The sequence below is a fragment of the Paracoccus niistensis genome, from assembly GCF_042432925.1.
Classification (GTDB): Bacteria; Pseudomonadota; Alphaproteobacteria; order Rhodobacterales; family Rhodobacteraceae; genus Paracoccus; species Paracoccus niistensis.
In genome coordinates this window covers 54,767-108,461 of record NZ_JBHLWE010000017.1, presented here as the reverse complement: position 1 = coordinate 108,461, position 53,695 = coordinate 54,767, and the positions used below count along the sequence as shown (strand labels likewise).

At 68.6% G+C, this 53,695-nt stretch carries 56 protein-coding genes, 1 tRNA gene and 1 pseudogene (1 of these 58 only partly in view); 24 read left to right on the top strand and 34 right to left on the bottom strand.

Annotation, left to right across the window (positions count from 1 at the left end):
- The 9 genes from ACFFII_RS04810 to cysE form a co-directional block, all read left to right on the top strand.
- On the top strand, positions 1-307 hold the 3' portion of the coding sequence (locus tag ACFFII_RS04810) for a gene transfer agent family protein (RefSeq protein ID WP_377697753.1). It extends 11 nt beyond the left edge of the window; the window shows 307 of its 318 coding nt (coding positions 12-318); its start codon lies off the left edge, out of view; its stop codon occupies positions 305-307.
- Positions 304-531: a rcc01693 family protein gene (locus tag ACFFII_RS04805; protein ID WP_377697752.1), complete on the top strand. Its 228-nt coding sequence runs from the start codon at positions 304-306 to the stop codon at positions 529-531. Before ACFFII_RS04810 ends, ACFFII_RS04805 begins: the two co-directional genes overlap by 4 nt.
- Positions 532-547: 16 nt before the next feature.
- A complete protein-coding gene (locus ACFFII_RS04800) occupies positions 548-1,204 on the top strand; it encodes an RcGTA-type gene transfer agent tail tape measure protein (RefSeq protein ID WP_377697751.1) in 657 nt (218 codons plus the stop codon).
- A gap of 81 nt (positions 1,205-1,285) precedes the next feature.
- Positions 1,286-1,918 (top strand): phage distal tail protein, Rcc01695 family, encoded by a 633-nt coding sequence (locus tag ACFFII_RS04795; RefSeq protein WP_377697750.1) that lies wholly within the window; start codon positions 1,286-1,288, stop codon positions 1,916-1,918.
- The gene (locus tag ACFFII_RS04790) at positions 1,915-2,751 is read left to right on the top strand and encodes a phage/gene transfer agent baseplate hub protein (RefSeq protein ID WP_377697749.1); all 837 of its coding nucleotides are present in this window, start codon (positions 1,915-1,917) and stop codon (positions 2,749-2,751) included. Before ACFFII_RS04795 ends, ACFFII_RS04790 begins: the two co-directional genes overlap by 4 nt.
- Entirely contained in the window at positions 2,748-3,182 is a 435-nt protein-coding gene (locus ACFFII_RS04785) for a C40 family peptidase (protein ID WP_377697748.1), read from the top strand. The genes ACFFII_RS04790 and ACFFII_RS04785 overlap by 4 nt, the downstream gene beginning before the upstream one ends.
- 44 nt (positions 3,183-3,226) lie before the next feature.
- The gene (locus ACFFII_RS04780) at positions 3,227-7,102 is read left to right on the top strand and encodes a baseplate multidomain protein megatron (protein WP_377697747.1); all 3,876 of its coding nucleotides are present in this window, start codon (positions 3,227-3,229) and stop codon (positions 7,100-7,102) included.
- Entirely contained in the window at positions 7,095-7,814 is a 720-nt protein-coding gene (locus ACFFII_RS04775; protein ID WP_377697746.1) for a DUF2793 domain-containing protein, read from the top strand. Before ACFFII_RS04780 ends, ACFFII_RS04775 begins: the two co-directional genes overlap by 8 nt.
- Before the next feature lie 59 nt (positions 7,815-7,873).
- Complete coding sequence (gene cysE / locus ACFFII_RS04770) at positions 7,874-8,698, top strand: serine O-acetyltransferase (protein WP_377697744.1); 825 nt, start codon at positions 7,874-7,876, stop codon at positions 8,696-8,698.
- Here the strand turns inward: cysE and ACFFII_RS04765 are convergent.
- Genes ACFFII_RS04765 through gatC form a run of 6 tightly spaced genes read right to left on the bottom strand, consistent with a single transcriptional unit; the run spans position 8,695 to position 13,228 of the window.
- A complete protein-coding gene (locus ACFFII_RS04765) occupies positions 8,695-9,759 on the bottom strand; it encodes a quinone-dependent dihydroorotate dehydrogenase (protein WP_377697743.1) in 1,065 nt (354 codons plus the stop codon). The genes cysE and ACFFII_RS04765 overlap by 4 nt on opposite strands.
- Entirely contained in the window at positions 9,756-10,091 is a 336-nt protein-coding gene (locus tag ACFFII_RS04760; protein WP_377697741.1) for a DUF952 domain-containing protein, read from the bottom strand. The genes ACFFII_RS04765 and ACFFII_RS04760 overlap by 4 nt, the downstream gene beginning before the upstream one ends.
- The gene (locus ACFFII_RS04755; RefSeq protein WP_377697740.1) at positions 10,085-10,741 is read right to left on the bottom strand and encodes an N-acetylmuramoyl-L-alanine amidase; all 657 of its coding nucleotides are present in this window, start codon (positions 10,739-10,741) and stop codon (positions 10,085-10,087) included. Before ACFFII_RS04755 ends, ACFFII_RS04760 begins: the two co-directional genes overlap by 7 nt.
- A 40-nt stretch (positions 10,742-10,781) precedes the next feature.
- Positions 10,782-11,429 (bottom strand): excalibur calcium-binding domain-containing protein, encoded by a 648-nt coding sequence (locus ACFFII_RS04750; RefSeq protein ID WP_377697739.1) that lies wholly within the window; start codon positions 11,427-11,429, stop codon positions 10,782-10,784.
- Positions 11,430-11,465: 36 nt separating this feature from the next.
- Complete coding sequence (gene gatA / locus ACFFII_RS04745) at positions 11,466-12,944, bottom strand: Asp-tRNA(Asn)/Glu-tRNA(Gln) amidotransferase subunit GatA (RefSeq protein WP_377697738.1); 1,479 nt, start codon at positions 12,942-12,944, stop codon at positions 11,466-11,468.
- Entirely contained in the window at positions 12,941-13,228 is a 288-nt protein-coding gene (gene gatC, locus ACFFII_RS04740; protein ID WP_377697737.1) for an Asp-tRNA(Asn)/Glu-tRNA(Gln) amidotransferase subunit GatC, read from the bottom strand. Before gatC ends, gatA begins: the two co-directional genes overlap by 4 nt.
- Positions 13,229-13,320: 92 nt before the next feature.
- Between gatC and ACFFII_RS04735 the strand changes: the two genes are divergently transcribed.
- Positions 13,321-14,013 carry a metal-dependent hydrolase gene (locus ACFFII_RS04735; protein ID WP_377697736.1) on the top strand — a complete coding sequence of 231 codons (693 nt, stop codon included), beginning with the start codon at positions 13,321-13,323 and terminating at the stop codon, positions 14,011-14,013.
- Between the two features lie 65 nt (positions 14,014-14,078).
- Here the strand turns inward: ACFFII_RS04735 and ACFFII_RS04730 are convergent, their stop codons facing one another.
- Positions 14,079-15,107, bottom strand: a complete 1,029-nt coding sequence (locus ACFFII_RS04730; RefSeq protein WP_377697735.1) for a LacI family DNA-binding transcriptional regulator — start codon at positions 15,105-15,107, stop codon at positions 14,079-14,081.
- 98 nt (positions 15,108-15,205) lie between these two features.
- Here ACFFII_RS04730 and ACFFII_RS04725 point away from each other — a divergent pair.
- Positions 15,206-15,282, top strand: a tRNA-Arg gene (locus ACFFII_RS04725).
- 205 nt (positions 15,283-15,487) lie between these two features.
- On the opposite strand, the gene ACFFII_RS04720 is transcribed toward ACFFII_RS04725, so the two are convergent.
- From ACFFII_RS04720 to meaB, 7 genes are all read right to left on the bottom strand, one after another.
- The gene (locus tag ACFFII_RS04720; protein WP_377697734.1) at positions 15,488-17,554 is read right to left on the bottom strand and encodes a TRAP transporter permease; all 2,067 of its coding nucleotides are present in this window, start codon (positions 17,552-17,554) and stop codon (positions 15,488-15,490) included.
- Between the two features lie 81 nt (positions 17,555-17,635).
- Positions 17,636-18,637 (bottom strand): TAXI family TRAP transporter solute-binding subunit, encoded by a 1,002-nt coding sequence (locus tag ACFFII_RS04715; RefSeq protein ID WP_377697733.1) that lies wholly within the window; start codon positions 18,635-18,637, stop codon positions 17,636-17,638.
- Between the two features lie 94 nt (positions 18,638-18,731).
- A complete protein-coding gene (locus ACFFII_RS04710; RefSeq protein ID WP_377697732.1) occupies positions 18,732-19,487 on the bottom strand; it encodes a hypothetical protein in 756 nt (251 codons plus the stop codon).
- 88 nt (positions 19,488-19,575) lie between these two features.
- A complete protein-coding gene (gene serS / locus ACFFII_RS04705; protein ID WP_377697731.1) occupies positions 19,576-20,868 on the bottom strand; it encodes a serine--tRNA ligase in 1,293 nt (430 codons plus the stop codon).
- A 93-nt stretch (positions 20,869-20,961) separates the two neighbouring features.
- Complete coding sequence (locus tag ACFFII_RS04700; RefSeq protein ID WP_377697730.1) at positions 20,962-21,315, bottom strand: thioredoxin fold domain-containing protein; 354 nt, start codon at positions 21,313-21,315, stop codon at positions 20,962-20,964.
- Positions 21,316-21,479: 164 nt separating this feature from the next.
- Entirely contained in the window at positions 21,480-22,562 is a 1,083-nt protein-coding gene (locus tag ACFFII_RS04695) for a bifunctional transcriptional activator/DNA repair enzyme AdaA (protein WP_377697729.1), read from the bottom strand.
- Between the two features lie 142 nt (positions 22,563-22,704).
- A complete protein-coding gene (gene meaB, locus ACFFII_RS04690; protein WP_377697728.1) occupies positions 22,705-23,688 on the bottom strand; it encodes a methylmalonyl Co-A mutase-associated GTPase MeaB in 984 nt (327 codons plus the stop codon).
- Between the two features lie 210 nt (positions 23,689-23,898).
- On the opposite strand from meaB, the gene rpmB reads away from it, so the two are divergent.
- The 3 genes from rpmB to ACFFII_RS04675 all read left to right on the top strand — a co-directional run bounded on the left by rpmB (position 23,899) and on the right by ACFFII_RS04675 (position 25,154).
- Entirely contained in the window at positions 23,899-24,174 is a 276-nt protein-coding gene (gene rpmB / locus ACFFII_RS04685; protein WP_090754202.1) for a 50S ribosomal protein L28, read from the top strand.
- A 112-nt stretch (positions 24,175-24,286) separates the two neighbouring features.
- Positions 24,287-24,610 (top strand): hypothetical protein, encoded by a 324-nt coding sequence (locus ACFFII_RS04680; RefSeq protein ID WP_377697727.1) that lies wholly within the window; start codon positions 24,287-24,289, stop codon positions 24,608-24,610.
- A gap of 40 nt (positions 24,611-24,650) precedes the next feature.
- On the top strand, positions 24,651-25,154 hold the full coding sequence (locus ACFFII_RS04675) for a copper chaperone PCu(A)C (protein WP_377697726.1): 504 nt from the start codon (positions 24,651-24,653) through the stop codon (positions 25,152-25,154).
- Positions 25,155-25,157: 3 nt separating this feature from the next.
- Here ACFFII_RS04675 and mnmH read toward each other — a convergent pair whose 3' ends face one another.
- Together mnmH and ACFFII_RS04665 are read right to left on the bottom strand one after the other, a co-directional pair.
- Positions 25,158-26,243: a tRNA 2-selenouridine(34) synthase MnmH gene (gene mnmH / locus ACFFII_RS04670; RefSeq protein WP_377697725.1), complete on the bottom strand. Its 1,086-nt coding sequence runs from the start codon at positions 26,241-26,243 to the stop codon at positions 25,158-25,160.
- A 23-nt stretch (positions 26,244-26,266) separates the two neighbouring features.
- Positions 26,267-26,863 (bottom strand): L,D-transpeptidase, encoded by a 597-nt coding sequence (locus ACFFII_RS04665; protein ID WP_377697724.1) that lies wholly within the window; start codon positions 26,861-26,863, stop codon positions 26,267-26,269.
- 425 nt (positions 26,864-27,288) lie between these two features.
- On the opposite strand from ACFFII_RS04665, the gene ACFFII_RS04660 reads away from it, so the two are divergent.
- Positions 27,289-29,712: a heavy metal translocating P-type ATPase gene (locus ACFFII_RS04660; RefSeq protein ID WP_377697723.1), complete on the top strand. Its 2,424-nt coding sequence runs from the start codon at positions 27,289-27,291 to the stop codon at positions 29,710-29,712.
- A 71-nt stretch (positions 29,713-29,783) separates the two neighbouring features.
- Here the strand turns inward: ACFFII_RS04660 and ACFFII_RS04655 are convergent.
- The 3 genes and pseudogenes from ACFFII_RS04655 to ACFFII_RS04645 form a co-directional block, all read right to left on the bottom strand.
- A pseudogene (locus ACFFII_RS04655) lies at positions 29,784-30,439 on the bottom strand (NAD-dependent deacylase).
- The gene (locus ACFFII_RS04650; protein ID WP_377697722.1) at positions 30,436-30,738 is read right to left on the bottom strand and encodes a hypothetical protein; all 303 of its coding nucleotides are present in this window, start codon (positions 30,736-30,738) and stop codon (positions 30,436-30,438) included. Before ACFFII_RS04650 ends, ACFFII_RS04655 begins: the two are co-directional and overlap by 4 nt.
- 190 nt (positions 30,739-30,928) lie before the next feature.
- Entirely contained in the window at positions 30,929-31,117 is a 189-nt protein-coding gene (locus ACFFII_RS04645) for a heavy-metal-associated domain-containing protein (RefSeq protein WP_090754188.1), read from the bottom strand.
- Between the two features lie 54 nt (positions 31,118-31,171).
- On the opposite strand from ACFFII_RS04645, the gene ACFFII_RS04640 reads away from it, so the two are divergent.
- Both ACFFII_RS04640 and lepA read left to right on the top strand, forming a co-directional pair.
- On the top strand, positions 31,172-32,077 hold the full coding sequence (locus ACFFII_RS04640) for a DMT family transporter (protein WP_377697721.1): 906 nt from the start codon (positions 31,172-31,174) through the stop codon (positions 32,075-32,077).
- Positions 32,078-32,116: 39 nt separating this feature from the next.
- A complete protein-coding gene (gene lepA, locus ACFFII_RS04635) occupies positions 32,117-33,916 on the top strand; it encodes a translation elongation factor 4 (protein WP_377697720.1) in 1,800 nt (599 codons plus the stop codon).
- A gap of 115 nt (positions 33,917-34,031) precedes the next feature.
- On the opposite strand, the gene ACFFII_RS04630 is transcribed toward lepA, so the two are convergent.
- Positions 34,032-34,985, bottom strand: a complete 954-nt coding sequence (locus ACFFII_RS04630; protein ID WP_377697719.1) for a hypothetical protein — start codon at positions 34,983-34,985, stop codon at positions 34,032-34,034.
- Positions 34,986-35,040: 55 nt separating this feature from the next.
- Positions 35,041-35,568: an REP-associated tyrosine transposase gene (locus ACFFII_RS17775; RefSeq protein ID WP_446686936.1), complete on the bottom strand. Its 528-nt coding sequence runs from the start codon at positions 35,566-35,568 to the stop codon at positions 35,041-35,043.
- Between the two features lie 156 nt (positions 35,569-35,724).
- Here ACFFII_RS17775 and ACFFII_RS04620 point away from each other — a divergent pair, with 156 nt between their 5' ends.
- The 4 genes from ACFFII_RS04620 to ACFFII_RS04605 all read left to right on the top strand — a co-directional run bounded on the left by ACFFII_RS04620 (position 35,725) and on the right by ACFFII_RS04605 (position 37,569).
- The gene (locus tag ACFFII_RS04620; protein WP_377697717.1) at positions 35,725-36,210 is read left to right on the top strand and encodes a nucleoside deaminase; all 486 of its coding nucleotides are present in this window, start codon (positions 35,725-35,727) and stop codon (positions 36,208-36,210) included.
- Positions 36,211-36,381: 171 nt separating this feature from the next.
- Entirely contained in the window at positions 36,382-36,696 is a 315-nt protein-coding gene (locus ACFFII_RS04615) for a TraR/DksA family transcriptional regulator (protein WP_090754177.1), read from the top strand.
- A 69-nt stretch (positions 36,697-36,765) separates the two neighbouring features.
- Complete coding sequence (locus ACFFII_RS04610) at positions 36,766-37,302, top strand: cytochrome b (protein ID WP_377697716.1); 537 nt, start codon at positions 36,766-36,768, stop codon at positions 37,300-37,302.
- Between the two features lie 66 nt (positions 37,303-37,368).
- Positions 37,369-37,569: a hypothetical protein gene (locus ACFFII_RS04605; RefSeq protein WP_090754173.1), complete on the top strand. Its 201-nt coding sequence runs from the start codon at positions 37,369-37,371 to the stop codon at positions 37,567-37,569.
- Between the two features lie 3 nt (positions 37,570-37,572).
- On the opposite strand, the gene ACFFII_RS04600 is transcribed toward ACFFII_RS04605, so the two are convergent.
- Positions 37,573-38,340: an alpha/beta fold hydrolase gene (locus ACFFII_RS04600; protein WP_377697715.1), complete on the bottom strand. Its 768-nt coding sequence runs from the start codon at positions 38,338-38,340 to the stop codon at positions 37,573-37,575.
- A gap of 81 nt (positions 38,341-38,421) precedes the next feature.
- On the opposite strand from ACFFII_RS04600, the gene ACFFII_RS04595 reads away from it, so the two are divergent.
- Entirely contained in the window at positions 38,422-38,805 is a 384-nt protein-coding gene (locus ACFFII_RS04595) for a hypothetical protein (RefSeq protein WP_377697714.1), read from the top strand.
- 84 nt (positions 38,806-38,889) lie between these two features.
- On the opposite strand, the gene glyA is transcribed toward ACFFII_RS04595, so the two are convergent.
- On the bottom strand, positions 38,890-40,173 hold the full coding sequence (glyA, locus tag ACFFII_RS04590; RefSeq protein ID WP_377697713.1) for a serine hydroxymethyltransferase: 1,284 nt from the start codon (positions 40,171-40,173) through the stop codon (positions 38,890-38,892).
- Positions 40,174-40,287: 114 nt separating this feature from the next.
- Between glyA and ACFFII_RS04585 the strand changes: the two genes are divergently transcribed.
- Together ACFFII_RS04585 and ACFFII_RS04580 are read left to right on the top strand one after the other, a co-directional pair.
- Complete coding sequence (locus ACFFII_RS04585; RefSeq protein WP_377697712.1) at positions 40,288-41,040, top strand: NAD kinase; 753 nt, start codon at positions 40,288-40,290, stop codon at positions 41,038-41,040.
- An 8-nt stretch (positions 41,041-41,048) separates the two neighbouring features.
- Positions 41,049-41,498, top strand: a complete 450-nt coding sequence (locus ACFFII_RS04580) for a GNAT family N-acetyltransferase (protein ID WP_377697711.1) — start codon at positions 41,049-41,051, stop codon at positions 41,496-41,498.
- On the opposite strand, the gene ACFFII_RS04575 is transcribed toward ACFFII_RS04580, so the two are convergent.
- The 11 genes from ACFFII_RS04575 to mdh all read right to left on the bottom strand — a co-directional run bounded on the left by ACFFII_RS04575 (position 41,495) and on the right by mdh (position 53,588).
- Positions 41,495-42,169, bottom strand: a complete 675-nt coding sequence (locus ACFFII_RS04575; RefSeq protein WP_377697710.1) for a hypothetical protein — start codon at positions 42,167-42,169, stop codon at positions 41,495-41,497. The genes ACFFII_RS04580 and ACFFII_RS04575 overlap by 4 nt on opposite strands.
- 56 nt (positions 42,170-42,225) lie before the next feature.
- The gene (locus tag ACFFII_RS04570) at positions 42,226-42,714 is read right to left on the bottom strand and encodes a transglycosylase SLT domain-containing protein (protein ID WP_377697709.1); all 489 of its coding nucleotides are present in this window, start codon (positions 42,712-42,714) and stop codon (positions 42,226-42,228) included.
- Positions 42,715-42,914: 200 nt separating this feature from the next.
- Positions 42,915-44,303 (bottom strand): dihydrolipoyl dehydrogenase, encoded by a 1,389-nt coding sequence (gene lpdA, locus ACFFII_RS04565; RefSeq protein ID WP_377697708.1) that lies wholly within the window; start codon positions 44,301-44,303, stop codon positions 42,915-42,917.
- A 148-nt stretch (positions 44,304-44,451) separates the two neighbouring features.
- Complete coding sequence (locus tag ACFFII_RS04560; RefSeq protein ID WP_377697707.1) at positions 44,452-44,784, bottom strand: MAPEG family protein; 333 nt, start codon at positions 44,782-44,784, stop codon at positions 44,452-44,454.
- Entirely contained in the window at positions 44,781-45,041 is a 261-nt protein-coding gene (locus ACFFII_RS04555; RefSeq protein ID WP_377697706.1) for a hypothetical protein, read from the bottom strand. The genes ACFFII_RS04560 and ACFFII_RS04555 overlap by 4 nt, the downstream gene beginning before the upstream one ends.
- A gap of 56 nt (positions 45,042-45,097) precedes the next feature.
- The gene (gene odhB / locus ACFFII_RS04550) at positions 45,098-46,711 is read right to left on the bottom strand and encodes a 2-oxoglutarate dehydrogenase complex dihydrolipoyllysine-residue succinyltransferase (protein ID WP_377697705.1); all 1,614 of its coding nucleotides are present in this window, start codon (positions 46,709-46,711) and stop codon (positions 45,098-45,100) included.
- A 1-nt stretch (position 46,712) separates the two neighbouring features.
- Positions 46,713-49,679 carry a 2-oxoglutarate dehydrogenase E1 component gene (locus tag ACFFII_RS04545; protein WP_377697704.1) on the bottom strand — a complete coding sequence of 989 codons (2,967 nt, stop codon included), beginning with the start codon at positions 49,677-49,679 and terminating at the stop codon, positions 46,713-46,715.
- A 108-nt stretch (positions 49,680-49,787) separates the two neighbouring features.
- A complete protein-coding gene (gene sucD, locus ACFFII_RS04540; RefSeq protein ID WP_377697703.1) occupies positions 49,788-50,672 on the bottom strand; it encodes a succinate--CoA ligase subunit alpha in 885 nt (294 codons plus the stop codon).
- A gap of 15 nt (positions 50,673-50,687) precedes the next feature.
- The gene (locus tag ACFFII_RS04535) at positions 50,688-51,185 is read right to left on the bottom strand and encodes a hypothetical protein (protein WP_377697702.1); all 498 of its coding nucleotides are present in this window, start codon (positions 51,183-51,185) and stop codon (positions 50,688-50,690) included.
- Positions 51,185-52,378: an ADP-forming succinate--CoA ligase subunit beta gene (sucC, locus tag ACFFII_RS04530; protein ID WP_377697701.1), complete on the bottom strand. Its 1,194-nt coding sequence runs from the start codon at positions 52,376-52,378 to the stop codon at positions 51,185-51,187. The genes ACFFII_RS04535 and sucC overlap by 1 nt, the downstream gene beginning before the upstream one ends.
- 247 nt (positions 52,379-52,625) lie before the next feature.
- Positions 52,626-53,588, bottom strand: coding sequence for a malate dehydrogenase (mdh, locus tag ACFFII_RS04525; protein WP_377697700.1), 963 nt, complete (start codon positions 53,586-53,588; stop codon positions 52,626-52,628).
- Positions 53,589-53,695 lie beyond the last annotated feature (107 nt).

Sequence of the window (53,695 nt, the reverse complement as noted above, 5' to 3'; positions counted from 1 at the left end):
CCCGCACAGGGGCGAGGTGGCGGTGGTGCTGGACGGCCGCCGCCACGTCGCCCGGCTGACGTTGGGGGCGCTGGCGGCGCTGGAGGCAGACCTGGGCTGCGACAGCCTGCTGGGCGTGATCGAGCGGTTCGAGAGCGGGCGGTTTTCCAGCCGCGACGTGATCGCGGTGCTGGTCGCGGGTCTGCGCGGCGGCGGCTGGCAGGGCGAGCCGCCCGACCTGATGGTGGTGGAGGTGGAGGGCGGGCCGGTCGGGGCGGCGCGGGTCGCGGCCGAGCTGATCGCGCGCGCTTTCCACGGGCAGGCATGAGCGGCGCGGGCGGCGGGGAGGCTGCCCGCGCGCGGGAGGGTGGCCCGGGCCTCGACTGGCCGGGGCTGATGCGCGCGGGGATGCGTGGGCTGGGCCTGAGGCCGCGCGAGTTCTGGGACCTGACGCCCGCCGAACTGGCGCTGATGCTGGGGATCGAGTTCGGCGCGGGCGCGATGACGCGCGGGCGGCTGGACGCCCTGATGGCCGAGTTCCCCGACGGCTGAGCAATGGAGAAAGCGGATGGCGGACAGGGACGGCTTCGGCCGTGACGGGCTTGATCGTCTGGGCGAGCGCCTGGACCAGTCGGGCCGGATGACGGCGGCCTTCGAGGCCGAGCTTTCGCGGCTGGGCCAGGTCATGGGTCAGACGGGGCGCGAGGTGTCCTCGCTGACCTCGGGCTTTGGCGGGGGCCTGCGGCGGGCGTTCGAGGGCGTGGTGTTCGACGGGGTGAAGCTGTCGGACGCGCTGAAGGGCGTGGCACGAAGCATGGCGGACACGGTTTTCGCCGTAGCGATGCGGCCCGTGCAGCAGGCGGTGGCAGGTGCCTTGGCGCAGGGGGTCGGCGGGATGCTGGGCGGCGCGCTGCCCTTTGCCGATGGAGGCGCCTTTTCCCAAGGGCGGGTCATGCCCTTCGCCAAGGGAGGCGTCGTCAGCCAGCCCACCTTCTTCCCGATGCGCGGGGCGACCGGGCTGATGGGCGAGGCGGGCCCCGAGGCGATCATGCCGCTGCGGCGGGGCGCCGACGGGCGGCTGGGCGTGGCCGCGGCAGGTGGAGGGCGGCCGGTGAACGTCACCTTCAACGTGACGACACCGGACGTGGCCGGGTTCCAGCGCAGCCAGAGCCAGATCGCGGCGCGGCTGGGGCGGGTGATCGCCAGAGGCGAGCGGAACGGGTGAGGGCTTCGGCCCCGCCGCCTGCGGCTCTCTCGGGTATTTGGGTCAGGAAAGAAGCACGGGTCGTGCTGGGAAGGTTGCAGAATGGCATTTCATGAGGTGCGGTTTCCGGCCGATCTGTCCTTCGGCTCGATGGGCGGACCCGAGCGGCGGACCGAGATCGTGACGCTGACCAACGGCTTCGAGGAGCGCAACAGCCCCTGGGCGCATTCGCGCAGGCGCTATGACGCGGGGCTGGGTTTACGGGGCCTCGACGATATCGCGGCGCTGATCGCCTTCTTCGAGGCGCGGGGCGGGCAGTTGCACGGCTTCCGCTGGAAGGACTGGACGGACTGGAAGTCCTGCGTGCCGAGCCGCGCGGTCGCCTTCGACGACCAGGTGATCGGGCAGGGCGACGGGCGGACGATCGAGTTCCGGTTGAGCAAGCTTTACCGCTCGGGGACGGCCGAGTATCGGCGGCCGGTCGTGAAGCCGGTCGAGGGAACGGTGCGCGTCGGCATCGGCGGGGTCGAGAAGTTCGAGACGATCGACTTCACCTGCGACCACGCGACGGGGGTGATCCGGCTGAAGGACGCGCCGATGCGGGACGCGCCGGTCACGGCAGGCTTCGAGTTCGACGTGCCGGTGCGCTTCGATACCGACCGGATCGCGGTGTCGGTGGCGAGTTTCCAGGCGGGCGACGTGCCGCAGATCCCGGTGGTCGAGGTGCGGACATGACGGCGACCACGATTGCGCGGGCTTGGGCGGTCCGGCGCGCTGACGGGCTGACCTTGGGGTTCACGGACCACGACGGGGTGCTGTCCTTCGAGGGGATCGCGTTCCGGCCCGAGGCGGGGCTGACGGCGCAGGCTCTGGTGCAGGGGCTTGGCCTTGCGGTGGACAACACCGAGGCGCAGGGCGTGCTGTCAGACGAGGCTATCACCGCCGAGGACCTGGCGGCGGGCCGCTGGGACGGCGCCGAGGTGCGGCTGTGGGAGGTGGACTGGACCGATGTGACCTCGCGCCGGTTGGTGTTTCGCGGCTCGCTGGGCGAGATCACCTTTGCGGCGGGCGCCTTCCGGGCCGAGTTGCGGGGCTTGGCCGAGGCGCTGAACCGGGCGCAGGGGCGGGTCTATCACCCGCGCTGCTCGGCCCTGCTGGGGGATGGGCAGTGCCGGTTCGACCTGGACCGCGAGGGGTTCTGGGCCGAGGGCACCATCGCCTCGCTGGACGAAGGCGGCGCGCGGCTGGAGCTGCACGGTGTCCCGGCGCATCGGGCCGAGTGGTTCGAGCATGGGCGGATCGCCTTCCTGGACGGTGCGGCGCAGGGGCTGGCGGGCGCGGTCAAGATCGACGCCATGCCGGAGCCCGGCGTCAGGACGGTCGAGTTGTGGGCGGCGCCCGGTGCGGCGCCGGCCGTGGGGGACCGGGTGCGGCTCACGGCGGGTTGCGACAAGCGGGCCGAGACCTGCCGGGGGAAGTTCCTCAACTTTCTCAACTTCCGGGGTTTTCCGCATCTGCCGCCCGAGGACTGGCTGATCGCGCCGCAGGCGAACGGGGGGCGGCAATGAGCGCGCGGGCGGTCGAACTGGCGCGGGAGTGGATCGGGACGCCCTACGTGCATCAGGGCTCGGCCCAAGGGGCAGGGGCGGATTGCCTTGGCCTGGTGCGGGGCGTCTGGCGCGGGCTTTACGGGACCGAGCCGGAGACCGCGCCCCCCTATACCGCCGACTGGGGCGAGACTGGGGGCGGCGAGCCCCTGCTGACGGCCGCGCTGCGGAACCTGGTGGCGGTGGCGCCGGATGTGCCCGAGACGCCGGGCGAGGTGCTGCTGTTTCGCATGAGGGACGGGGCGGTCGCCAAGCACCTGGGCATCCGCGCGGGGGTCGGCAGCGAGGCGAGCTTCGTTCACGCCTATGACCGTCACGGGGTCGTCGAAAGCCCGCTTTCCGCCCCATGGCGGGCGCGGATCGCGGCACGGTTCCGATGGCCCGAGCCGTGAGGCGGGCCTGAGGGCCGCCAATTCAGGACAGATGGGAGAAGGCGATGGCGACCATCCTTTTGGCGGCGGCCGGGTCGGCCGTGGGCGCGGGCTTTGGCGGCACGATGCTGGGCCTGACCGGCGCGGTCGTCGGCCGTGCGGTGGGTGCGACGGTCGGCCGCGTGATCGATCAGCGGCTGCTGGGCGGCGGCGCGCGGTCCGTTGAGACGGGGCGCATCGACCGGCTGCGGCTGCAGACGGCGGGCGAGGGGACCGCGATCCCGCGCGTTTGGGGGCAGATGCGGGTGCCGGGCCATGTCATCTGGGCCTCGCCCGTGACCGAGATCAGCCGGACGCAGGACGCGGGCGGCAAGGGATCGGGGCCGCGCGTGACCGAGATCAGCTACCGGCTGAGCCTGGCCATCGCCTTGTGCGAGGGGCCGATCCTGTCGGTGGGGCGTGTCTGGGCGGATGGGGAGGAGGTCGCGGCCTCGGACCTGAACCTGCGCGTCTATCGCGGGGACGAGGTGCAATTGCCGGACCCCGCAGTCGCCGCGCACGAGGGCGAGGCGGCGCCCGCCTATCGCGGTATCGCATATGTGGTGTTGGAGGATCTGGCGCTGGAGCGCTGGGGCAACCGGGTGCCGCAGTTGAGTTTCGAGGTGACGCGCGGCGTGAATGGCACGGCCTCGCTGGCCGAGAACGTGCAGGCGGTCGCGCTGATCCCGGGGACGGGGGAATACGCGCTGGCGACGCGGCAGGTGTCCATCGACCTCGGGCTGGGCGAGACGCGCATCCTCAACCGCAACACGCCTATGGGCGGGACGGACTTTCAGGTCTCGCTGGCGACCTTGGGGCGCGAACTGCCGAAGGTGGAGTCTGTGTCGCTGGTCGTGTCGTGGTTCGGAGACGACCTGCGGGCGGGGAACTGCTCCGTGCAGCCGAAGGTCGAGCAGACCGAGATCGACGCCGAGGAGATGCCGTGGCGCGCGGGCGGGATCGGGCGCGGCGAGGCCGCGACCATCGCGCGGAAGGACGGGCGGTCGATCTACGGGGGGACTCCGTCCGACGGGTCGGTGGTTGAGGCAATCCGGGCAATCCGCGCCTCGGGCAAGGCAGCCGTGTTCTATCCGTTCATCCTGATGGAGCAGATGGCCGGGAACGGGCGTGCGGACCCTTGGACGGGGGCCGATGACCAGCCGGTCATGCCTTGGCGGGGGAGGATCACGACCTCGGTTGCCGCCGGTCGCAAGGGCTCGCCCCAAGGGACGGCTGTGGCAGATGCCGAGGTGGCGGCGTTCTTCGGGACGGCCTCGGTCGGGGACTTTGCCGAGAAGGACGGGCGGATCGTCTATTCGGGGCCGCAGGAATGGGGCTATCGCCGCTTCATCCTGCATTACGCGCATCTGTGCCGGATGGCGGGCGGGATCGACGCCTTCCTGATCGGGTCCGAGATGATCGGGCTGACGCAGATCCGGGGGGCGCAGGGCTATCCGGCTGTTGCGGCGCTGCGGCGGCTGGCGGCGGAGGTGCGTTCGATCATCGGGCCCGGCGTCAAGCTGGGCTATGCGGCGGACTGGTCCGAGTATTTCGGGCATCATCCGGGCGGGGGCGAGGCGGTGTTCCACCTCGATCCGCTGTGGGGCGACGAGAACATCGATTTCGTTGGCATCGACAACTACATGCCGCTGTCGGACTGGCGCGAGGGCGAGGGGCATCTCGACGCGCATTGGGGCGACATCCGCAATGTCGATTACCTGCGCGCCAATGTCTGCGGCGGCGAGGGGTTCGACTGGTATTATGCCAGCGACGAGCATCGCTTGGCGCAGGTCCGCACGCCCATCACGGACGGGCAGGGCGAGCCGTGGATCTGGCGCTACAAGGACCTGAAGGGCTGGTGGTCGAACTGGCACTACGACCGAGGGCCGGATGGCGCGCGGTCGGCCGAGCCGACGCCTTGGGTGCCGGGGTCGAAGCCGATCTGGTTCACGGAATACGGCTGCGCGGCCCTGGACAAGGGGACCAACCAGCCCAACAAGTTCCTCGACGCCATGAGCAGCGAGTCGATGCTGCCCTGGTTCTCGGACGGGCGGCGGGATGATGCGATCCAGGCGGCCTATGTCGAGGCGGTGACGTCGTACTGGGCCGATCCGGCGAACAACCCTGTCCTGAAGGGCGGGGGCCGTATGGTCGAGCTGTCTCGCGCCCATGTCTGGGCTTGGGACGCGCGGCCCTATCCGGCCTTCCCGGCGCGGGGTGACCTGTGGTCGGACGGGCCTGCGTGGGAGCGGGGGCACTGGCTGAACGGCCGGGCGGGCGCGGTGCCGCTGGCGGATGTGGTGCGTGACATCTGTGAAGGTGCAGGCGTCGCGGCCTTCGACGTGAGCGGGCTGCATGGGATAGTGCGCGGCTATGCCGTCAGCGGGGCCGAGAGTGGGCGGGCAGCGTTGCAGCCCTTGATGCTCGCGCATGGCTTCGACGCTGTGGAACGGGACGGCGTGCTGCGCTTCGTCATGCGGGACGGACGGGTGGACGCGGTGCTGGCCGAGGACGAGCTTGCGGTCGCCGAGGAGGTCGGCGGCTTCGAGATCACCCGCGCTCCCTTGGCCGAGACGGTGGGCCGGGTGCGGCTGAGCCATGTCGAGGCAGGCGCCGACTATGGCGCGCGGACGGCCGAGGCGGCCTTGCCGGACGGGCAGGTCCTATCGGTGTCGGACAGCGATTTGCCGATGGTGCTGACGCTGGGCGAAGGGCACGCGGTCGCCGCGCGCTGGCTGGTCGAGGCGAAGGTGGCGCAGGATGCGGCGCGCTTTGCCTTGCCGCCGTCACGGGCCGATCTGGGGCCCGGTGACGTGGTACGGCTGGCGGATGGCGTAGGGGCCGGGGACCGCTGGCGCATCGATCGGGTCGAGCGGGCGGGGGCCGCTCTGGTGGAGGCTGTGCGGGTTGAGCCGGGGGTCTATAGGCCCGCGCCTTACGTCACCGGTGAGTTGCGCGGGAAGGCGCATGTTCCGGCGGGGCCGGTCTGGCCGGTCTTCCTGGACCTGCCGCTGATGCGGGGAACCGAGGTGTCTCATGCGCCGTGGCTGGCGGCCACGGGGACTCCGTGGCCCGGCGCAGTGCGGGCCTGGATGTCTGTCGAGGAGGACGGCGGCTGGCAGCCGAACGTCGTCCTGCCCAGCCGAGCGGTCATGGGGGTGACGCTGGGGGCGCTGCCTGCGGCGAGGTCGGGTGTTCTGGACCGGGGACCTGCACTGCGGCTCCGGGTCAAGGGCGGGAACCTGCGGTCGATCAGCCGCAACGCGCTGCTGGCGGGCAGCAACGTGCTGGCGATCGGGGACGGCTCGCCAGGAAATTGGGAGCTGATGCAGTTCTCCGAGGCGAAGCTGGTGGCGCCGGGCGAGTGGGAGATCTCGGGGCGGGTGCGGGGGCAGGCGGGGACCGATGCGCTGATGCCGGCGGAGTGGCCGGCAGGCAGCGTGGTCGTGCTGATGGACGGCTCTCCGCGTCAGGTCGATGTGGAGCCGGACGCGCGGCGGCAGTTGCGCCACTGGCGGATCGGGCCATCGAGCCAAGGGCCTGACGACGAGAGCTATCGGCAGCAGTCCCATGCCTTTGCGGGTGCGGGCCTGCGGCCGCTGTCGCCCTGCCATCTCGCGGTCAACGGCCGGGAGGTGACCTGGGTCCGGCGCACCAGGACCGGCGGTGACGGTTGGGACGCGCCCGAGGTGCCTCTGGGCGAGGCTTATGAACGCTATGTCCTGCGGCTGGTCCGGGGCACGGCCGAACTGCACCGGCAGGAAGTTACGCAACCTTCCTGGACGATCCCCGAGAGCGTCTGGACGCGCGCGGCGCAGGGGGGCGGCTTCGCCATCGAGGTGGCGCAGCTATCCGAAATCTACGGGCCCGGCCCGTCTGTCAGGAGGAATATCCATGTCTGAACAGGCAACGCTGCGCTGCGGGCTGCCCTTGCTGCAGCCCGCGCAGGCGCAGAAGCATGTCACGGTGAACGACGGGCTGATGCGGCTGGATGGGCTGGTGAACCTGGTGCTGCAGAGCGTCACGGTCGCCAGCCCTCCGGTCGCGGTGACGGACGGGCAGTGCTGGGCCGTGCCCTTCGGCGCGGGCGGTCCATGGGGAGGGCACGCGGGACGCATCGCCATCGGCGCGAATGGCGGCTGGGTCTTTGCCGAGCCTCAGCGCGGGCAGCGGGCCTTTGTGGTGGATCAGGGCTCAAGCGCGCTGTGGGATGGGTCCGCCTGGTTGCCGGGTGCGCTGACCATGGGGGCCATGGGGGGTGGCCTCAGCGCCGGGATAACGGCGGGCGAGGCAGGGATCACCGCGGGCACGACGGTGGCGACGGGCGTCTTCATCCCGGCGAACGTGCTTGTCCTTGGGGTCACCGGCCGCGTCGTCGAGCCCGTCACCGGCACGCTGACAAGCTGGATGATCGGGGTGAGCGGGGCGGACAACCGCTTCGGCTCGGGGCTTGGGCTGCCGCTGAACTCGTGGGGGCAGGGGCTGCTGTCAGCGCCCTTCGCCGTCTATGCACCGCAGGAGCTGCGGCTGACCGCCACGGGGGGCAACTTCGCCGGCGGGCGGGTACGCCTGGCGATCCACTGGCTTTCCCTTCGCGTTCCCGATCCGGTCTGAGGCTTTCCGTCGTCCTCAACCTTCCCTAAATGGGAAAAGGCGACGAAAGGAACCGTGACATGGACGGACAGCCCTATGCCGATAGCCCCGAGGTGACCCACGCCTCGGTCTGGCACCAGATCCAGCGCGAGGCCGCCGAGGCGGCCGCCGCCGAGCCTCTGCTGGGCGCCCTGATCCACGCGGGGCTGCTGCACCACCGGACCTTTCCGGCGGCGCTGGGCTATCGCTTTTCGCTGAAGCTCGCCTCGGGCGAGATGAGCGAGCAGATCCTGCGCGAGATCGCCGATGACGCCCACCGGCGTGAGCCGGCGCTGGCTATGGCCGCCGAGGCCGACCTGCGCGCAGTTTACGAACGCGACCCGGCCTGCCACCGACTGATGCAGCCGATGCTGTTCTTCAAGGGCTTCCAGGCGCTGCAGGCTTACCGGATCGGGCACTGGCTGTGGGACCACGGCCGCCGCGACATGGCCTATTTCGTGCAGATGCGCTGTTCCGAGGTCTTCGGCGTGGACATCCACCCCGCCGCCCGGATCGGGACGGGGGTGATGATTGACCACGCCCATTCCATCGTGATCGGGGAAACGGCAGTCGTGGGCAACGATGTATCCATGCTGCATTCGGTGACGCTGGGCGGCACCGGAAAAGAGGACGGCGACCGCCATCCCAAGATCGGGGATGGCGTGCTGATCGGCGCGGGTGCGAAGGTGCTGGGCAACATCAGCGTGGGCCGCTGCAGCCGCATTGCCGCAGGCTCGGTCGTGCTGACGGACGTGCCGCCCTGCAAGACTGTTGCCGGGGTTCCCGCGCGGATCGTGGGCGACGCGGGCTGCAGCGCGCCTTCGGACATGATGAACCAGATCCTGGGACTGGAAGGGATCGTCTAGGCTGCCCATCGGTCGGCTGCGCTGCCGGTGAGGTCGGCAAGCTTTGTATTCCCGGCCACGAGCCGGGCGTCGAGGCCGTGCGCGATGCGATCAGCGAGCGAGAAGCCTTGGTAGATGAGGGCGCTGTAGATTTGGAGGGCCGAGGCGCCCGCCTCGATCTTGGACCAAGCCTCGTCCACGGAGCCGATGCCGCCCACGCCGATGATCGGCAGGCTGCCGCCGAGATGGCGGTAAAGGCGGGCGAGCATCCTTGTGGATAGGTCGAACAGGGGGGTGCCCGAGAGGCCGCCGGTTTCGCTCGCGTGGCGCGAGGCCAAGCCGTTGCGGGTCAATGTGGTGTTGGTGGCGATGGCGCCGTCAACACCGCTATCTTTCAGCACGGCGGCGAGTTCGGCCAGCGCCTGCTCGTCGAGGTCGGGAGCGATCTTGACGAAAACCGGCGGGCGCGCTTCCGAGGCGTTGCGGGCGTCGAGAACACCTTGGATCAGGGCCGACAGGGCGCGGGCGCCCTGCAGGTCGCGCAGCTTCTCGGTGTTGGGGGAACTGACGTTGATCGTCAGGAAGTCGGCCACGGGTGCGGCAAGGCTCGCCACGCGGGCAAAGTCGGCGGCGCGGTCGGCGCTGTCCTTGTTGGCGCCGATGTTGAGGCCGACCGGGACGCCGTTGCGTGGGCATGCGCCGAGACGGGCGCAGACGGCCTCGGCGCCTTCGTTGTTGAAGCCGAAGCGGTTGATGATCGCTTGGTCTTCGGTCAGGCGAAAAAGCCTTGGTTTCGGGTTGCCAGGCTGGGGCCGGGGCGTGGCGGCTCCGACCTCGACGAAGCCGAAGCCTGCGCGGGTCAGGGGTCCGATCACGCGGGCGTTCTTGTCGTAGCCTGCGGCGAGGCCGACCGGGTTCGGGAGGTCCAGCCCGGCCAGACGCGTGGCAAGCCGCGGCGAGGTGAAGGGTTTGCCCGGCAACGGCACGAGGCCGGTGGAGAGCGCCTTGAGCGACAGGTCATGGGCGCGTTCCGGGTCGAGCCGGTGAAGGGCGGCAAGGCCTGCACGTTCGATCAGGCTCATGCGAGTTCCCCCGGTTCGTGGCCTGCGCGACCGAGCGGGATGAGGCGGTGCCACACCACGTCCGAGAGGCGAAGTTCCCGGTAGAGATGCGGGAAGAGTGCGCCACCACGCGAGGGCTCCCACCGAAGGGCGGGGGAAAGCGAGTCGCCCTCGCAGGCAAGAAGGATAAGGTTGTTCTCGCCTGCAAAATGCTTGGAAAGTGTGGTCGGAAGCTGCTCGGCCGTCGAGAAATGGATATAGCCGTCCGCCACGTCCACCGGAGCGCCATCGGTGCGACCGGCGGCTTGCAGGGCCGCCCATTCCTCGGCGCGAAGCGCCTTGTAGATCAGCATGTTTCCTCTTGCGGCAGGACCGCCAGCACGCCTGCGGCGATACGGCGGTCGTCGTCATTCTCAGGCCCGTCGTTCCACGGGCAGAAGCGCAGGCGGAAGGCGGACAGCCGGGTATCGGCAGCGGCCGACGGGTAACCGATGCGGTCGAGCATGGCGGCGAGCGGTGCCTCTGCCGTGCCAATGCCCGCTCTCAGCGCAAGGCCTTGGCGGGCAAGGCGTTCCCAGTCGAAGCGGGGGCCAGGATCGGTCTTGCGGCCTGGTGCCAGGTCCGAATGGGCGATCACGCGATGGGGCAGGATGGACCAGCGGGCCATGATCCCGATCAGCAGGGCTTCCAGCGCGGTCATCTGCGGATGGGGGAAGGGGCGGTCGCCTGGGTTGGCAAGCTCGATGCCGATGGATTGCGAGTTCACGTCCTCACGCCCCTGCCAACTGCCAGCGCCGGCGTGCCAGGCGCGGCGACCCTCGGGAACCAGCGCCTCGGTTGTGCCGTCGGCGTCGATGATCCAATGGGCCGAGACCTCGGCGGCGGGATCGCAGAGGCGGGCACGGGCCGAGGCATGGTCGACCATGCCGGTGTAGTGGATCACGATCAGGTCGGGCGCCTGCGGGCCGCGCCGCTCGCCATGGTTGGGGGACGGAAAGCTCATGCTTGGCCGGTCCCGTCAGGGGCGGCGCAGGCGCAGGGGATCATCGGACGGGCGAGGCGGCCGCAGGGCGGAAGCTGCAGGCGTAACCGTCGCCGTCGGGGTCGAGGCCCAGCCGGTCACGCTCGGGCCCGCCTTCGGCGATAAAGGCGCGCTGGGCGGCGATGGCGGTCCGATAGGCGGCGCAGTTGCCCGTGGCACCAACGGCACGCGGATAGATCGGCGCGACGTTCCCTTCGAGCCGGCGCGAGGTGACAGGGGCCGGAACGGTGACGCGCGCAGCGGGCACAACCGTGCGCTGGCGCACCACGGGCGCGACCGGCACCGGCAGCACCGTCCGCTCGCTGGGCAGCACCGAGCGGGTGCTGGGAAGCGTGGGCGGGCGCGGATCGACGGCGGGTGCGCCGCGGAACGGCACTTGGCGCGGAGGCAGGCCGTTCGGCGTCACCGCCTGTTCCAGGATCTGGACCGGCGAAGGGCCTGCGATCTGGGCCGGGGTCGGCGCGCGGACGGGCAGGGCAACCGGGATCACCCGCGGCGGCTCCGCCCGCTGGCCGGTCAGGGCAAGCTCGCGCCCCCGCAGGTAGTCGCCGTAAGGCGTCGCGTTCGCCCGATAGTTCGGGTTCCAGCCCTGATTCTCGCCTGAACAGGCGGCAAGCACGAGGAGCGGGATCAGGGTCAGGGCACGCATCTCATTCTCCTCGGAGGGTGGGTGTCAGCCTACCCCTTACCACCAGCGTTCGGGCTTGGCGACAAATCCTGCAGCCTGTTCCAGAACGGCGCCATGGTTCAGAAGGTTGCCTTCGTCCCACGGCTGGCCGATCAGTTGCAGTCCCAGCGGCAGGCCCTGCGCGTCAAGCCCGACCGGCACCGCAAGGCCGGGCAGCCCTGCCAGGTTCACCGTCACGGTGAAGACGTCGTTGAGATACATCTGGACGGGATCCGCATCCGTCATCGCGCCCAGCGGGAAGGCGGCCGAAGGCGTCGCGGGCGTCAGGATCGTGTCGATGCCTTCCGCGAAGACCTGGTCGAAGTCGCGCTTGATCAGCGCGCGGACCTTGCGGGCGCGGTTGTAATAGGCGTCGTAGAAGCCTGCCGACAGCACATAGGTGCCGATCATCACGCGACGCTGGACTTCGTGCCCGAAGCCCTCGGCGCGGGTCTTCTCGTACATCTCGGTGATGCCGTCGCCTTGGCCCAGCCGCGCGCGGCGGCCATAGCGGACGCCGTCATAGCGGGCGAGGTTCGAGGACGCCTCGGCCGGGGCGATCACGTAATAGGCGGGCAGGGCGTATTTCGTGTGCGGCAGCGAGATGTCCACGATCTCGGCGCCCGCGTCGCGCAGCATGGCGGCGCCCTGCTTCCACAGCGCATCGATCTCGGCCGGCATCCCGTCCATGCGGTATTCGCGCGGGATGCCGATGCGCTTGCCGCGAATGTCTCCGGTCAGGGCGGCCTCGTAATCCTCGACCGGGCGGTCAGCGGAGGTCGAATCCTTCGGATCGACCGAGGCCATTGCGCCCAGCATGATCGCCGCGTCGCGGACGGTCTTGGTCATCGGCCCCGCTTGGTCCAGCGACGAGGCGAAGGCGATCGTGCCCCAGCGGCTGACCCGCCCATAGGTCGGCTTCAGCCCCACGGTCCCGGTAAAGGCCGCGGGCTGGCGGATCGAACCGCCGGTGTCGGTGCCGGTCGCCGCAAGGCACAGGTCCGCCGCCACCGCCGCCGCCGAGCCGCCCGAGGAACCGCCCGGCGTCAGTTGCCGGCCATCCAGCTTCCACGGGTTCACCACGTTGCCATAGACGCTGGTCTCGTTCGACGAGCCCATGGCGAATTCGTCCATGTTCAGCTTGCCGAGCATCACTGCGCCGGCATCGAACAGGTTCTGCGTGATGGTCGATTCGTATTCCGGGCGGAAGCCTTCAAGGATGCGCGAGGCCGCCTGCGAGGGCACGCCCTTCGTACAGAACAGATCCTTTATCCCCACCGGAATCCCGCACATCGCCGGCGCATCGCCGGAGGCGAGCCGCTCGTCCGCCGCCTTGGCCTGCTGGCGCGCGATTTCGGGCGTGTGGTGGACAAAGGCGTTCAGGGCTCCTGCGCCCTCGACGGCGGAAAGGCAGGCGTCGGTCAGCTCGGTGGCCGTGATCTCGCGCGCGCGCAGGCGGTCGCGGGCTTCCGCGATGGTCAGTTCGTTCAGGCTCATTCCACCACCTTCGGCACGGCAAAGAACCCCTCGCGCGCGTCGGGGGCGTTGCGCAGGATCGCTTCCTGCCGGTCGCCGTCGGTCACCACGTCCTCGCGGCGCTTGAGGCGCATCTTCTCGACCCCCGTCATGGGCTCGACGCCGTCGACATCGACCTCGTTCAGCTGCTCCATGAACTGCAGGATGCCGTTCAATTCGGCGGCGAGCGCGGGCAGCGCCTCGTCCGCGACCGCGATCCGCGCCAGATGCGCGACCTTTCGGGCCTCGGCTTCGGTGATGGACATGGGGGTTCCTTTCGCTTGGCGCGCGGTTTACCGCCGGTGGACCGGCCCTGCAAGCCGCGCTAGCCTGCGCCCCGAAACGCAGGAGGTGTTGGATGAAACTGACCTGGCTGGGCCACGCGGGCTTTCGTCTGGAAATCGAGGGTGCCGTGATCCTGATCGACCCGTGGCTGACCGGGAACCCGGTGTTCCCCACGGACCGGCGCGAGGAGGCGGTGCGCGGTGCGACCCACATCCTGCTGACCCACGGCCACGGCGACCACACCGGCGACGCGGTGGCGCTGGCGAAGGAACTCGGGGCCACGGTCGTCGGCATCGCCGACCTGATCGGCTACTGGGGTGAGGCCGAGGGTCTGGACGGCATCGGCTTCAACAGGGGCGGCACGGTGGACCTGAACGGGGCCAGGGTCACGATGGTGAACGCCAGCCATTCCTCCTCGCTGATGGTGGACGGCAAGCCGGTCTATGCGGGGCATGAATCGGGCTACATGATCCGGGGCGAGGGGCGGACGATCTATGTCTCGGGCGACACCGACATCATGGCCGACATGGAGTGGATGGCCGAATTGCACCGCCCCGAGATCGGCATCCTTTGCGCCGGCGGCTACTATACCATGGACATGGAACGCGCGGCTTGGGCGGCAAAGCGCTATTTCGATTTCAAGACGGTCATCCCCTGCCACTACGACACCTTCCCTGCATTGAAGCAGGACCCCGAGGCGATGCGCCGCGCCCTGCCGGGCGTCGAGGTGCTGACGCCGAAGGTCATGGAGACGGTCGAGCTATAGCCTGCCACTCTGTTTTCTGATGGAAATGCCCGAGAGAGGCAGGACGTGGGGCAGTGCCCCTTCTTTCACCCTTGCGGCGGACGGATCGTGTCGCCGGGCAGGAACGTCGGGGACAGCGCCACGATCCCGCCCTGGGGGCGCGGGTCCTTGCCCGACACGATCCGCGCCGCGCGCCGGCCGATGTCCAGCCGGCGCGCGTCGGTCGTGGCCAGCCGCATCGGCAACCCGTCCAGGAGGTCCACCCCGTTGAAACCCGCAAGCCCCAGCCGCCCGGGGATGTCGATCCCCCGCTCGCGCGCCCAGATCAGCCCGCCCGCCCCGATCAGGTCGTTCGAGTAATAAAGGAAGTCCAGTTCCGGCTCGCGTGCGAGGATTCGCTCGGTCAGTTCGCGCCCCTTCGCCAGCGACGAGCCGCCCTGATAGTATTCGCGCGCGACCAGCGGCACGCCCGCGGCCTCCAGCGTGCGCTCGAAGCCCGCCAGGCGCTTTCGGGCGCGGTGGTCCTCGGGCATATGAGTGCCGATAAAGCCGATGCGGCGATAGCCGGCGGCGAGGATCTGTCCCGCCATCTCGGCCCCCGCGCGATCGTGGCTGATGCCCACGGCCGTGTCGATGGGGGTGCCGTCCACGTCCATGATCTCGACCACCGGGACGCCCGCGCCTTCCAGCATCGCGCGGGACGCCCTGGAATGTTCCAGCCCGGCCAGGATCACGCCGGTCGGCCGCCAGCTCAGCATGTCGTACAGCACCGCCTCTTCCCGGGCGGGGCCGTAGTTCGTGACGCCGATCACCGGCTGCAGGCCGGTATCGTCCAGTTCCGCCGAGATCCCCCCCAGCACGTCCGGGAACACCAGGTTCGACAGCGAGGGAATCACGACGGCCACCAGGTTCACCCTCTGGCTGGCCAGTCCGCCCGCGATCTTGTTCGGCACATATCCCAGCGCGCGGGCGGCGTTCAGCACCTTTTCCCGCGTCGCCGCCGAGACGTCGCCCCGGTTGCGCAGCACCCGGCTGACCGTCATCTCGCTGACCCCCGAGGCCAGCGACACGTCGCGGAGCGTCAGCGGGCGGCGGCGGGGACGGGACAATGTCATGGGCAGATCACCTGGAGGAACGCGCCACCGTTAGCGCATGACAGCCCTCATCCGCAACCTTGCCATCGGGCGCCCGCCCATGCGAGAACGGCACCGACGACCCCGTGGCTCAACTGGATAGAGCAGCCCCCTCCTAAGGGGCAGGTTGGAGGTTCGAATCCTCTCGGGGTCGCCATTCGGGCCGGCAGTTGGCCAGAACGGCCTGCGTTCCGGCGCTTTCCCGCACAACCCTCGTCAGGTCCGCCGTTCCTCTGACGGGCTGACCGAGGCGCCGTGCATCCAGCGGCAACTCGGGGAGGCCTTGGGTCACTGGCAATTCCCGTGAAGAGGCGTTGCACCTGAAGAGGCGGAAGGCCGGCCCTCCGCCTCCTCGGGCCATGTCAGGTCGCCGAGGGAAGCCCGTCGCCCCGCATTCCGGCAAGGTACTGCCGCAGGATCACGGCCCCCAGGATCGCGGCGCCGATCACGGTCGAGACGATCTCGGGCGCGATCAGCAGCAGGGCGGCGATGGGCAGCAGCACGCGCTCGATCAGCAGCAGCGGGCCCAGCAGCCAGTTCGTGATCGCCGCCGACAGGGCGATGATGCCCAGGACCGCGCCGGTGAAGGCCAGCAGGAAGTCGGGCAGGGTGAAGCCCTGCGTCACGATCAGCAGCGAGGGCGAGAAGACGAAGACAAAGGGCACCAGCGCCTTGCCCATCGACAGCCGGAAGGCCGTGTTCCCCGCCTTGAAACCGTTCGCCCCCGCGATCCCCGCCCCGGCATATGCCGCCAGCGCAACGGGCGGCGTCACGTCGGCCAGCACGCCGAAGTAGAAGACGAAGAAGTGCGCCACCAGCGGCTCGACGTTCATCATGCCCAGCACGGGGGCAGCGACCGCGACCATGATGATGTAGTTTGCCGTCGTCGGCACCCCGCAGCCCATCAGCACGCAGACCACTGCCGTCATCACAAGGGTGAACAGCAGCGTCAGCGTCTCGATGCTGAACAGCTCGAAGGGCAGGACGCCCAGCATGCCGTGGAACGAGGTCGCCCATTGCTGCGCGAGGCTGGTGACCATGAAGGCGATCTTGAAGCCCACGCCCGTCAGGGTGACGATGCCGATCACCACGCCGACCAGCGCGGCGGCGGCGGTTACGGCCAGCGACTGCCGCGCGCCCGCGACGAAGCCGTCGTAGATCCCGACGGCGGCTTCCCTGATGCCCCCGGCGAGGCCCGCCGCCATGATCTGCTGGATAAGGTAGACCACGATGCAGGCGGTGATGGCCGAGAAGGCCGACAGGAAGGGCGTGCGGCCCGACATCAGCATCCAGACCAGCAGGATCAGCGGCAGGACCGACAGCCAGCCCTCGCGCAGGACCTTGCCCGCCTTGGGAAGCTCCTCGGCCCGCAGGCCCCGAATGCCCAGCCGCTTGGCCTCCAGGTGGACCTGCACCAGCACGCCGAAGAAATGCATGAAGGCGGGCACGATCGCCGCGATCAGGATCGTGCGCAGCGGAATCCCGAGGTATTCCACCATCAGGAAGGCCACAGCGCCCATGACGGGCGGCGTGATCTGCCCGCCGGTGGACGAGGCGGCCTCGACCGCCGCGGCGAAATGGCGCTTGAAGCCGATCTTGATCATCGCCGGGATGGTCAGCGCGCCCGTCGTCACCGTGTTGGCGATGGACGACCCCGAGATCGTCCCCAGCATGGCCGAGGACACGACAGACACCTTGGCGGGCCCGCCCGCGAAACGGCCCGTCAGCGCCGTCGCCAGATCGATGAACAGCTGCCCCAGCCCGATCTTCTGCGCCATCACCCCGAACAGGACGAAGTGGAACACATAGGTCGCGATCACGCCCAGCGCGGTGCCGTAGATGCCCTGCGAGGTCAGGTACAGGTGGTTGACGATGTTCGCCCAGTCCGCGCCGGGATGGACGAGGATGCCCGGCATCGACTGGCCCCAATAGGCATAGGCGATGAAGGCCAGCGCGATCACGGGCAGCGGCCAGCCCATGGACCGGCGCACGGCCTCCATCAGTGCGACCAGCAGGATCGTGCCCATGGCGATGTCGATGGGCAGCGGGTTGCCGACGCGGAAGGCCAGCTGGTCATAGATCCAGGGCACGTAGAAGGCACTGACGGCCCCCGCGATGGCCAGCGCCCAGTCCACCACCGGGACGCCCAGGAAGGCGAAGCCGTCGGTCTTGTGGCGGTTGCGCGCAAGTGACGAAAAGGTCAGGAAGATCACGAACAGCGACACGCCCATGTGCAGTCCACGATGGGTCGTCGCGCGCGGGATGCCGAAGCCCGCCGTGTAGAAGTGATACACCGACAGCAGGAACAGCACCGCCCCTGCCAGGATGGCGACGGGGCGGGTGACCGTGCGGAAGCGGGCCTCGGGATCGTATTCTTCTTCCAGCGCGCGCAGTTCGGCTTCGGAAAGCTGGCGAGGGGCGTCGGTCATTCTGGTGTCCTGCATTGCGGATCAATGACAAAGGACGCGGACCGTGATCCGGCCGCGTCCTCCAGTCGGTTCGGGACAAGCTTACTCGAGCTTGCCCGCTTCGCGATAGAAGCGCTCGGCGCCGGGATGGAAGGGAATGCCCGCGCCCTGGGTCGCGCTGTCCAGCGTGATCAGCTTGCCCTTGGCATGGCCCGCCGCGAACAGCTTTTGCGTGTTCTCGTTGTAAAGCGCCTTGGCGATGCCATAGACCAGCTCTTCCGGCTGATCGGCGCTGGTGACCAGCTGCGCGCCGACCGAAAGCGTGGCGACGTCGGCGTCCTGCCCGTCATAGGTGCCCGCCGGAACCGTGTCGGTGGCGAAGAAGGTATAGGTTTCGCGCAGCTTGTCGGCCTCGGGGCCGGCGATCGGCACCAGTGTCACCTCATGCTGGCTGGCCAGCTCGGCGATGGCGCCCGCAGGAAAGCCGCCCACGAAGAAGAAGGCGTCCATCGCGCCGTCGCGCATCCGGTCGGCCGCCTGGTCGGGCTTGAGGTATTCCGCCGTCACGTCGGCTTCTGACAGCCCGAAGGCTTCCAGGATGATCTTGGCATCGACCAGCGTGCCCGAGCCCGGCTCGTCCAGCGAGACGCGCTTGCCCTTGAGGTCCGCGACCGAGGCGATGCCCGCGTCGGCCCGGGCGACCAGGTGGATGCTTTCCGGATAAAGGTTGGCGATCAGCCGCAGCTTCTCGACCGCGGGCTGGCCTTCCCACAGGCCCGTGCCGGTCTGCGCCCAATAGGCCACGTCGGACTGGGTGAACCCGGCCTCCATCGCGCCGCCGTTGATGCCGTTGACGTTTCCGACCGACCCGTTCGAGGCCACCGCCGTCGCCACCAGCCCCGGCACGCCGCAGGAACCGCCATCCTCGCAGGGCCGCGATCCGGGCGGGTTCGAGATTGCGTTCGCGATCAGGCCGCCAATCGGATAATAGGTGCCCGCCGTGCCGCCGGTGCCGATGCGGAAGAACGACATCTCCTGCGCGGCCGAGACCTGCGCGAAGGACGCGGCCACTGCGAATGCCGCCACCAGTCCCCTGATATTCATGAAACGCCCCTGTTTGTGAACTGCCGTGAGGTTAGCCCGAGCCTTGCGGGAACGACAACCGGCCAAACGCATCCTGCCCGGTGCCCCGCCAGCCTCAGGTCGTCACCCGCACCAGCACCACCGCCAGCGCCGAGATCCCCAGCACGCAGGCGGTGGCGATGGTGATGCTGGCGCCCGCCGTTTCGCCCGCAAGCCCGATCATCCCCCAGATGACCGCCAGCGAGAAGCTGGGAAACCGGTCGATCCTGAGCTGGATCCAGACCGAGGCCAGCGCGGCGGCCAGTAGCCCCAGCAGGATCGCGCGTTCCAGCCCGAGGCCCATGTAATAGGCCAGCAGGCTGAGCGAGGCGCAGGTGGCCATAACGAACCAGCCGCAGAGAAAGGCGATGGGAAAGCAGCCCAGGCCCCGTTCGGGCGCGGGGTGGGTCTTGATGCCGTAGACCAGCAGGCCGCAGGCCAGCCCGCCCAGCGCCAGCCCCGCGATCGGGACGCTGTTGATCACCCAGGGGGCGGCGGTGGCGGCCAGCAGGCCCAGGTTCATCGCCCTCGGCAGCGGCGGGCCGAAGCGTTCCTGCAACCGCCCCACGACATGCAGGATGGCCGCCGTCACCGCCGCCGCCAGCAGCCCCCACAGGATCACGTTGGTAGGCTGCGCGAAGACGCCCAGCAGGTTGACCTCGGTGCCGCCGCCCTGCAGCGCCATCCGTCCCATGATGGGGCGGTCGAAGGTCAGAGGGTCGGTGTAAAGGTCATCCCAGGCGGTGACGGTCCGCAATGCGGTCAGGGCCGCCGAGATCGCAAACAATCCCGCGGTGAACGCTTCGATCACGGCCTGAAGGTTCCGACTCATGCCGGGGGAACGCCGCAGGATTTGCGCAGGGTCCATCGCCCGCCGAGCTTTTTCGCCGGGCCCGTGGCCGCGCCGCCCGGGCGGCGGATCAGGCCAGCGTTCCCTGCGCGGTCAGCCGCGTGGCGCCGCCCAGATAGGGATGCAGCGCTTCGGGCAGCACGACCGAGCCGTCCGCCTGCTGGCCGTTTTCCAGCACCGCGATCAGCGTGCGCCCCACCGCCAGTCCCGAGCCGTTCAGGGTATGCACGAACTCCGGCCTGCCGCCGCCTGCCGGGCGATAGCGCGCGTTCATGCGCCGCGCCTGGAAGTCGCCGCAGTAGCTGACCGAGGAAATCTCGCGGTAGCGGTCCTGGCCGGGCAGCCAGACCTCGATGTCATGGGTGATGCGCGCGCCGAAGCCCATGTCGCCGGTGCAGAGGACAATGGTGCGATAGGGCAGGCCCAGCGCTTCCAGCACGGCCTCAGCGCATTTCGTCATCCGCTCGTGCTCGGCAAGGCCGGTGTCGGCGTCGGTGATGGACACCATCTCGACCTTCTCGAACTGGTGCTGGCGCAGCATCCCCGTGGTGTCGCGGCCCGCGCTGCCGGCCTCGGACCGGAAGCACTGCGAATGGGCGACCATGCGGCGGGGCAGGGTGGCGTGGTCCACCAGGTCGCCGTGGACGGTGTTGGTCAGCGTGACCTCGGCGGTGGGGATCAGCCACCAGCCCTCGCGCGTCTGATAGGAGTCCTCGCCGAATTTGGGCAACTGGCCGGTGCCCTCCATCATCTCGGACAGGACGAGGACGGGGGTCCAGGTCTCGGTCAGCCCGTGGCGGTCGATGTGCAGGTCCAGCATGAACTGCGCCAGCGCCCGGTGGATGCGGGCGACCGCGCCCGTCAGCAGGACGAAGCGCGCGCCCGACAGCTTGACGGCAGTGGCGAAGTCCATGCCGCCTTTCGCCCCGGCGATCTCGAAATGCTCGACCGGGGTGAAGTCCAGCGCCTTGGGCTCGCCCCAGCGGCGGATCTCGACGTTGTCGTTCTCGTCCTTCCCCTCGGGCACGCTGTCCAGCGGCAGGTTGGGGATCGTCATCAGCAACTCGCGCAGCTTCGCATCCAGGGCCGAGGCTTCGGCCTGCATGGCCGCGACCTCGTCCTTCTTGGTGCCGACAAGGGCGCGCAGCCGCTGGAATTCCTCGTCGTCGCCACGGGCCTTGGCGGCGCCGACGTCCTTGCTGGCTCGGTTCTGTTCCGCCTGTGCGGTTTCGGCCGCGGCGATGCGGGCGCGGCGCTCGGCATCCAGCGCCAGGATCTCGGGCGACATCGGCGCAAGACCCCGGCGGGCCAGGGCGGCGTCGAACGCCGCCGGGTCGTCGCGGATCACGCGGATGTCGTGCATGGCCTGTCCCTTTCGCTGCCGGTCCGGGTTGGACGAAATCCAACCGCGCGGGTCTGCCTTAGCGCAGGGCCGCGCGCGGCAAAAGGGGCGGGCTCACGCCACCAAGCCGCCCAGGGCGCGCCAGAAGGTCTGGGGATCGTCGTAGCCCTCGAACCTCCCGATCTCCATGCCGTTTTCCAGCAGGATGAAGGTCGGCGAGGCCTGAGGCGCGCGGGCCAGTGCCAGCCCGTCCGGCCAGGGTCCGTCGATCGGTACGGCCGTCAGCGGCGCGGCACGGCCCAAGGGATGCGAGGCATAGCTTGGCAGCACCTCGCGCCGGAAGGCCGCGCAGAAGGGGCAGCGCGGCGCCTCGACCATCAGCAGCGCGCGGCCTTTCGGCGCAGGCGCCGCCAGGGCAGGAAAGGCGGCGGCCAAGGCAAGGGTGGTCAGAACGGTGCGGCGGTGCATGGGACAGCTTTTCTGCGGAAACTCCGCTCAGGTCTCGCCTGCCCGGCAATCGGTCGCAAGCAGATCAGTGCCCTGACCACGGCTTCCGGGTTTCTTCTTCGTACAAGTATCCTCCGGGATCGTCGTATACGACGATGGGGGTGGAAAACCCCCGGTGCGGCGCATCAGCCGGCGCTGTCATATCCAGCCTGAGCCAGCTTCCGCTCGATCCCGATCAGCGCCTGCTTGCGCCACAGTCCACCTGCGTAACCCGTCAGGCTGCCGTCCGCGCCGATGACACGGTGGCAGGGGATCACGATGGCGATCTGGTTCGTGCCCACTGCACGGGCCACGGCGCGCGCGGCCGAGGGGCGGCCCAGCCGCGTGGCAAGCTGGCTGTAGCTGACGGTCGCGCCCGGTGGAATCGCGCGCAGCTCGGTCCAGACATCGCGCAGGAAGGGCGTGCCATGCAGCGTCAGGGGCAGGTCGAACGCCCCGCACTCGCCCGCGAAATAGCGCGCAAGCTGCGCCTCGGCCGCGTCCGTGACGGCGCTGCGTCCCAACCCGATCCTGCCCTGCGCTGCGGCCGACAGCCGCCGCAGTTCCGCCGCCAGTTCCCTGCGGTCGGTGAACTCCAGAAGGTGCAGGCTGTGGTCGTCCGCAACCGCGATCATCCCGCCCAGGGGGGTGTCGAGCCAGTCGGCCACCAGCCCCGGCCCGCCCCGCGCCAAGGCAGCGGGAGGATGGCCGAAAAGCCGCGCGAAGGCCTCGCGGAAGCCGCTGGCGCTGTCGAAGCCCGCGTCAAGCTGCGCCTCGATCACCGGGGCGCCCTCTGACAGCCCGCGCAGGCCCGCGCGCAGGCGGGACTGGCGGGCGTAATCGAGAAAGCTCATGCCGAAATGCCTCCTGAAGGCGCGCCGCACGGTGGAGGGGTCGAGCCCCAGCTCCGCCACCCCGGCCTCGGTCCAGCGGCGCGCGGGATCGGCCGCAAGCGCCGCCAGCATCCGCCGGACCACGGGATCGCCCTCCGCCTCGGGCGCCACGGGATGGCAGCGCAGGCAGGGGCGGAAGCCTGCGCCCAAGGCCGCCGCCGGGCTGTCGAACCATTGGCAGTTCTCGGGCCGGGGCTTCCGCGCGGGGCAGGTCAGGCGGCAGAAGATGCCGGTCGTCCTGACCCCGACCCAGGCCCGGCCCTCGTAGGCCGGGTCGCGGTCCGTCAGCGCGCGGTAAAGCGTGGCGTCGTCGGGAAGGGAGAAGAGCGTGTCCATGCGCCGACCTTAGCCGATTCGCGCGGCCGTGCAGCCGAAGATCGGGCGCGGTATCCGGTTTGCGCGGCCGAACCGGGGCGCTGCCCCGGACCCCGGGATACTTAAGCGAAGAAGAACATGCCGGAATATAGGCAGGGAGGACTCACTCCAGCCAGGCCAGCATCTCGGCCGCCGCGGCCACCGGATCGGCGCGCCCGGCGGCGACCTCGGCGCCGAGTGCCGCCAGGCGGCCTGCCGCCGGCTCGCGGCGAAGGCGCGCCAGCAGGCCCGCGCGAACCTCGGACAGAAACCAGCTTTCGGCCTGTTCGGCCCGGTGGCGGGCGAAGTGGCTCGTCTGACGGCGCCAGTCGGCAAGGGCTTGCATCTCCTCCCAGGCGCGCGAAAGACCGTCGCCTTCCAAGGCCGAGACGGGCAGGGCCTTGGGGAAGCCCTCGGGATCCTGCGGGCGCTTGCGCAGCAGCCGCAGGGCGCCCGCGTAGTCGGCCACGGTGCGGTTGGCGGTGGCCTTCAGCTCTCCGTCCGCCTTGTTGACCAGGATCAGGTCGGCGATCTCCATGATGCCGCGCTTGACACCCTGCAGTTCGTCCCCGCCCGCTGGGGCCAGCAGCAGGACGAAAAGGTCGCTCATCTCGGCCACCAGCGTCTCGGACTGGCCGACGCCGACCGTCTCGATCAGCACCACGTCGAAGCCCGCGGCCTCGGCCAGGCGCACGACCTCGCGTGTGCGGCGGCCGACGCCGCCCAGTTCCGCCTGGCTGGGCGAGGGGCGGATGAAGGCATTGGGGGCGCGCGACAGCCGCTCCATCCGCGTCTTGTCGCCAAGGATCGAGCCGCCCGAGCGCGCCGAGGAGGGGTCCACCGCCAGCACCGCCACCCGCAGCCCCTGGCCTGTCAGCATCAGCCCGAAGGCCTCGATGAACGAGGACTTGCCGACGCCCGGCGTGCCCGAAAGCCCGATCCGCAGCGCCTGGCGCGGTGGCAGGGCCGCCAGCAGGGCGATGGCCTGCGCCCGGTGGTCGGGGCGGGCACTTTCGACCAGCGTGATCGCGCGGGCCAGTGCCCGGCGTTCGCCCGCGACCAGGCGCGCGGCAAGGTCGCTGATGTCGGGCGCGGTCGGGTCGGGCATGGGCGTTCCCCCTGATGGGCCTTGGGATCGCCCCGTGGTATTGGGGCGATGTCGGCTTGCCAAGACGGGGCTGCACGTGATTCGGGCTTGACGCGGACCGCTTCAGCCCCTATCCACGCGCAACGGATTTCCGGGCGCTGCCAGTCGGCGCCCTTTCAATTTCCGGCACCCGAGCAGCGGGGCCGGACGCTGCAACGAAGGATCAACATCATGTCGCGCGTCTGCGAACTGACCGGCAAGGGGCCGATGACCGGCAACAACGTCAGCCACGCCAACAACAAGACCCGTCGCCGGTTCCTGCCGAACCTGAACGACGTCACGCTGATCTCGGACAAGCTGGGCCAGTCCTATTCGCTGCGCATCTCGGCTGCGGCGCTGCGCTCGGTCGATCACCGCGGCGGCCTGGACGCCTTCCTGGCGAAGGCCAAGGACGACGAGCTGTCGCCCCGCGCCCTGAAGATCAAGCGCGAGCTGGCGAAGGCCTGAGCCTTTCACCGCCGCGATTTCGTCAAGGCCTCGCCGGCAGCGGCGGGGCCTTTGCCGTTGGCGGGTGTCGCACGCTCTTGGCGGGCGCGGGCTTCAGCCCTAAAGCTGCGTCATGGTGATCCGCCTTGCCCTGATCGCGCTTGTTCTGCTGACCAGCCTGTCGCTGGGCATGGCGCGCGGGCAGCTGCGCACGGGGACCGAGCTTGTCCTGTGCGGCGGCATGGCCGTCGTCACCGATCCCGATGATCCGGGGCAGGCGAGCTTTTGCCCCGACATGGCGCTGGGCCTGCTGGCAGCCTTGGATGCGCCGCCGCTGAGGGTCGCGCCCGGTGCGGGACCACTCCGCCGCGCGGATCTGCCCAAGTCGGTCCGTTTCTCGCCCTTGTCGCAACCGGTGCCACAGGCGCGCGGTCCCCCGGCGCCCCGCACCGCCTGACCGAACCCTTTGCGACATCTCCAAGCGAGTTTGACCTGACATGAACCGGACCCTGATCCTTGCCGCCGCGCTGGCGGCCCTTCCTCTTGCCGTTTCCGCCCATGAGGGGCACGACCATGGCACCACCGTGGGCGACCTGACCGTCACCGGCGCCTATGCGCGCTCCACCAACCCCAAGGCGGGCGCGGCCTTCATGACCATCGAGAACAAGGGCGCCGCCAACTGCGTCCTGACGGCGGTCAGCGCCCCCGAGGTGACCGACCGGGCCGAACTGCATACTCACCGCGAGGAAAACGGCGTCATGTCCATGGTACCGATCGAGTCCGTCACCGTTCCTGCGGGTGGAACCCACGCGCTGGAACGCGGGGGCGACCATGTCATGCTGATGGACACGAAGGCCCCGCTGGCCGAGGGCGACGAACTCGCCCTGACGCTGGATTTCGGCGCCTGCGGGCAGGTGCCGCTGACGGTGAAGGTGGACAACAAGGCCGGGATGCCGGCCGGCCACGCGCATGGCGCGGGGCACGGGGCCGCGGCGAACTGACGCTCAGGGCTGCGGGTCGGTCTGGCCCGCAGCCGTTCCCCCTGGCCCGGCCAGCCGGTCCACCGCAGCTTCCACGGCGGCGGCGGCGGCGTCCAGCCCTTCTCCGGTCAGGCGGGCCACGGGGATTGTCTCGCGTTCGTTTTCACCATGCCGGGCGCGGTGCTTTTCATAACGGGGGTCGTAATGCTCGCGCATCAGTTCCTCGGCAAGCGAAACCCAGTCGGCGCGCTGGGCCATGCCGCGCCAGGCCGCGATCCGCTCGGCCGGATGCAGGGGGGCAAGCCGGGCGACAGAGGCCTCGACCCGGCCCGGTTCGGCCACCGCATCGGCATAGGCCCGCGCGGTATAGATCGCACGCGCCGCCAAGGGCACCTCGAGCCGCAGCCGGGGCGCGGCACAGAGCGCCTGCCACATGGCACGCGGCACCGCGAGATCGCCGATGCGCGAGCTTTCCGCCTCGACCACGGCGGGGCGCGACGGGTCCAGCGCGGCCAGCGCCATCGCAAGGCGGCTTTCGAACAGCTTCTGCGCGGGTTGCCCGCCGGGCATCCCGCCGAACAGGCTGCCCCGGTGGTTCGCCAGCCCTTCGAGGTCGATCACCTGCACCCCGCGCCGCGCGAGCCGCGCCAGGATCTCGGTCTTGGCTGAGCCGGTGTTGCCGTCCAGCACGACCAGGGGCGAGGGCGGGCCGAGGTCCTGCACCTGCCGCAAAACAAGCGCGCGCCAGGATTTCCAGCCGCCCTCGAGCCGCGAGGTCCGCCACCCGATCTGCGCAAGGATCGTCGAGAAGGCGCCCGAGCGCTGTCCGCCGCGCCAGCAATAGACCAGGGGCCGCCAGCCCCCGTCCCGGTCCGCCAGAGGCCCCGCCACGTGGCGCGCGACATTGGCCGCCGCGATGGCGCCGCCGATCTTGCGGGCCTGGAAGGGCGAGACCTGCTTGTAGATCGTGCCGACCTCGGCCCGCTGGGCATCGTCCAGAACAGGCAGGTTGATCGCGCCGGGCAGGTGATCCTCGGCGTATTCGGACGGGGATCGCGCGTCGATGATCGTGTCGAACCCGGCTTTCGCCAGGTCCGACAGGCGGGTCACGCGGAACTCGGCCGGCTGCAAGCTCAGTAGACGTAGACGGGGGCGCCGATCGGCACCTTGTCATACAGGTCCATCACCGCCTCGTTGCGCATGCGGATGCAGCCGTTGGACACGGCCCGCCCGATCGAACCGGGGTCGGTCGTGCCGTGGATACGGATGGCGGTGTCGTTGCCGTTGACGGTGTGAAGGTACAGCGCCCGCGCGCCCAGCGGGTTTTCGGGGCCGCCGGGCATGCCGTTCTCGTACTTCTTGTACTGCTCGGGCTTGCGCTCGATCATGGACTTGGTGGGGGTCCAGCTGGGCCATTCGACCTTGCGGCCGACCAGCGCGCGGCCCTTCCAGACCAGCTCGTCCGTGCCCACGGCCACGCCGTAGCGGATGGCGCGGCCCGGCGCGATCACGTGATAAAGGTAGTAGTCGCCCGAAACGACTACGATCGAGCCCACTTCGAACCCTTCGCGGATCGGCACCTCGGTCGGCGCCGGGTCGTAGGCGGCCTTGGTCCTTGCCGGGGCCGCGGGGGCCTTGGGCGGGGCCGCGGGGGCGGTCGCCTGCGCCATCAGCGCGGCCGGAGCGGCGATCAGCGGCAGGGTCAGCATCATCATCTGGCGGCGGTTCATCGACACTCGGTCCCTCGTGGTTCGTGCCTTTTGGCTTTTGCGCTAACGTTTATGGGTCGGCATTTCAACTCAAAGCGGCGTCAATGGGCGGCGTTGCGCTCTGACAGGCAAGGTCCCATATGGAGTCCCGCAAGGAGAACGCCCATGTGCTGCCGTTCCGCCACCCCCCGACCCGCGAGGCCCCCGCGCCGCGCGCCCGTGCGTCCGGCGCATCTGTGCCGGGGACAGGGCGGGCGCGGCTGCCGCTGCCACCAGCGGGACCGCGGGCTTGCGGCGCGGGCGTCCATGGCCCTGCGTGCAAGGGACGCCGTCCTGCTTCCGGTGCTGCGGCCCGCCGAGGCCGCCGCCGATCCGCCGGGGCGTCCGCAGGCCCCGCCCGTCGCCCTTTCGACTCCGATGAAACATGGAATCGAAAAGGCTTTGTCATGGCACAAACACAACAGATCGAATTCGAGCTTGAGGGCCTGAGCTGCGCCTCTTGCGTGGGCCGGGCCGAGCGCGCGCTTGCCGCCGTCCCCGGCGTCGCCCGCGCCAGCGTCAACCTTGCCACCCGCCGCGCGCGCCTGGATCTCGACGACCCCGCCGCCGCCGGACCCGCCATCGAGGCGGTGGGCCGCGCGGGCTATCCCGCCACGCTGAAGACCACGCGGCTGGCGGTGGAAGGGATGACCTGCGCCAGCTGCACGGGCCGGGTCGAACGCGCGCTGACCGCGCTGCCCGGCGTGACGGGCGCGGTGGCGAACCTTGCCACGCGGTCGGTCACGGTGACGCATGGCCCGTCGGTCACGCCCGCCGCGCTGGCCGGGGCGGTGAAGCGCGCGGGCTACAAGGCGGCGGCTCCTGACGCTGCGGCCGAACCTGACCGCGACGCGCGGCGCGAAGAGGCCGCGGGGCTGCGCGGGCGCTTCATCCTCGCCGCCGTCCTGACGCTGCCGCTGTTCGTCCTCGAGATGGGCGCGCACCTGTTCCCGCCCTTCCATCACTGGCTGATGTCGGCGGCGGACACGCGGCTGCTGTGGGCGGTGCAGTTCGTCCTGACGCTGGCGGTGCTGGCCGGGCCGGGGCGGATCTTCTTCGCCCACGGCATCCCGGCACTCCTGCGGGGCGCGCCCGAGATGAACAGCCTTGTCGCGTTGGGGGCGGGGGCGGCGTTCCTGTATTCCACCGTGGCTACCTTCGCGCCGGGGCTGCTGCCTGCCGACGCGCTGCATGTCTATTACGAGGCCGCTGCGGTCATCGTGACGCTGATCCTGCTGGGCCGCTGGCTGGAAGCGCGGGCGCGCGGACAGGCGGGGCAGGCGATCCGGCGGCTGGTCGAACTCGCCCCGTCCACGGCCCGCGTGCGGCGCGGCGGCGCAGTGGCCGAGGTGCCGGTCGCGGAACTGGTCCCCGGCGACCTGGTCGAGTTGCTGCCCGGCGAGCGCGTGGCGGTGGACGGCGAGATCACCGAAGGCCAGGGCGTGATCGACGAGTCCATGCTGACGGGCGAGCCGCTGCCTGTGCCCAAGGTCCCCGGCGACCGCGTGACGGGGGGCACCGTGAACGGCGCCTCGGCGCTGAGCTATCGCGTGACGGCAGTGGGTGCCGACACCGCGCTTGCGCGGATCGTGCGGATGGTCGAGGACGCGCAGGCCGCAAAGCTGCCCGTGCAGGGCATGGTGGACCGGGTCACGCGGGTTTTCGTGCCCGTGGTGATCGCGCTTGCGGTCCTGACCTTCGCCGTCTGGATGCTGGCGGGGGCGGGGCTGACGGGCGCGCTGGTGTCTGCCATCTCGGTCCTGATCATCGCCTGCCCCTGCGCGATGGGGCTGGCGGTGCCGGTGTCGATCATGGTGGGCACGGGACGGGGCGCGGAGCTGGGCATCCTGTTCCGGCGCGGCGACGCGCTGCAGCGACTGGCCGATGCGCGGGTCGTGGGCTTCGACAAGACCGGCACGCTGACGCTGGGACGCCCGGCGCTGGTCGCCCTCGAGGCGCGCGGCATCGAGGACGCCGAGGCCCTGCGGCTGGCTGCGGCCGCCGAGGCGCGGTCCGAGCATCCGCTGGCCGCCGCCGTCCTGACCGGCGCGCGCGAACGGGGGATCGAGGTGCCCGCCGCCTCGGCCGTGTCCGCCAGCGCGGGCCGGGGGCTGCGGGCCACGGTCGAGGGCCGCGCGGTGCTGATCGGCAACGCGCGCGCTTTGGAGGAGGCGGGGATTGCCCCCGACGCGGGGCTGCTCGCGCGGGCCGAGGCGCTGTCGGCCGAAGCCGCGACTCCGGTGCACCTGGCGGTGGACGGGGTTCATGTCGCGGTGATGGGCATGGCCGATCCCGTGCGGGAAAGCTCGGCGCAGGCCGTGGCCGCGCTGCACGGGCTGGGGATCGGGACGCGCATGATCTCGGGTGACGTTCCCGCCGCCGCCGAGGCCGTGGGCCGGCGGCTCGGCATCGACCATGTGACCGGGGGCGTGCTGCCCGAGGGCAAGCTGGAGGCGATCCGAAGCATGGGCGAGGGCAGCGTCTTCGTGGGCGACGGCATCAACGACGCGCCCGCGCTGGCGGCAGCCGAGACCGGAATCGCCATTGGCTCGGGAACCGACGTGGCGATCGAGGCGGCCGAGGTCGTGCTGGCCTCGGGCGACCCGTCCGCCGTGGCGAAGGCGATCCGGTTGAGCCGCGCGGTCATGCGCAACATCCGGCAGAACCTGTTCTGGGCCTTTGCCTACAACGTCGCGCTGATCCCGGTGGCGATGGGGGTGCTGGTGCCTCTGGGCGGGCCGCGCCTGTCGCCCATGCTGGGCGCGGCGGCCATGGCGCTGTCCTCTGTCTTTGTGGTGACAAATGCGCTGAGGCTGCGGCGGTTTCGCTGAGGGCGGACGTGGGACCGGGGCGCTGCCCCGGACCCCGGGATACTTGGACGAAGAAGAACGAACCGGGGAGTTCAGCCGATCAGCGAGGTGACCCATTCGGGGACGGTGCGGCTGGCGGGACCCTCGATCACCCGGCCGAAGCGGCCGGGGGCGGTCGGCGCGAGGTTGAGTTCCACCGTTTCGGCGCCGTTCATCGTGGCGATGTCCACGAAGCCCGCGGCCGGATAGACGTTCCCCGAGGTACCGATGGCCGCGAAAATGTCGGCGCTGTCCAGCGCGGCCTCGATCCGGTCCAGGTAATAGGGCATCTCGCCGAACCACACGATGTCGGGACGCGCCGCGGGCCTGCCGCACGACGGGCAGGCCATGCCCACGGGCATCCTGTCGGGCGCGGGCCAGCGGTGACCGCAGGCGCCGCACAGGGCCGAGTCGAGGCGGCCGTGCATGTGGATCACATCCTTTGCACCCGCGCGGTCCAGCAGCGCGTCCACGTTCTGGGTGATCAGCGTCACGCCGGGCTGGCGGCTGAGCCGGGCCAGCGCCTCGTGTGCCGGGTTGGGCCGAGCGGACGCCGCCCCTACCCGGCGTGCGTCGTAGAAGCGCATGACCAGCGCGGGGTCGCCACGTCCTCGACCCGGTGCTGTTCCCAAAGCCCGTCCGAGGCGCGGAAGGTCGCGAGCCCACTTTCGGCCGACAGTCCCGCGCCGGTCAGGACGACGATCCTCACCGTGCGCAGTAGCGTTCGGCAGTCGCGGCGAAGACCTTGTAGCGGTCCCAGAACTGGTTGTCGGCGGCGCGCTTGGACATGCGCACATCCTGCGCCTGCTGGGCGTTGCGGAAGAACCCGGCGGCGCGGCGCTGGTCGGCGCGCGACAGGGTCTGGTCCGCGACCTGCTGGATGCAGCCGCAGAGCCCCGGGCTGCGGGCGCCGCGGTCGGACCGGATGCAGGCGTTGTCGATGGGGCCGGCCTCGGCGAAGGGGGTGGTCAGAAGGATGGCGGCGATGGCCACGACGGGCTTCATCATCTGGTGTCTCCTCGTCCTGAATGCTGCCTTTGCGGCAGTCGTGCCTTGGTTCCGCCGGTGGTTGCGGACAGGTTCAGGAATACCATCGCCGAGGCAATGCGGCAACGAAACAGAATGCCGCAAATCCATGCGCGAAGGGGCGCGGGACCGACACCGGGGCAGGGGCCGGAGGCGCTGATTCGACGCCCCTTTATTCGACCGGGACAGCGGTGTAGCCCGCTTCCTTGATGACCTCGGCCGCCCGCGCGCTGCCCATGCCCTCGACCGTGACCGTCTTGCTGTCCAGGTCGGTGCGGGCCTGCCCCCCGGCCTGGGCGATGGCGGCCTCGATGGTGGCGGTGCAATGGCCGCAGCTCATGTCTTCGACGTGGAACTTCATGGCGAAAGCCTTTCGTGCTTGACGCGAGAAGGCCAGTCTAGCATCGCCGGGGACATGACCGCCACCAGTCCCCTGAACACGTCGGAGGCCACGGCCAACCTGCGCGCGGCGCTGCTGATGGTCGGCGCCATGGCGACATTCGCGGTCGAGGATGCCGCGATCAAGGCCCTGACCATGAGGCTGCCGGTGGGGCAGGTGCTGGTCACGCTGGGCCTGCTGGGAATGGCGGTCTTCTGGGTCCTGCTCAGGCGGGCAGGGGGGCGGCTGTTCACCCGCGCGCTGCTGATCCCGGCCGTCCTGCTGCGCAACGGGGGCGAGGCAGTGGGCGCCGTCGGCCTCACGCTCGCGCTGGCGCTGACGGACCTGGCCTCGGCTTCGGCCATCCTGCAGGCGCTGCCGCTGGCGCTGGTCATGGGAAGCGCATTGTTCCTGAAGGAGAAGGTCGGCTGGCGGCGCTGGGCGGCGATCCTTGTCGGCTTTGCGGGCGTGCTGCTGATCATCCGCCCCGGCGCGGCGGGCTTCCAGCCGCAGTCGGCGCTGGCGCTGGTGGGCGTCGTGGGACTTGCCGCCCGCGATCTCGCCACGCGGCGGATGCCGGCGCGGGTGCCCTCGCACCAGCTGTCGGCTTCGGCCTTCGCGGCGCTGGTGCCGGCGGGGCTGGCGCTGGCCTGGGTGCAGGGAACGCCGATGCTGGTCCCCACGCAGCCCGAGGCGCTGGGCTTCCTGATCTGCATGGCCTTCAGCGTCCTGGGCTACGCCATGATGGTCGGCGCGACCCGCGCCGGAGAGGCTTCACTGATCGCGCCCCTGCGCTATGTCCGCCTGATCTTCGCCCTGCTGATCGCCGTCGCCGTCTTCGGCGAGCGGCCCGACGCGGCGACCCTTGCGGGGGCCGCGCTGATCGTCGGATCAGGCGGTTTCGCCATGTGGCGCGAGCTTGTGCGCAACCGCCCTCGCTGACCCCTTCCCGCAAGCGCGGCGCCCCTGTATTAGCCGCGCATGACCCAGCTTGACCTCATCCGCAACTTCTCGATCGTGGCCCATATCGACCACGGCAAATCCACGCTCGCCGACCGGCTGATCCAGTCGACCGGCACGGTCGCCGACCGCGACATGAAGGAGCAGCTGCTCGACAGCATGGATATCGAGCGCGAACGCGGCATCACCATCAAGGCCAACACCGTCCGCATCACCTACAAGGCCAAGGACGGGCAGACCTATACGCTGAACCTGATCGACACCCCCGGTCACGTCGACTTCGCCTACGAGGTATCGCGGTCGATGCGGGCCGTGGAAGGGTCGCTGCTGGTGGTCGATGCGACGCAGGGGGTCGAGGCGCAGACGCTGGCCAATGTCTATCAGGCGATCGACGCGGGGCACGAGATCGTGCCGGTGCTGAACAAGATCGACCTGCCGGCGGCGGAACCCGAGCGGGTCAAGGAACAGATCGAGGACGTGATCGGCATCGACGCCTCGGACGCGGTGCTGATCTCGGCCAAGACGGGCCTCGGCATCCCCGACGTGCTGGAAGCCATCGTCACCCGCCTGCCCGCGCCCAAGGGCACCCGCGAGGCGCCGCTGAAGGCGATGCTGGTGGATTCGTGGTATGACGCCTACCTCGGCGTCGTCGTGATGATCCGCGTCATGGACGGCGTGATCCGCAAGGGCGACCGCGTCCGCATGATGCAGACCGGCGCCGTCTACGGCATCGACAAGCTGGCCGTGCTGACCCCGCGCATGGTGGACATCCCCGAACTCGGCCCCGGCGAGATCGGCGTCTTCACCGCATCGATCAAGCAGGTCCGCGACACCCGCGTGGGCGACACCATCACACATGAGCGCAAGGGCACCGATGAACCGCTGCCCGGCTTCAAGCCCGCGCAGCCCGTGGTCTTCTGCGGCCTTTTCCCCGTGGACGCCAACGACTTCGACGCCTTGCGCGACGCGATCGAGAAGCTGGCGCTGAACGATGCCAGTTTCTCCTACGAGATGGAAACCTCGGCCGCGCTCGGCTTCGGCTTCCGCTGCGGCTTCCTGGGGCTTCTGCACCTGGAAGTCATCCGCGACCGGCTGGAACGGGAATACGACCTCGACCTGATCACCACCGCGCCGAGCGTGGTCTTCAAGCTGCACATGAAGGACGGCGAGGTGCGCGAGCTGCACAATCCCGCCGACATGCCCGACCCCATGCAGATCGACCATATCGAGGAACCGCGGATCAAGGCCACGATCATGGTCCCCGACGACTACCTGGGCGACGTGCTGAAGCTGTGCCAGGACCGCCGCGGCATCCAGCTTGACCTGACCTATGCGGGGTCGCGCGCGATGGTCGTCTATGACCTGCCGCTGGCCGAGGTCGTCTTCGACTTCTACGACCGGCTGAAGTCGGTGACCAAGGGCTATGCCTCGTTCGACTACCAGATCTCGGAATACCGCGAGGACAACCTGGTCAAGATGTCGATCCTGGTGAATGACGAGCCGGTGGACGCCCTCTCGATCATGGTCCATCGCGACCGCGCCGAGTCCCGCGGCCGCGCGATGGTGGAAAAGCTGAAAGAACTGATCCCCCGCCACATGTTCAAGATCCCGATCCAGGCGGCCATCGGCGGGAGGGTGATCGCGCGGGAAACGCTGGCCGCGCTGCGCAAAGACGTGACCGCCAAGTGCTACGGCGGCGACGCGACGCGGAAGAAGAAGCTGCTGGAGAAGCAGAAGGCCGGCAAGAAGAAGATGCGCCAGTTCGGGAAGGTGGAGATCCCACAGTCGGCGTTTATTTCGGCGCTGAAGATGGATGGGTAGGATGGAGCAGCATCACTAGATGCTTCCTCTTGCAAGGTGTACGACAACTATCCCTCTCCCTGCTCTTCTTTGCCTGCATTCAGGTAGCGCACTTTGATCGTGCACAATGCAAAAATCAAACACGGCGAGACTGAAGAACGTGCTCTGCCCTTAGGAACATTATAATATGCCCTTGGCCGGGCATAATTAAATTCTTATTGCTAATGTTTATTCCTTGAGCGCGCGGCTTTTCAGGGAATGTTTCTTGATAGAGCTCATGTTCCACTAATACTGGGCATACCCCAGAAACTTCCGATATTGCATTGACTTGCAAGTCTTGAACATAAGTCTTGTATCTTACTTTTGAATAGGCCTGCCCATCAATGTGCATGGTAATTGTCCGGTGGCGGGCAATCTGGTGCTTCGTTGCAGGCAGCTTTACACTCTTAGATCCCTCCCCATTTGTAGTTTCGCGTTCCTCCTCGCATGAAGGATAGGTATCGATTGATTTACCATTTATTTTGAATTCCCTTAGCTCTGTCGAAATTTCGCCAGCCCCTCTCTCATAGCTGTATGTGTAGGAAATATATTCGACATGGCTGTGCGGTGCAATTTCTATACTGCACCTTTCCTCCAGCGTCATTATTCCGGTTTTCTCGTCGAACGATGTTACACGATAGTCCCTAAAAACTTTCTTGAAGTAGTAGTCTTTTGTCCTTGGAAGGTAGGAGTTCATAATTGATTCGTAGATCGCATCCTTCAGTTCTGGAAACCTTCTCCTACAAAGGCAATTGGTGGCTCTTTTCCATATTTCCTCTATATCGCTTCGATTTGATAAGTGCTCCTCTCCTGTTATGACGTCAATCAGTGCATCTGCATACAAGCTCTTAAAAAATCTTGCCGTTGTAACGGCTGAGACGACACCCCCTGTAATAATGGCGGTTCCCACCGTCTTCATTGACTGGTTGTCAAAATTGTAACCCGCGACAACAACAATAAACCCAATCGCAAGAAAGATAACAAAGCTGTTGTTCCTGACGAAATCTACGCCAGCCAAAAGAATGCGCATGTCAAAAGAAGCAAACCTCATCTGTTTCAATCTTCGAGATTGCTCATTTAATTTTATTCTAACACATCTTGCCCCTTCAAACAACCTGGCTATCACCTAGCAAGCGTAGGGTGCGTGCTCCGCACGCACCATCCCACCGCAAAGGTGCGTGGAAACCACGCACCCTACGGATCGCCCACGGCCCATTCCCATTGAGGCCCGCCGATCTCGCGGTGAACCGAAGAGAACGGCCACGCTTCCGCCCACTCCACCACCCGTGCTTCACCGGATTGAACCAGCGGTACCGCAGATGCGCCGCCGGATCAGCCTCGTCGCGGATGTGATGCTCCCAATACCGCCGCTGCCACACCGCGCGCTCGCCACGCGCCACATGGCTCGGGCGCCGCGTCTCTGCCTCCACCCCCCGCGAAAACCGCGCCTTGATGAGCCGCCATCGGGTCGCGTAATCCGCATCTTCCTCCGGCATCCGCCAGATGCAGTGCAGATGGTCGGGCAGCACCACCCATGCCTCGATGGCGAACGGCCGTTCGGCGCGGGTGTTGCGGACGGCCTGCCGCAGCCGCTCCACCTCGGCGACCGGCAGGTGCGATCTGCGCTGCGACAGCGCGACCGTGGAGAAGATCGTGGCACCGGCACGGCGCGGGCGGATGTAGCGCGACGTTCCCGCACACTGCGGCGCGCGCGGTTAACAAAGCCTCACCGCATTGACCCGCACCAGCGCCTCGGCCCATCATCGCCGCCAGACCGGCCGGAGCCCCCCATGAACCCCACCCACACCAAACTCCACCACCTGCGCCGCTGCATCGAGCTTGCGGCCGAGGCGCTTGCGGCAGGGGACCAGCCCTTCGGCTCGGTTCTTGTGGCGGCGGACGGGACGGTGCTGGCCGAGGATCGGAACCGCACCGGGGGCGGCGACGCGACCCTCCATCCCGAACTCGCGCTGGCACAATGGGCCGCCCGCCACATGACACCGGAGGAGCGGAAGGCAGCCACCGTCTTTACCTCGGGCGAGCATTGCCCCATGTGCGCCGCCGCGCATGGCTGGGTCGGGCTGGGGCGGATTGTCTATGTCCACTCGGCCCAACAGTACGCCGACTGGATGGCCGAGCTTGGCCGCGGTCCCCTTCCCGTCCGCCCCATTCCGATCCAGGAGGTGGTGCCGGGCATCCCGGTCGAGGGGCCAGTGCCCGAACTGGCAGAGGAAATGCGCGATCTCCACCGCCGCCATGCCCGGCAGCACTCATAGGCAGATCTCCTCGCATCCTCCACCCGGCGGTGGCATCCCCGAATGATCCCCGGCGCGCATCGGCGCCAGCCGGCTGCGGCGGAACCCCGCAGCCCGAACCCTCGGGCTTGACGAAAGGGCAGGCCCCCGCTGATCTGGACTCCACCACAGCCAGCAAGGGAAGGGCACACCATGACCCCCGAAGCCGCCAGGGAAATCCTTCTTGCCCGCCGGGCCGAGCTGCTCGGCAACATCGCCCGCATCGAGGACCAGCTGGACGATCCCGTGCCCAAGGACTGGGAGGATGCGGCCTCGGAACGGCAGGGGGACGAGGTGCTGACCGCGCTCGGCCAGTCAGACCAGGCCGAGATCAGGCGCATCGATGCGGCGCTCGCGCGGATCGCGGCGGGGGAATACGGCGACTGCGTGCAATGCGGCAATCCCATCGCCGAACGGCGGCTGCAGCTTCTACCGGACACGCCCTTCTGCGCCAACTGTTCGCCCTGAGGCAGCCGGGGAACATTCGGGCCGCTGGCGCATTTCCAGCCTGAGAGCCCCCTTTGCGAAGGCAACGCCATGCGTCACCCCGCCCGCTATTCCGCCATCCAGATCGCGCTTCACTGGGCGGTCTTCGCCCTGGTCCTCGTCCAGCTTCTGACCGGAGGCTGGATGGCCGAATATTTCCGTGCCCTGATGCGGGCCGAGGAGGGACGGCCGATCATGGGCAATGCCGTCTGGCACATGGTGTCGGGCATCGCGATCCTGATCTTCATGCTGACGCGGCTGGCGCTGCGCTTCACCCATGGCGCGCCGCCCTCCAAGGCGGATTCGCCCGGTTGGGACAAGGTGCTGTCCAAGCTGAACCACTGGCTGTTCTATGTCGTGCTGATCGCCATGCCGCTGGTCGGGATGGCCGCCTATCTGATCCCCAGCCGGGCCATGGGAGAGTTGCACGAGAACACCGTGCCGGTCCTGCTGGCGCTGGTGGCGCTGCACCTGGCAGGAGTCGTTTATCACCAGTTCATACGCAAGGACGGGCTGATCCGGCGCATGACGCGCCCCGAGCAGGGGGTGGAACGCGTGCCTCCTGTCGATCCACGCCGCCGGGGCTGATCTGGATCAAGGCATGGCCCGCCGCCCTGGCTTAGGCGGGCCGAAACGAGACAAAGAGGTTGGGCGATGTCGCGGCTGTTCCTGTTTCTTGCGATGATGTCGGTGCCGACGCTGGCGGGCATCGGCGTCATCATCATGCTGACATTGGGTTATTACGACTGGCGCGCGATGCTGTCGGCTGCCGCCATCGGCGCGGTGGGCGGGTTCCCGGTCGCCTGGCTGGTCGCCAAGCGCATCCAGGCGACGGACCCCAAGGACAGCCTCTGACGCTCAGCCGTTCAGGAAGTCCACGATCCGGGCCGCGACCTGGCCCGGCTTTTCGGCGTGCAACCAATGGCCCGTGCCAGGGATCGCTTCGATGACCGCCTGCGGAAAGAACTCGCGGATCGCAGCCTCACCCTGGGCGGTGACGTAGTCGCTGTCGCCGCCGCGCAGGAACAGGGCGGGGCCATCGAAGGTCGTGCCGCTTTCGGGCCAGCCGGTCAGGTTCTCCATGTTGGCGCGCAGGGCCGCGAGGTTCATCTTCCAGCGCGGCGGGCTGGCCTTGAGGTCCAGCGATTGCAGCAGGAAGGCGCGGACGCTGTGGTCGTCCAGCTGCTCGGCCAGCAGCGTATCAGCACCGCTGCGGCTGGCGGCGCTGGCGACATCGGTGGCCTCCAGCGCCTCGATGATGCCGTCCTGAGTGTGGCCATAGGCGACAGGCGCGATATCCAGCACCGCCAGCCGCCGGACCATGTCGCCGCGCGTCAGCGCCAGCCACATCGACGCCTTGCCACCCATGGAGTGACCCACGACATCCGCACGGCCGCCATACGCCGCGATCACCTCGGCCAGGTCGCCGGCCAGGGCGTCATAATCGTGCCGGTCGTCCCAGGGCGACTCGCCGTGGTTGCGCATGTCCACGGCCAGCACCTGCCGCGTGTCGGACAGGGCGCGCGAGATCACGCCGAGGTTCCGCGCCTGCCCGAACAGGCCATGCGCGACAAGAACGGGGGGCTGGGGGCCGGGCTGGCCCGAGATGGTGAGCGACAGTTTCATGGGGGCGATGCTAGCCCGTCTGGCGAAGCGCCCGCAAGCGACCTATCCTTTCGCGCGATGCGGACGGCAGGGGACAGGGGAATGGCGCAGGACGACGTGCGGGCGATGGCCGACGAGGTGGCGGCGCTGATGGCGCAGCGCTTGGGCGGCGCGCGGCGGGGCACGCAGCCCGACCTTGCCACCATGCTGCGCCGCCGGGGCAGGGCGCTGCCGCGCCGCCAGCGCCGGGCGGCGGAGGTACTGGCCCGCGCGCAGAAGGCGGCCGTGACGCCGAAGCTGTCGCGGCAGATGGACAGCACCGCCGCCGCACGGGCCCATGCCGAACTGATCCGCTATCTTCGTCCGCTGGGCGCCTCGGCCCGCTGGCAGGAAGGCGCCCTGAACGTGGCGGCTGCGGTGATGCTGGGACTGCTGCTGGTCGGCGCCATCGCCGTCTGGATCATGGTCCGGCGCGGGCTGGTGTGACCCGATGACGGTGCGTGCGAAGCACGCAAAGTGTGGCCCGCTCAGGGGCTGGGCGCGCCGGATGGGCCGGCGCGCCTAGGGGCCTTACAGGCCTTCGTAAAGCGGGAAGCGTGCGCAGAGCGCCTTGACCTCGCCCGCGACGCGGGCCTCGACTTCGGCATTGCCCTCGGGACCGTTGGCGGCCAAGCCGTCCACGACCTGAACGATCCAGCGGCCGATCTGGCGGAACTCCTCTTCCCCGAAGCCGCGGGTGGTGCCGGCGGGCGAGCCCAGGCGGACGCCCGAGGTCACGGTCGGCTTTTCCGGGTCGAAGGGGATGCCGTTCTTGTTGCAGGTGATATGGGCGCGGCCCAGAGCGTCCTCGGTCTGGTTGCCCTTCACGCCCTTGGGCCGCAGGTCCACCAGCATCAGGTGGGTGTCGGTGCCGCCGGTGACGATATCCAGCCCGCCCTTCATCAGCTCGTCCGCCAGCGCCTGCGCGTTCAGGACGACCTGCTTCGCATAGTCCTTGAAGTCCGGCCGCAGCGCCTCGCCGAAGGCCACGGCCTTGCCGGCGATCACATGCATCAGCGGCCCGCCCTGGATGCCGGGGAAGATGGCCGAGTTCACCTTTTTCGCGATATCCGCGTCGTTGGTCAGGATCATGCCCCCGCGCGGGCCGCGCAGCGTCTTGTGCGTGGTCGTCGTCGCCACATGGGCGTGCGGGAAGGGCGAGGGGTAAAGCCCCGCCGCCACCAGCCCAGCGAAATGGGCCATGTCCACGATCAGATAGGCCCCGACCTGGTCCGCGATCTGGCGCAGGCGCGCGAAGTCGATGATGCGCGGGATGGCCGAGCCGCCCGCGATGATCGCCTTCGGCTTGTGCTCGTTCGCCAGCGCCTCGACCTGGTCATAGTCGAGCAGGCTGTCCTGCTTGCGCACCCCGTATTGCACCGCGTTGAACCACTTGCCCGACTGGTTGGGGCGCGCGCCATGGGTCAGGTGCCCGCCCGCGTCGAGGCTCATCCCGAGGATGGTGTCGCCGGGGGTCAGCAGCGCCTGGAAGACGCCCTGGTTCGCCTGGCTGCCCGAGTTCGGCTGGACGTTCACGAAGTCGCAGCCGAACAGCTGCTTGGCGCGGTCGATCGCGAGGTTCTCGGCGATGTCCACGAACTCGCAGCCGCCGTAATAGCGCTTGCCCGGATAGCCTTCGGCATACTTGTTCGTCAGGACCGAGCCCTGCGCTTCCAGCACCGCGTGGCTGACGATGTTCTCGGACGCGATCAGCTCGATCTCGTCGCGCTGGCGGCCGAGTTCGCGGCGCACCGCGTCGAAGATTTCGGGGTCGCGGGTGGAAAGGGCTTCGGTGAAGAATGCGCTGTCGGTCATGGGGGTCCTCCGGGCCAGGGTCAGCGTCCTGTTAGCCACTTTGCGCCGGCCCTTCCAGCGCCTCGGCGCCGCCGAGGCTTGCCAAGGGCCGGGCAGGGTGCATGGATGCCACCCATGACCGCGTTCCATTTCACCGCAAACGACACCGATGTTGCCCAGAACGCCCTTGGCCGGCTGATGGAGCGTTACGGCCAGACCCCCGCGACCCGCGCCGACGTGGTGGTGGCGCTAGGGGGCGACGGCTTTCTTCTGTCCACGCTGCGCCAGAACCTCGGGCGGCCGGTCTACGGGATGAACCGCGGCACCGTCGGCTTCCTGATGAACGGCTATGACGAGGATGGCCTGCCCGAGCGCATCGCCCATGCCGAGGAAACGGTCATCAACCCGCTGTCGATGGTGGCAGGGGCGATCGACGGGGACGAATACCGGGCGCTGGCGATCAACGAGGTCTCGATGCTGCGCGCCGGTCCCCAGGCCGCGCGCATCCGCATCAGCGTGGACGGCCGCGTGCGGATGGAGGAACTGGTCTGCGACGGGCTGATGGTGGCGACGCCTGCGGGATCGACCGCCTACAACTATTCGGCGGGCGGGCCGATCCTGCCGATGGGCTCGGACGTGCTGGCGCTGACGGCCATCGCGCCCTTTCGCCCGCGCCGCTGGCGGGGGGCGATCCTGCGCCACGATTCGGTGATCCGCATGGACGTGCTGGACCCGCGCAAGCGCCCCGTCATGGCGGATGCCGATGCCAAGCAGGTAGACCGCGTGCTGTGGGTCGAGATCCGCACCGAGCCCCGCATCGCCCACCGCCTGCTGTTCGATCCCGGCCACGGGATGGAGGAGCGGATGCTGCGCGAGCAGTTCACATGACTCAGGCGATGCCCCTGACCGTCCGTCCGCTGAGGCCCGATGATCGCGCGGCGTGGCAGGTTCTGCATGAAGGCTATCACGCCTTTTACGACCGGCCCGGCTTGCCGCAATCCTTCCATGACCAGGCATTCCAGCGGCTGATGTCCGGCAACGCGCAGGATTTCCACGGGCTGGTGGCCGATGACGGCGGGCGGCTGCTGGGACTGGTGCATTACGTCTTCCACCCGCACCTGTGGCGGCCCGAGGGCGTCTGCTACCTGCAGGACCTGTTCACCGCCCCGGTCGCGCGCGGTCAGGGCGTCGGGCGGGCGCTGATCGAGGCCGTCTATGCGGCCGCCGATGCGGAAGGGGTGCCCGCCGTCTACTGGACGACGCAGGAATTCAACTACGCGGGCCGGATCCTTTACGACAAGGTCGGCACGCGGACCCCGTTCATCCGCTACACGCGTCCGCTTTAGGGCGCCGTGTCGGGGTCCGAGCGGCCAGCGCCCATGCCCAGACCCATGCCGCCGCCACCGGCATCCATGCCCCCACCGCCGCCTCGTCCGCCGCCGCCTTCGCCGCGGCCCCGCCCGCCTGCGCCGCTGCCTGGCGGACGCGTCGGCCCCTGTGGCGGGATGGCAAGGCCCGCAGGCACGGGTTCAAGGTCCAGCGCCTCACGGATGAAGTCACGCAGCGAGACGACAAGCTCCTGCGTATGGACCCTCCGGCCTTCGACAAGCTCGCGCGCGGCGCGTTCGGCCAGGCGCACCTGCTCCTCGGTCCCCAGCAGCAGGATGTCGGACAAGGCGGCCTCGACCGCGTCGCGGATGCGGCGGCGGCGGTCGGCGCCGGGGGTGTCGGCATCAAGGCTGTCGGTGGCGCCGTCCTCCTCGGCCATGCGCTGGCGCAGGTCGCGCAGATGGGTGGGATCCACGGACAACTCGCCGGTGAAGGACCCGCCGAGCGTCTTGTAGGCGGCGATCAGCAGTTTCAGCCGCTCGTTGATCTGCCGGTTCATCCGCTCGCGCCGCGCCTGGACCGTGAACATCACAAGCAGGCGGATGCCGATCCCGATCAGCGCGAACAGCGCGATGCCGATCAGCGCCGAAAGAAAGTCATTCCATGAAGTGATGCTGATGCCGCGCATGTCGTCCCGGGGTTGCTACGCCCCCGAACGCGCGGCCCCATTGCCCGTTCCGCCTGTCAGCGCAGGCCGGTCTCGTCCAGCAGGCCCTTGCGCTTGGCTTCGTAATAGTAGCCGCGCGAATACCATTTGACGGCGGCATCGTGGTTGCCGCCCGCGACCAGGTAGGCGCCGCGCAGGTATTTCACGCCGTATTTCAGGTTCGTCTCGGCATCCAGCAACCCCTGGGGCGAGCCGCGGTAGCCCATGCCGCGGGCAGTGGCGGGGACCATCTGCATCAGCCCGTAGTATTTCCCGTTCCGCGCCCCGGGGCGATGGCGGCTTTCGCGGATGACGACGCGATGGACCAGTTCCTCGGGGACGCCATACATGGCGGAATACTTGCTGATGAGGGCGCGCAGCTCGGGCGTCTCGTTGGGGTGCAGCTCGGCCTGGCTGATACGGGGCTGGGCCAGGTACATCAGGTCCGACTTTTCTGCGCCGCCGCCGCAGGCCGCAAGAACGGTCACCAGCGCAAGTGCGCCGAGACGGGTCATGGTTGGGGTCATCACTGTCCTGCCGGAGTCTGTTTATGGTTGGCAGGACGATAGCCACAGGCAGTCCTCGCGCCAGACGCAAAGCGAAACCCCGCTGCCGCAGACTGCTTGATCGGCAAGAAAACGCCGAGAGGTTGTGGAACCCCTCGGCGTCCTTCTGACCGGATAGCCGGATCGGAAGCCGGGCCGGGCACCGGGCCCGGCCTTTCCCGTCAGATGTGGATCGCGCCGTCGCCGCAGGCCAGCGCCGCCTCGCGCACCGCCTCGCTGACGGTCGGATGGGCGTGGCAGGTGAGCGCCAGATCCTGCGCCGCCGCGCCGAACTCCATTGCCACGCAGACCTCGTGGATCATCTCGCCCGCGCCAGGGCCGATGATGTGGCAGCCGAGGATGCGGTCGGTGTCGGCATCCGCGATCAGCTTCACGAAGCCTTCCGCCTGCAGCATCGCCTTGGCCCGCGCGTTACCCATCAGGGGGAACTTGCCGACCTTGACCTTGCGGCCCGTGGCCTTGGCGCCTTCCTCGGTCAGGCCGACGGCGGCGACCTCAGGCGTGGTGTAGATGACGCCGGGGATGGCGTCGTAGTTCACGTGGCCGTGCTTGCCGGCGAGGATCTCGGCCACGGCCATGCCCTCGTCCTCGGCCTTGTGGGCCAGCATCGGGCCGGGCACCGCGTCGCCGATGGCATAAACGCCGGGGACGCTGGTGGCGAAGTGGCCGTCGATGGCAATCTGGCCGCGATCCGTCAGCTTGACCCCCAGCGCGTCAAGGCCGAGACCGTCGTGATAGGGACGGCGGCCCGTGGCGACCAGCACCACCTCGGCGTCCAGTGTCTGCGCGTCGCCGCCCTTCTTGGGCGTGTAGGTGACGGTCGCGCGACCCCCCGCAGTCTCGACGCCCGAGACGGCGGCGCCCATCACGAACTTGAGGCCCTGCTTGGACAGGATGCGCTGGAATTGCTTCTGCACTTCGCCGTCCATGCCGGGGGTGATGGCGTCGAGATATTCGACCACCGTGACCTGCGTGCCGAGGCGGCTGTAGACCGAGCCGAGCTCCAGCCCGATCACGCCCGCGCCGATCACGACCATGGTCTGCGGGATCTTCTTCAGCGCCAGGACGCCGGTGGAATCGACCACGATGCCGGCGTCGTTGTCCACCTCGACGCCCTTCAGCGCGGTCGAGACGGAACCCGAGGCGATGACGATGTTCTTCGTCTCGTGCACCTGGTCGCCGACCTGCACCTTGCCCGCCGCCGGGATCGAGGCCCAGCCCTTGAGCCAGTCGATCTTGTTCTTCTTGAACAGGAACTCGATGCCCTTGGTGTTGGTGCCCACGGTTTCGGTCTTATAGGCCTGCATCCGGTCCCAGTCGATGTCGGCATGGGCGTTCATCAGGCCCATCTTCGCGAAGTTCTCGTGCATCTCGTGGGCCATGTGGCTGGCGTGCAGCAGCGCCTTGGACGGGATGCAGCCGACGTTCAGGCAGGTGCCGCCCAAGGTTTCGCGGCCTTCGACGCAGGCGACCTTGAGGCCCAGCTGCGCGGCGCGGATGGCGCAGACATAGCCTCCGGGGCCCGCGCCGATCACGATCAGATCATACATGACATCGTCCTTTGTTCTTGGCCGCTGGACCGGGGGCTTCGCGCCCCCAGACCCCTGCGGGATATTTCTGTCCGGCCCGAGGTCAGAAGAGAGCCGTCAGGATCATCAGCATCGTGGCGAGAAACCCCACCCCGAAGATCAGCGAGCGCTAGGGCGACCAGCCCAGCGCATAGGCCGGGACATAAAGGGCGCGGGCGATCAGGTAGACCCAGGCGCAGACGGCCGTGAGACCGCTGTTCGACTGGGTGAACTGGACCAGGACGACGGCAATGGTGAAGAAGGCCAGCGCCTCGAAATGGTTGTTCACCGCGCGGCGCAGGCGGCCCGTCCGGGGCGAGAACTGCGGCTCGCCGTCTCGGGGGCCGACATTCCACTGCTGCAGCCCGTCCCGGCCCATCGACCAGCCGGCAAGGGCGATCTGGATCGCCTGCAGGATGGCCGAAAGGCCGAGGACAACCAGTTCTGGCGAAGGCGGGATCATGCCGTCTGCACCGCGTGATATTCGGCGTTCTGCACGCCCGCGCGCCCGTTGAAGACCTGCGCCGCACCCTGAAGATAGTCGAGCGCGCGCTTGCCGTCGGCAACCTGATACAGCACCCAGACCCGTCCCGTCCCCTCGCGCCAGATCTGCAGCACCGACAGCGAGGCATTGCCGCGGTCCTCGGCATCCGCATCGAACTCGGCCCGGAACTGGGCGTAATCGGCGATGTCGTAGCGGGCGATGATCTGGTTGGTCATGGAGTGGTCCTTTCTTCGGAACGGGGCGTTCAGCGGTCCGAACGCCCCGGACCGGATCAGAGGTCCATCAGCAGCCGGCGGGGATCTTCCAGCGCTTCCTTGACGCGCACGAGGAAGGTCACCGCGCCCTTGCCGTCCACGATGCGGTGGTCGTAGCTGAGGGCCAGGTACATCATCGGGCGGATCACGATCTGGCCGCCGACCACGACCGGGCGGTCCTGGATCTTGTGCATCCCCAGGATGCCCGACTGCGGCGGGTTCAGGATCGGCGAGGACATCAGCGAGCCGTAGACGCCGCCGTTCGAGATGGTGAAGGTGCCGCCCTGCATGTCGGCCATGGTCAGCTTGCCGTCACGGGCGCGGACGCCCAGTTCGGCGATTTCCTTCTCGATGCCCGCGAAGGACTTCTGGTCGGCGTCGCGCACGACCGGGACCACGAGGCCGTTCGGCGTGCCGACCGCCACGCCCATGTGGACGAAGTTCTTGTAGACGATGTCGCCGCCGTCGATCTCGGCATTGACCTCGGGCACTTCCTTCAGCGCATGGCAGCAGGCCTTCACGAAGAAGGACATGAAGCCGAGCTTCACCTTGTGCTTCTTCTCGAACTGGTCCTTGTAGGCGTTCCGCAGGTCCATGACGCCCGACATGTCCACCTCGTTGTAGGTGGTCAGGATCGCGGCGGTGTTCTGGGCGTCCTTCAGGCGGCGGGCGATGGTCGCGCGCAGGCGGGTCATCTTGACCCGCTCCTCGCGGCGCATGTCCTCGGCCGAGGACGGCGCGCGGGGGGCGGGGGCGGGCTGGGGCGCCTCGGTCCGCTGCGGCGCGGGCGCGGGGGCCTGAGCCGCGCGGGCCACGTCCTCCTTCATCACGCGGCCGTCGCGGCCCGAACCCTGGACCTGGTCGCGGCTGACGCCGGCTTCCGCCATGGCCTTGCGGGCCGAGGGCGCGTCCTCGATGTCGGTGCGGCCCGCATCTTCGCGCGGAACGATCTGCTCGGGGCCGTCGCCGGGCGAGCCGACCTCGTCGGCCTTCTGGATGCGCTTGTCGGGATCGACCACGGGCGCGTCGCCCGGACCGCCGATGCCGACGGCGCCGCCTGCGGCTCCGTTCTCGGTGATCAGCGCAAGGCGGGCCTTGGCGTCAATGGTGGCGCCTTCCTCGGCCAGGATCTCGGTCAGCACGCCCGAGGCGGGGCTGGGCACCTCGACCGACACCTTGTCGGTTTCCAGTTCGCACAGCATCTCGTCCTGACGGACGGTGTCGCCCACCTTCTTGAACCAGGTGGCGACCGTCGCCTCGGTCACGCTTTCGCCGAGCGTCGGCACCATCACGTCAACCTTGTTTCCCGCCATCTTCGGCTTTCCCCCGTCTGCGGTCTTGTCCTGGGCGGGCTGGGCCGCCGTTGCAGTGTCGCGCGGGGCGGCAGCCGCCCCGCCTTCGGTGATCTGCGCCAGAAGCGCGTTGGGCCCCACCGTCTCGCCCTCGGGCGCCACGATCTCGGCCAGGATGCCGGCGGCGGGCGAGGGGACCTCGACCGTCACCTTGTCGGTTTCCAGTTCGCACAGCATCTCGTCCACGGCCACGGCATCGCCGGGCTTCTTGAACCAGGTGGCGATCGTGGCCTCGCTGACGCTTTCGCCCAGCGCGGGCACTCGGACTTCGGTCGTCATCTCAGGCTCCGATCGTGATGGCTTCGTGCACCAGCGCGTCCTGCTCCGCCTTGTGGCGGCTGGCCAGGCCCGTGGCGACCGAGGCCTGGGCCACGCGGCCAACATAGCGGGCGCGCGGGTGGCTGGCGCCGACGCGGTTCAGGACCCATTCGATGTTCGGCTCGACGAAGCTCCAGGCGCCCTGGTTCTTGGGCTCTTCCTGGCACCAGACGATCTCGGCCCCCTTGAAGCGTTCCAGCTCCTTGGACATCGACTGGGCCGGGAAGGGATAGAACTGTTCCAGCCGCAGCAGATAGACGTCCTTCGCCCCCGCCTCGTTCCGGGCCGCGAGCAGGTCGTAATAGACCTTGCCCGAGCAGATCACGACGCGGCGGATCTGGTCGTCGGGCGCCAGCTGGAAGTCCACCTTCCCGCGTTCCGCGTCGTCATGCAGCACGCGGTGGAAGGTCGAGCCCGTCTGGAACTCGTCCGCCGTCGAGACCGCCTGCGGATGGCGCAGCAGCGACTTGGGCGTCATCAGGATCAGCGGCTTGCGGAAGCCCCGGTGCAGCTGGCGGCGCAGGATGTGGAAGTAGTTGGCCGGGGTCGTCAGGTTGGCGACGATCCAGTTGTCCTCGGCCGACATCTGCAGCCAGCGCTCCAGCCGGGCCGAGGAGTGTTCCGGCCCCTGGCCCTCGAAGCCGTGGGGCATCAGGACGACCAGGCCCGACATCCGCAGCCATTTCTTTTCGCCCGACGAGATGAACTGGTCGAACATGATCTGCGCGCCGTTGGCGAAGTCGCCGAACTGGGCTTCCCACAGCGTCAGCGCGTTCGGCTCGGCCATGGAATAGCCGTATTCGAAACCCAGCACCGCGTATTCCGACAGCATCGAGTCGATGACCTCGTACCGCGCCTGTCCGTTGCGGATGTGGTTCAGCGGGTAATGTCGGTCCTCGGTGGTCTGGTCCACGAAGGCCGAGTGACGCTGGCTGAAGGTGCCGCGGGTCGAGTCCTGCCCGGCAAGCCGGACCGGATGCCCTTCCACCAGCAGCGAGCCGAAGGCCAGCGCCTCGCCCGTGGCCCAGTCGAAGCCGCGCCCGGTCTCGAACATGGCGCGCTTGCTGTCCAGCAGCCGGCCCACCGTCCTGTGCAGGTCGAAGCCGTCCGGCACGCGGGTCAGCGCCGCGCCGACCTGGGCCATCGTCTCGGCCGAAATGCCGGTCTCTCCGGGGTGATACTCGGACCCCTCGGGTTTCAGCCCGGACCACTTGCCGTCCAGCCAGTCGGCCTTGTTCGGCTTGAAGGTCTTGCCCAGCTCGAATTCCTCGTTGAGCGTCGCCTGGAAGGCGGCCTTCATGTCCTCGATCTCGCCCTCGGGGATCAGGCCGTCCTTGACCAGCCGCTCGGTGTAGAGTTGCAGCGTCGTCTTGTGGCCCTTGATGTGCTTGTACATCGTCGGGTTGGTGAACATCGGCTCGTCGCCTTCGTTGTGACCGAAGCGGCGATAGCAGAAGATGTCGATGACCACGTCCTTGTGGAACTGCTGGCGGAACTCGGTCGCGACCTTGGCGGCATGCACCACGGCCTCGGGGTCGTCGCCGTTCACATGGAAGATCGGCGCCTCGACCATCAGGGCGATGTCGGTCGGATAGGGGCTCGTCCGGCTGAAATGCGGCGCCGTGGTGAAGCCGATCTGGTTGTTGACGATGATGTGGATCGTCCCGCCCGTGCGATGGCCGCGGATGCCCGACAGCTGCAGGCATTCCGCGACAACGCCCTGGCCCGCGAAGGCCGCGTCGCCGTGCAGCAGCACGGGGATCACGCTCGTGCGGTCGTGATGGTCGTTGTACTGGTCCTGCTTGGCGCGGACCTTGCCCAGCACCACCGGGTTCACCGCCTCCAGGTGCGAGGGGTTCGCGGTCAGCGACAGGTGGACGGTATTGCCGTCGAACTCGCGGTCGGACGAGGCGCCGAGGTGGTATTTCACGTCGCCCGAGCCGTCCACGTCCTCGGGCTTGTAGCTGCCGCCCTGGAATTCGTGGAAGATCGCGCGGAAGGGCTTGCCCATCACGTTGGCCAGCACCGACAGGCGGCCCCGGTGGGGCATCCCGATGACGACCTCTTTCGCGCCCAGCGCGCCGCCGCGCTTGATGATCTGCTCCATCGCCGGGATCAGCGCCTCGCCGCCGTCAAGGCCGAAGCGCTTGGTCCCCATGTATTTCACATGGAGGAACTTTTCGAAGCCCTCGGCCTCGACCAGCTTGTTCAGGATCGCCTTGCGGCCTTCTTGGGTGAAGGCGATCTCCTTGCCGTAGCCCTCGATCCGCTCCTTCAGCCAGGCGGCCTGCTCGGGGTCCGAGATATGCATGAACTGCAGCGCGAAAGTGCCGCAGTAGGTGCGCTTCATCAGCTCGGTGATCTGGCGGATCGAGGCGACCTGCAGACCCAGCACGTTGTCGATGAAGATCGGCCGGTCGAGGTCCGAGGCGGTGAAGCCGTAGGTCGCCGGGTCAAGCTCGCCCAGCGGCGGCATCTCGCGCATCCCCAGCGGGTCGAGGTCGGCGTGCAGGTGGCCCCGGATGCGGTAGGCGCGGATCAGCATGATCGCGCGGACGCTGTCCAGCACGGCGCGCTGCAGCTGCTCGTCCGACAGCGACACGCCCTTTTCGTCGGCCTTGGCGGTGATCTTCTTGATCGCGGCCTTTGCCTCGGCCTGCGAGGCCATCGGCCATTCGCCGGTCAGCGCGGCAGTGTTTTCGTCCGCCGGCATGGGCGGCCAGTCGGGGCGCGCCCAGCTTGCGCCCTGGGCACCGCGCGCGGCGGTCGCCTGCGCCTCGCCCAGGCTGCGGAAGTATTCGTCCCAGGCCTGGTCGACGGCGGCCGGATCCTTCGCCCACTGGCCGTAGAGCTGTTCCACATAGGCCGCGTTCGCCCCCTGCAGGAAGGACGAGTCACGGAAGGCGGAGTTCGGGGATTGATCGTTCATGACGGACACCTGACCATATGGCCTTGTGAAAAGGGCAGGGGCCTTGCTCCGCCCCCGGGAAAGTCTTGCCGCCCCAACCTATGCAGGGGCGGCCCGTTATCAACAGCCTTAGCGGCCCATGGCTTTCAGCACGGCCTCGCCCAGGCCCGCGGGGCTGTCGGCGACGATGATGCCGGCGGCCTTCATCGCGGCGATCTTGGATTCCGCGTCGCCCTTGCCGCCCGAGACGATGGCGCCCGCATGGCCCATGCGACGGCCGGGAGGCGCGGTGCGGCCCGCGATGAAGCCCGCGGTGGGTTTCCAGCGGCCGCGCTTTTTCTCGTCGGCCAGGAACTGCGCCGCGTCCTCCTCGGCGGAACCCCCGATCTCGCCGATCATGATGATGGCGTCAGTCTCGTCGTCGGCCAGGAACATCTCCAGCACGTCGATGTGCTCCATCCCCTTGATCGGGTCGCCGCCGATGCCTACGGCCGAGGACTGGCCCAAGCCCACGTCCGAGGTCTGCTTGACCGCCTCATAGGTCAGCGTGCCGGAACGCGAGACCACGCCCACGCGGCCGCGCTTGAAGATCGAGCCGGGCATGATGCCGATCTTGCATTCGTCGGGCGTCATGATGCCGGGGCAGTTCGGTCCGATCAGGCGGCTGGAGGAACCTTCCAGCGCGCGCTTGACCTTCATCATGTCCAGCACCGGGATGCCCTCGGTGATGCAGACAATCAGCGGCACCTGCGCGTCTATTGCCTCCAGGATCGAGTCCGCCGCGAAGGGCGGAGGGACGTAGATCACCGAGGCGTTCGCGCCGGTCTTCTCCACGGCCTCGTGGACCGAGTTGAAGACGGGCAGGTCCAGATGCGTCGTCCCGCCCTTTCCGGGGGTCACGCCGCCGACCATCTGCGTGCCATAGGCGATCGCCTGCTCGGTGTGGAAGGTCCCCTGGCTGCCGGTGATGCCTTGAGTGATGACCTTGGTGTTCTTGTCGACGAGAATGGCCATTGAATATGCCTCTGATCAGTTCGGAACGGCGGCGACGATCGCGGCGCCCCGGATGATGGGAATGTGTGGAGTGGGCAGGACACCCATCAGGACCGTCGAGCCCTTGAAGGTACCTTGCCAGCGGTCGGGCATGTTGCGAGTGGGCGCCACCGGCCTTGCATTGGCAGCCTGCACCCAAGGCTGGATCAGCGCCCGGCCCTGCGCCGGTGTCATGCGATCCACGGCGACGAAGCAGGCAGTCTCGGCGCTTGTTCCATTGCTTGAACGAAGCGTCGTGAAGGCAACTCCGACCCGCATCCCGGGATCGGTGTAGAGCTTCAGTTGGCCGTTAGCCTCCTTCAACTGAAACCCCACGGCCGCCATAGCCTTGGACATGGCGCGGGTATCGGGCAGGTGAGCGGCACAAGCCTGCGCTCCCGCGGCCCCCAGGGCGAGGTTTTCGTCCCTCGCCTGAGCAGCAGCGCTGGTGGCCGACGCCACCATGACCGACAGGGCCAGGGCGATGCGGCGCATCACCCCTTGACCGCCTTCACGATCTTCTCGGCGGCATCCGACAGGTCGTCCGCCGGGATCACGTTCAGGCCCGAGTCGCGAATGATCTGCTTGCCGAGGTCCACGTTCGTGCCCTCGAGCCGCACGACCAGCGGGACCTGCAGGCCGACTTCCTTCACCGCGGCGATGATGCCTTCCGCGATGATGTCGCAGCGCATGATGCCGCCGAAGATGTTGACGAGGATGCCTTTGACGTTCGGGTCCGACGTGATGATCTTGAAGGCCTCGGTGACCTTCTCCTTCGAGGCGCCGCCGCCGACGTCCAGGAAGTTCGCCGGTTCCGCGCCGTAAAGCTTGATGATGTCCATCGTCGCCATCGCAAGCCCGGCGCCGTTCACCATGCAGCCGATCTCGCCGTCCAGCGCGATGTAGTTCAGGTCGTATTTCGAGGCTTCGAGTTCCTTGGGGTCTTCCTCGGTCTCGTCACGCAGGCCCATCACCTCTTTCTGGCGATACAGCGCGTTGTTGTCGAAGCTGACCTTGGCGTCGAGGACCTTGATCTGCCCCTGCTCGGTCACGATCAGCGGGTTGATCTCCAGCATCTCCATGTCGCGCTCGACGAAGGCTTTATACAGCAGCTTCACCAGCGCGACGCATTGCTTGACCTGGTCGCCGGTCAGGCCCAGCGCAAAGGCCACGCGGCGGCCGTGGAAATCTGACAGGCCCGAGGCGGGATCGACGGAGAAGGACACGATCTTCTCGGGGGTCGAGGCCGCGACTTCCTCGATGTCCATGCCGCCCTCGGTCGAGGCGACGAAGCTGATGCGCGAGGACGAGCGGTCCACCAGCAGCGCCAGATACAGCTCGCGCGCGATGTCCGAGCCGTCTTCCAGGTAGATGCGGTTCACCTGCTTGCCGGCGGGGCCGGTCTGGTGGGTGACCAGCGTCGAGCCGAGCATCTGGCGCACGTTCTCGACGACCTCCTCGACCGACTTGGCCAGGCGGACGCCGCCCTTCTCGCCGGCCTCGGCTTCCTTGAACCGGCCCTTGCCGCGGCCGCCCGCGTGGATCTGCGACTTGACGACCCAGAGGGGCCCCGGCAGTTCACGGGCCTTCGCCTCGGCCTCGTCGGCGCTGAGGACCGGGCGGCCCTCGGACACCGGGGCGCCATATTGCTTGAGCAGTGCCTTGGCCTGGTATTCGTGGATGTTCATGGGAACCTCGCAAGGAAACTTGCGGTTCATGTGCCAGAACGCGCGTGCAAAGCAAAGCCGCGCGTTCCGCTTTTGATGCAGGGCAGCACTTTTTGCGAGTTCCGTGATCACACGCCATCGGCATGTGATCACAGTGTTCATGTGCCTTTGTATGCCGCCGCGGGTCCAGTCCTGCCGGACCCTGCCGCACAAGAGAAAGGGCCGCCCAGCCGGGCGGCCCTGATCATGTGACGATAGGCAGGCGCGCTTACGCCAGCGAGTTGTCGATGCCCTTGCAGGCTTCCACGAGGCCCTTCACCGCGTCGATCGACTTCTGCATCATCGCCTGCTCTTCGGCGTTCATGTCGATCTCGATGACCTTCTCGATGCCGTTCGCGCCGATCACGGTCGGGACGCCGACATACATGCCGTCAAGGCCATAGGCGTTCTGGACATAGGCCGCGCAGGGCAGGACGCGCTTCTGGTCCTTGAGATAGGATTCCGCCATCTCGATGGCCGAGGTCGCCGGGGCGTAGAAGGCCGAGCCGGTCTTGAGCAGGCCGACGATCTCGGCGCCGCCGTCGCGGGTGCGCTGGACGATGGAGTCCAGCTTCTCCTGCGTGGTCCAGCCCATCTTGACCAGGTCGGGCAGGGGGATGCCGGCGACGGTCGAATAGCGGACCAGCGGAACCATGGTGTCGCCGTGGCCGCCCAGGACGAAGGCCGTCACGTCGCGCATCGAGACGCCGAACTCGAGGCTCAGGAAGTGCCGGAAGCGCGCCGAGTCCAGAACGCCCGCCATGCCCACGACCTTCTCGTGCGGCAGGCCGGAAAACTCGCGCAGCGCCCAGACCATCGCGTCCAGCGGGTTGGTGATGCAGATGACGAAGGCGTTCGGCGCGTGTGCCTTGATGCCCTCGCCCACGGACTTCATGACCTTGAGGTTGATGCCCAGCAGGTCATCGCGGCTCATGCCCGGCTTGCGCGGAACGCCGGCGGTCACGATGCAGACATCGGCGCCCGCGATGTCGGCGTAATCGCTGGTGCCCTTGAACGCGCCGTCGAAGCCTTCGGAGGGTCCGGACTGCGCGATGTCCAGCGCCTTGCCCTGAGGCGTGCCTTCGGCGATGTCGAACAGCACGACGTCGCCGAGTTCCTTGATGGCGGCGAGATGCGCCAGCGTGCCGCCGATCTGTCCGGCGCCGATGAGGGCGATCTTGGGACGGGCCATGGAGTCCTCCGTTTGGCTGATGATCGGCGCCGCGATAGACCCTTTGCCCCCCGGCGCGCAAGGCGTAGACCGGGCGCGCGCGGCGGTGTTTGCGCTAAAAAGCAAGG

Coding starts and splice junctions, on each gene's coding strand:
- ACFFII_RS04805 (WP_377697752.1), top strand. CDS start 304: ATGAGCGGCGCGGGCGGCGGGGAGGCTGCCCGCGCGCGGGAGGGTGGC.
- ACFFII_RS04800 (WP_377697751.1), top strand. CDS start 548: ATGGCGGACAGGGACGGCTTCGGCCGTGACGGGCTTGATCGTCTGGGC.
- ACFFII_RS04795 (WP_377697750.1), top strand. CDS start 1,286: ATGGCATTTCATGAGGTGCGGTTTCCGGCCGATCTGTCCTTCGGCTCG.
- ACFFII_RS04790 (WP_377697749.1), top strand. CDS start 1,915: ATGACGGCGACCACGATTGCGCGGGCTTGGGCGGTCCGGCGCGCTGAC.
- ACFFII_RS04785 (WP_377697748.1), top strand. CDS start 2,748: ATGAGCGCGCGGGCGGTCGAACTGGCGCGGGAGTGGATCGGGACGCCC.
- ACFFII_RS04780 (WP_377697747.1), top strand. CDS start 3,227: ATGGCGACCATCCTTTTGGCGGCGGCCGGGTCGGCCGTGGGCGCGGGC.
- ACFFII_RS04775 (WP_377697746.1), top strand. CDS start 7,095: ATGTCTGAACAGGCAACGCTGCGCTGCGGGCTGCCCTTGCTGCAGCCC.
- cysE (WP_377697744.1), top strand. CDS start 7,874: ATGGACGGACAGCCCTATGCCGATAGCCCCGAGGTGACCCACGCCTCG.
- ACFFII_RS04765 (WP_377697743.1), bottom strand. CDS start 9,759: ATGAGCCTGATCGAACGTGCAGGCCTTGCCGCCCTTCACCGGCTCGAC.
- ACFFII_RS04760 (WP_377697741.1), bottom strand. CDS start 10,091: ATGCTGATCTACAAGGCGCTTCGCGCCGAGGAATGGGCGGCCCTGCAA.
- ACFFII_RS04755 (WP_377697740.1), bottom strand. CDS start 10,741: ATGAGCTTTCCGTCCCCCAACCATGGCGAGCGGCGCGGCCCGCAGGCG.
- ACFFII_RS04750 (WP_377697739.1), bottom strand. CDS start 11,429: ATGCGTGCCCTGACCCTGATCCCGCTCCTCGTGCTTGCCGCCTGTTCA.
- gatA (WP_377697738.1), bottom strand. CDS start 12,944: ATGAGCCTGAACGAACTGACCATCGCGGAAGCCCGCGACCGCCTGCGC.
- gatC (WP_377697737.1), bottom strand. CDS start 13,228: ATGTCCATCACCGAAGCCGAGGCCCGAAAGGTCGCGCATCTGGCGCGG.
- ACFFII_RS04735 (WP_377697736.1), top strand. CDS start 13,321: ATGAAACTGACCTGGCTGGGCCACGCGGGCTTTCGTCTGGAAATCGAG.
- ACFFII_RS04730 (WP_377697735.1), bottom strand. CDS start 15,107: ATGACATTGTCCCGTCCCCGCCGCCGCCCGCTGACGCTCCGCGACGTG.
- ACFFII_RS04720 (WP_377697734.1), bottom strand. CDS start 17,554: ATGACCGACGCCCCTCGCCAGCTTTCCGAAGCCGAACTGCGCGCGCTG.
- ACFFII_RS04715 (WP_377697733.1), bottom strand. CDS start 18,637: ATGAATATCAGGGGACTGGTGGCGGCATTCGCAGTGGCCGCGTCCTTC.
- ACFFII_RS04710 (WP_377697732.1), bottom strand. CDS start 19,487: ATGAGTCGGAACCTTCAGGCCGTGATCGAAGCGTTCACCGCGGGATTG.
- serS (WP_377697731.1), bottom strand. CDS start 20,868: ATGCACGACATCCGCGTGATCCGCGACGACCCGGCGGCGTTCGACGCC.
- ACFFII_RS04700 (WP_377697730.1), bottom strand. CDS start 21,315: ATGCACCGCCGCACCGTTCTGACCACCCTTGCCTTGGCCGCCGCCTTT.
- ACFFII_RS04695 (WP_377697729.1), bottom strand. CDS start 22,562: ATGGACACGCTCTTCTCCCTTCCCGACGACGCCACGCTTTACCGCGCG.
- meaB (WP_377697728.1), bottom strand. CDS start 23,688: ATGCCCGACCCGACCGCGCCCGACATCAGCGACCTTGCCGCGCGCCTG.
- rpmB (WP_090754202.1), top strand. CDS start 23,899: ATGTCGCGCGTCTGCGAACTGACCGGCAAGGGGCCGATGACCGGCAAC.
- ACFFII_RS04680 (WP_377697727.1), top strand. CDS start 24,287: ATGGTGATCCGCCTTGCCCTGATCGCGCTTGTTCTGCTGACCAGCCTG.
- ACFFII_RS04675 (WP_377697726.1), top strand. CDS start 24,651: ATGAACCGGACCCTGATCCTTGCCGCCGCGCTGGCGGCCCTTCCTCTT.
- ACFFII_RS04665 (WP_377697724.1), bottom strand. CDS start 26,863: ATGAACCGCCGCCAGATGATGATGCTGACCCTGCCGCTGATCGCCGCT.
- ACFFII_RS04660 (WP_377697723.1), top strand. CDS start 27,289: ATGGCACAAACACAACAGATCGAATTCGAGCTTGAGGGCCTGAGCTGC.
- ACFFII_RS04650 (WP_377697722.1), bottom strand. CDS start 30,738: ATGATGAAGCCCGTCGTGGCCATCGCCGCCATCCTTCTGACCACCCCC.
- ACFFII_RS04645 (WP_090754188.1), bottom strand. CDS start 31,117: ATGAAGTTCCACGTCGAAGACATGAGCTGCGGCCATTGCACCGCCACC.
- ACFFII_RS04640 (WP_377697721.1), top strand. CDS start 31,172: ATGACCGCCACCAGTCCCCTGAACACGTCGGAGGCCACGGCCAACCTG.
- lepA (WP_377697720.1), top strand. CDS start 32,117: ATGACCCAGCTTGACCTCATCCGCAACTTCTCGATCGTGGCCCATATC.
- ACFFII_RS04630 (WP_377697719.1), bottom strand. CDS start 34,985: ATGAGGTTTGCTTCTTTTGACATGCGCATTCTTTTGGCTGGCGTAGAT.
- ACFFII_RS04620 (WP_377697717.1), top strand. CDS start 35,725: ATGAACCCCACCCACACCAAACTCCACCACCTGCGCCGCTGCATCGAG.
- ACFFII_RS04615 (WP_090754177.1), top strand. CDS start 36,382: ATGACCCCCGAAGCCGCCAGGGAAATCCTTCTTGCCCGCCGGGCCGAG.
- ACFFII_RS04610 (WP_377697716.1), top strand. CDS start 36,766: ATGCGTCACCCCGCCCGCTATTCCGCCATCCAGATCGCGCTTCACTGG.
- ACFFII_RS04605 (WP_090754173.1), top strand. CDS start 37,369: ATGTCGCGGCTGTTCCTGTTTCTTGCGATGATGTCGGTGCCGACGCTG.
- ACFFII_RS04600 (WP_377697715.1), bottom strand. CDS start 38,340: ATGAAACTGTCGCTCACCATCTCGGGCCAGCCCGGCCCCCAGCCCCCC.
- ACFFII_RS04595 (WP_377697714.1), top strand. CDS start 38,422: ATGGCGCAGGACGACGTGCGGGCGATGGCCGACGAGGTGGCGGCGCTG.
- glyA (WP_377697713.1), bottom strand. CDS start 40,173: ATGACCGACAGCGCATTCTTCACCGAAGCCCTTTCCACCCGCGACCCC.
- ACFFII_RS04585 (WP_377697712.1), top strand. CDS start 40,288: ATGACCGCGTTCCATTTCACCGCAAACGACACCGATGTTGCCCAGAAC.
- ACFFII_RS04580 (WP_377697711.1), top strand. CDS start 41,049: ATGCCCCTGACCGTCCGTCCGCTGAGGCCCGATGATCGCGCGGCGTGG.
- ACFFII_RS04575 (WP_377697710.1), bottom strand. CDS start 42,169: ATGCGCGGCATCAGCATCACTTCATGGAATGACTTTCTTTCGGCGCTG.
- ACFFII_RS04570 (WP_377697709.1), bottom strand. CDS start 42,714: ATGACCCCAACCATGACCCGTCTCGGCGCACTTGCGCTGGTGACCGTT.
- lpdA (WP_377697708.1), bottom strand. CDS start 44,303: ATGTATGATCTGATCGTGATCGGCGCGGGCCCCGGAGGCTATGTCTGC.
- ACFFII_RS04560 (WP_377697707.1), bottom strand. CDS start 44,784: ATGATCCCGCCTTCGCCAGAACTGGTTGTCCTCGGCCTTTCGGCCATC.
- ACFFII_RS04555 (WP_377697706.1), bottom strand. CDS start 45,041: ATGACCAACCAGATCATCGCCCGCTACGACATCGCCGATTACGCCCAG.
- odhB (WP_377697705.1), bottom strand. CDS start 46,711: ATGACGACCGAAGTCCGAGTGCCCGCGCTGGGCGAAAGCGTCAGCGAG.
- ACFFII_RS04545 (WP_377697704.1), bottom strand. CDS start 49,679: ATGAACGATCAATCCCCGAACTCCGCCTTCCGTGACTCGTCCTTCCTG.
- sucD (WP_377697703.1), bottom strand. CDS start 50,672: ATGGCCATTCTCGTCGACAAGAACACCAAGGTCATCACTCAAGGCATC.
- ACFFII_RS04535 (WP_377697702.1), bottom strand. CDS start 51,185: ATGCGCCGCATCGCCCTGGCCCTGTCGGTCATGGTGGCGTCGGCCACC.
- sucC (WP_377697701.1), bottom strand. CDS start 52,378: ATGAACATCCACGAATACCAGGCCAAGGCACTGCTCAAGCAATATGGC.
- mdh (WP_377697700.1), bottom strand. CDS start 53,588: ATGGCCCGTCCCAAGATCGCCCTCATCGGCGCCGGACAGATCGGCGGC.